Annotated in this window: 53 protein-coding genes (1 of these 53 running past the window's edge); 43 read left to right on the plus strand and 10 right to left on the minus strand. The window is 64.6% G+C overall.

The features are described from left to right. Positions 1-229: 229 nt before the first annotated feature. The 8 genes from PWP93_RS32715 (at position 230) to PWP93_RS32750 (ending at position 6,506) form a co-directional block, all read left to right on the plus strand. On the plus strand, positions 230-418 hold the full coding sequence (locus tag PWP93_RS32715) for a hypothetical protein (protein WP_421047733.1): 189 nt from the start codon (positions 230-232) through the stop codon (positions 416-418). A 198-nt stretch (positions 419-616) separates the two neighbouring features. Next, positions 617-1,162 (plus strand): hypothetical protein, encoded by a 546-nt coding sequence (locus tag PWP93_RS32720; protein ID WP_421047734.1) that lies wholly within the window; start codon positions 617-619, stop codon positions 1,160-1,162. A 335-nt stretch (positions 1,163-1,497) separates the two neighbouring features. After that, the gene (locus tag PWP93_RS32725; RefSeq protein ID WP_421047735.1) at positions 1,498-1,815 is read left to right on the plus strand and encodes a hypothetical protein; all 318 of its coding nucleotides are present in this window, start codon (positions 1,498-1,500) and stop codon (positions 1,813-1,815) included. Positions 1,816-1,926: 111 nt separating this feature from the next. Next, a complete protein-coding gene (locus PWP93_RS32730; protein WP_421047736.1) occupies positions 1,927-3,192 on the plus strand; it encodes a leucine-rich repeat domain-containing protein in 1,266 nt (421 codons plus the stop codon). Between the two features lie 145 nt (positions 3,193-3,337). After that, positions 3,338-4,330: a D-alanyl-D-alanine carboxypeptidase family protein gene (locus PWP93_RS32735; protein ID WP_421047737.1), complete on the plus strand. Its 993-nt coding sequence runs from the start codon at positions 3,338-3,340 to the stop codon at positions 4,328-4,330. 304 nt (positions 4,331-4,634) lie between these two features. Beyond that, on the plus strand, positions 4,635-5,294 hold the full coding sequence (locus tag PWP93_RS32740; RefSeq protein ID WP_421025884.1) for a carbonic anhydrase: 660 nt from the start codon (positions 4,635-4,637) through the stop codon (positions 5,292-5,294). Between the two features lie 348 nt (positions 5,295-5,642). Next, positions 5,643-6,083, plus strand: a complete 441-nt coding sequence (locus tag PWP93_RS32745) for an Hsp20/alpha crystallin family protein (RefSeq protein WP_421025883.1) — start codon at positions 5,643-5,645, stop codon at positions 6,081-6,083. 15 nt (positions 6,084-6,098) lie between these two features. Further along, positions 6,099-6,506: an Hsp20/alpha crystallin family protein gene (locus PWP93_RS32750; protein WP_421047738.1), complete on the plus strand. Its 408-nt coding sequence runs from the start codon at positions 6,099-6,101 to the stop codon at positions 6,504-6,506. Positions 6,507-6,719: 213 nt separating this feature from the next. On the opposite strand, the gene PWP93_RS32755 is transcribed toward PWP93_RS32750, so the two are convergent. The 5 genes from PWP93_RS32755 to PWP93_RS32775 all read right to left on the minus strand — a co-directional run bounded on the left by PWP93_RS32755 (position 6,720) and on the right by PWP93_RS32775 (position 12,781). Continuing rightward, complete coding sequence (locus tag PWP93_RS32755) at positions 6,720-7,931, minus strand: class I SAM-dependent methyltransferase (RefSeq protein WP_421047739.1); 1,212 nt, start codon at positions 7,929-7,931, stop codon at positions 6,720-6,722. After that, on the minus strand, positions 7,928-8,764 hold the full coding sequence (locus PWP93_RS32760) for a DUF1365 domain-containing protein (RefSeq protein ID WP_421047740.1): 837 nt from the start codon (positions 8,762-8,764) through the stop codon (positions 7,928-7,930). Before PWP93_RS32760 ends, PWP93_RS32755 begins: the two co-directional genes overlap by 4 nt. Further along, positions 8,761-10,020: an NAD(P)/FAD-dependent oxidoreductase gene (locus PWP93_RS32765; RefSeq protein WP_421047741.1), complete on the minus strand. Its 1,260-nt coding sequence runs from the start codon at positions 10,018-10,020 to the stop codon at positions 8,761-8,763. The genes PWP93_RS32760 and PWP93_RS32765 overlap by 4 nt, the downstream gene beginning before the upstream one ends. A 318-nt stretch (positions 10,021-10,338) precedes the next feature. Continuing rightward, entirely contained in the window at positions 10,339-11,094 is a 756-nt protein-coding gene (locus PWP93_RS32770; protein WP_421047742.1) for a GntR family transcriptional regulator, read from the minus strand. 1 nt (position 11,095) lies between these two features. Next, complete coding sequence (locus PWP93_RS32775; RefSeq protein WP_421047743.1) at positions 11,096-12,781, minus strand: sigma 54-interacting transcriptional regulator; 1,686 nt, start codon at positions 12,779-12,781, stop codon at positions 11,096-11,098. Positions 12,782-12,888: 107 nt separating this feature from the next. Here PWP93_RS32775 and PWP93_RS32780 point away from each other — a divergent pair, with 107 nt between their 5' ends. The 17 genes from PWP93_RS32780 (at position 12,889) to PWP93_RS32860 (ending at position 26,955) form a co-directional block, all read left to right on the plus strand. After that, a complete protein-coding gene (locus PWP93_RS32780; protein ID WP_421047744.1) occupies positions 12,889-13,302 on the plus strand; it encodes a phenol hydroxylase subunit in 414 nt (137 codons plus the stop codon). Positions 13,303-13,312: 10 nt separating this feature from the next. Then, on the plus strand, positions 13,313-14,308 hold the full coding sequence (locus tag PWP93_RS32785) for a phenol hydroxylase (protein WP_421025860.1): 996 nt from the start codon (positions 13,313-13,315) through the stop codon (positions 14,306-14,308). Between the two features lie 33 nt (positions 14,309-14,341). Beyond that, entirely contained in the window at positions 14,342-14,611 is a 270-nt protein-coding gene (locus PWP93_RS32790; protein WP_421025859.1) for an MmoB/DmpM family protein, read from the plus strand. A gap of 43 nt (positions 14,612-14,654) precedes the next feature. Next, positions 14,655-16,205, plus strand: coding sequence for an aromatic/alkene/methane monooxygenase hydroxylase/oxygenase subunit alpha (locus PWP93_RS32795; RefSeq protein WP_421047745.1), 1,551 nt, complete (start codon positions 14,655-14,657; stop codon positions 16,203-16,205). A 124-nt stretch (positions 16,206-16,329) separates the two neighbouring features. Then, positions 16,330-16,686: a phenol hydroxylase subunit P4 gene (locus PWP93_RS32800; RefSeq protein ID WP_421025857.1), complete on the plus strand. Its 357-nt coding sequence runs from the start codon at positions 16,330-16,332 to the stop codon at positions 16,684-16,686. A 25-nt stretch (positions 16,687-16,711) separates the two neighbouring features. Continuing rightward, positions 16,712-17,776 carry an NADH:ubiquinone reductase (Na(+)-transporting) subunit F gene (locus tag PWP93_RS32805; protein WP_421025856.1) on the plus strand — a complete coding sequence of 355 codons (1,065 nt, stop codon included), beginning with the start codon at positions 16,712-16,714 and terminating at the stop codon, positions 17,774-17,776. A 1-nt stretch (position 17,777) separates the two neighbouring features. Continuing rightward, the gene (locus PWP93_RS32810) at positions 17,778-18,134 is read left to right on the plus strand and encodes a 2Fe-2S iron-sulfur cluster-binding protein (RefSeq protein ID WP_421025855.1); all 357 of its coding nucleotides are present in this window, start codon (positions 17,778-17,780) and stop codon (positions 18,132-18,134) included. Between the two features lie 17 nt (positions 18,135-18,151). Continuing rightward, positions 18,152-19,096, plus strand: a complete 945-nt coding sequence (locus tag PWP93_RS32815; RefSeq protein WP_421047746.1) for a catechol 2,3-dioxygenase — start codon at positions 18,152-18,154, stop codon at positions 19,094-19,096. A 24-nt stretch (positions 19,097-19,120) separates the two neighbouring features. Beyond that, positions 19,121-19,585, plus strand: coding sequence for a GlcG/HbpS family heme-binding protein (locus PWP93_RS32820; protein ID WP_421047747.1), 465 nt, complete (start codon positions 19,121-19,123; stop codon positions 19,583-19,585). 77 nt (positions 19,586-19,662) lie between these two features. Continuing rightward, positions 19,663-21,174: a 2-hydroxymuconic semialdehyde dehydrogenase gene (locus tag PWP93_RS32825; RefSeq protein ID WP_421047748.1), complete on the plus strand. Its 1,512-nt coding sequence runs from the start codon at positions 19,663-19,665 to the stop codon at positions 21,172-21,174. Between the two features lie 36 nt (positions 21,175-21,210). After that, the gene (gene dmpE / locus PWP93_RS32830; protein ID WP_421047749.1) at positions 21,211-21,993 is read left to right on the plus strand and encodes a 2-oxopent-4-enoate hydratase; all 783 of its coding nucleotides are present in this window, start codon (positions 21,211-21,213) and stop codon (positions 21,991-21,993) included. A 50-nt stretch (positions 21,994-22,043) separates the two neighbouring features. Then, positions 22,044-22,976 (plus strand): acetaldehyde dehydrogenase (acetylating), encoded by a 933-nt coding sequence (locus tag PWP93_RS32835; RefSeq protein ID WP_421047750.1) that lies wholly within the window; start codon positions 22,044-22,046, stop codon positions 22,974-22,976. 55 nt (positions 22,977-23,031) lie between these two features. Then, positions 23,032-24,078, plus strand: a complete 1,047-nt coding sequence (gene dmpG / locus PWP93_RS32840; RefSeq protein ID WP_421025849.1) for a 4-hydroxy-2-oxovalerate aldolase — start codon at positions 23,032-23,034, stop codon at positions 24,076-24,078. Next, a complete protein-coding gene (gene dmpH / locus PWP93_RS32845) occupies positions 24,075-24,863 on the plus strand; it encodes a 2-oxo-3-hexenedioate decarboxylase (protein ID WP_421047751.1) in 789 nt (262 codons plus the stop codon). Before dmpG ends, dmpH begins: the two co-directional genes overlap by 4 nt. Before the next feature lie 19 nt (positions 24,864-24,882). Next, on the plus strand, positions 24,883-25,074 hold the full coding sequence (locus PWP93_RS32850; RefSeq protein ID WP_421025847.1) for a 2-hydroxymuconate tautomerase: 192 nt from the start codon (positions 24,883-24,885) through the stop codon (positions 25,072-25,074). A gap of 35 nt (positions 25,075-25,109) precedes the next feature. Beyond that, positions 25,110-25,931, plus strand: a complete 822-nt coding sequence (locus PWP93_RS32855) for an alpha/beta fold hydrolase (protein ID WP_421047752.1) — start codon at positions 25,110-25,112, stop codon at positions 25,929-25,931. A 121-nt stretch (positions 25,932-26,052) separates the two neighbouring features. Continuing rightward, positions 26,053-26,955, plus strand: coding sequence for a SphA family protein (locus tag PWP93_RS32860; RefSeq protein WP_421047753.1), 903 nt, complete (start codon positions 26,053-26,055; stop codon positions 26,953-26,955). Between the two features lie 118 nt (positions 26,956-27,073). Here the strand turns inward: PWP93_RS32860 and gcvA are convergent, their stop codons facing one another. Beyond that, positions 27,074-27,967, minus strand: a complete 894-nt coding sequence (gcvA, locus tag PWP93_RS32865) for a transcriptional regulator GcvA (RefSeq protein WP_421047754.1) — start codon at positions 27,965-27,967, stop codon at positions 27,074-27,076. Between the two features lie 203 nt (positions 27,968-28,170). Between gcvA and PWP93_RS32870 the strand changes: the two genes are divergently transcribed. The 10 genes from PWP93_RS32870 to PWP93_RS32915 all read left to right on the plus strand — a co-directional run bounded on the left by PWP93_RS32870 (position 28,171) and on the right by PWP93_RS32915 (position 42,332). Beyond that, the gene (locus tag PWP93_RS32870) at positions 28,171-29,016 is read left to right on the plus strand and encodes a transketolase (protein ID WP_421047755.1); all 846 of its coding nucleotides are present in this window, start codon (positions 28,171-28,173) and stop codon (positions 29,014-29,016) included. Then, positions 29,013-30,011 carry a transketolase family protein gene (locus PWP93_RS32875; RefSeq protein WP_421047756.1) on the plus strand — a complete coding sequence of 333 codons (999 nt, stop codon included), beginning with the start codon at positions 29,013-29,015 and terminating at the stop codon, positions 30,009-30,011. Before PWP93_RS32870 ends, PWP93_RS32875 begins: the two co-directional genes overlap by 4 nt. A 52-nt stretch (positions 30,012-30,063) precedes the next feature. Beyond that, complete coding sequence (locus PWP93_RS32880) at positions 30,064-30,828, plus strand: SDR family NAD(P)-dependent oxidoreductase (protein WP_421047757.1); 765 nt, start codon at positions 30,064-30,066, stop codon at positions 30,826-30,828. A gap of 139 nt (positions 30,829-30,967) precedes the next feature. Continuing rightward, positions 30,968-32,011, plus strand: coding sequence for a TRAP transporter substrate-binding protein (locus PWP93_RS32885; protein WP_421047758.1), 1,044 nt, complete (start codon positions 30,968-30,970; stop codon positions 32,009-32,011). 5 nt (positions 32,012-32,016) lie between these two features. Next, positions 32,017-33,876, plus strand: coding sequence for a TRAP transporter large permease subunit (locus PWP93_RS32890; protein ID WP_421048071.1), 1,860 nt, complete (start codon positions 32,017-32,019; stop codon positions 33,874-33,876). A gap of 108 nt (positions 33,877-33,984) precedes the next feature. Beyond that, the gene (tkt, locus tag PWP93_RS32895) at positions 33,985-35,985 is read left to right on the plus strand and encodes a transketolase (protein ID WP_421047759.1); all 2,001 of its coding nucleotides are present in this window, start codon (positions 33,985-33,987) and stop codon (positions 35,983-35,985) included. Between the two features lie 52 nt (positions 35,986-36,037). After that, entirely contained in the window at positions 36,038-36,994 is a 957-nt protein-coding gene (locus PWP93_RS32900; protein WP_421047760.1) for a D-2-hydroxyacid dehydrogenase, read from the plus strand. A 107-nt stretch (positions 36,995-37,101) separates the two neighbouring features. Beyond that, positions 37,102-40,569: an adenylate/guanylate cyclase domain-containing protein gene (locus PWP93_RS32905; RefSeq protein ID WP_421047762.1), complete on the plus strand. Its 3,468-nt coding sequence runs from the start codon at positions 37,102-37,104 to the stop codon at positions 40,567-40,569. A gap of 19 nt (positions 40,570-40,588) precedes the next feature. Next, positions 40,589-41,650 (plus strand): patatin-like phospholipase family protein, encoded by a 1,062-nt coding sequence (locus PWP93_RS32910; RefSeq protein ID WP_421047763.1) that lies wholly within the window; start codon positions 40,589-40,591, stop codon positions 41,648-41,650. A gap of 61 nt (positions 41,651-41,711) precedes the next feature. Beyond that, the gene (locus PWP93_RS32915) at positions 41,712-42,332 is read left to right on the plus strand and encodes a hypothetical protein (protein ID WP_421047764.1); all 621 of its coding nucleotides are present in this window, start codon (positions 41,712-41,714) and stop codon (positions 42,330-42,332) included. Between the two features lie 37 nt (positions 42,333-42,369). Here PWP93_RS32915 and PWP93_RS32920 read toward each other — a convergent pair whose 3' ends face one another. The 4 genes from PWP93_RS32920 to PWP93_RS32935 form a co-directional block, all read right to left on the minus strand. Continuing rightward, entirely contained in the window at positions 42,370-43,359 is a 990-nt protein-coding gene (locus PWP93_RS32920; protein ID WP_421047765.1) for a hypothetical protein, read from the minus strand. A gap of 2 nt (positions 43,360-43,361) precedes the next feature. After that, positions 43,362-43,877 (minus strand): (2Fe-2S)-binding protein, encoded by a 516-nt coding sequence (locus tag PWP93_RS32925; RefSeq protein WP_421047767.1) that lies wholly within the window; start codon positions 43,875-43,877, stop codon positions 43,362-43,364. Continuing rightward, positions 43,874-46,666 (minus strand): xanthine dehydrogenase family protein molybdopterin-binding subunit, encoded by a 2,793-nt coding sequence (locus PWP93_RS32930; RefSeq protein WP_421047768.1) that lies wholly within the window; start codon positions 46,664-46,666, stop codon positions 43,874-43,876. The genes PWP93_RS32925 and PWP93_RS32930 overlap by 4 nt, the downstream gene beginning before the upstream one ends. A gap of 102 nt (positions 46,667-46,768) precedes the next feature. Further along, a complete protein-coding gene (locus PWP93_RS32935; RefSeq protein ID WP_421047769.1) occupies positions 46,769-48,073 on the minus strand; it encodes a formylglycine-generating enzyme family protein in 1,305 nt (434 codons plus the stop codon). A 389-nt stretch (positions 48,074-48,462) separates the two neighbouring features. Here PWP93_RS32935 and PWP93_RS32940 point away from each other — a divergent pair, with 389 nt between their 5' ends. From PWP93_RS32940 to PWP93_RS32975, 8 genes are all read left to right on the plus strand, one after another. Continuing rightward, on the plus strand, positions 48,463-48,888 hold the full coding sequence (locus tag PWP93_RS32940) for a DUF4399 domain-containing protein (RefSeq protein ID WP_421025837.1): 426 nt from the start codon (positions 48,463-48,465) through the stop codon (positions 48,886-48,888). A gap of 49 nt (positions 48,889-48,937) precedes the next feature. Further along, a complete protein-coding gene (locus PWP93_RS32945; protein WP_421047770.1) occupies positions 48,938-49,375 on the plus strand; it encodes a DUF4399 domain-containing protein in 438 nt (145 codons plus the stop codon). Positions 49,376-49,752: 377 nt separating this feature from the next. Next, the gene (locus tag PWP93_RS32950; protein WP_421025835.1) at positions 49,753-50,022 is read left to right on the plus strand and encodes a hypothetical protein; all 270 of its coding nucleotides are present in this window, start codon (positions 49,753-49,755) and stop codon (positions 50,020-50,022) included. 171 nt (positions 50,023-50,193) lie between these two features. Continuing rightward, positions 50,194-51,624 carry an efflux transporter outer membrane subunit gene (locus PWP93_RS32955; protein ID WP_421048072.1) on the plus strand — a complete coding sequence of 477 codons (1,431 nt, stop codon included), beginning with the start codon at positions 50,194-50,196 and terminating at the stop codon, positions 51,622-51,624. Positions 51,625-51,811: 187 nt separating this feature from the next. After that, a complete protein-coding gene (locus PWP93_RS32960; RefSeq protein ID WP_421047771.1) occupies positions 51,812-53,737 on the plus strand; it encodes an FHA domain-containing protein in 1,926 nt (641 codons plus the stop codon). Between the two features lie 43 nt (positions 53,738-53,780). Then, complete coding sequence (locus tag PWP93_RS32965) at positions 53,781-55,157, plus strand: HlyD family secretion protein (RefSeq protein ID WP_421048073.1); 1,377 nt, start codon at positions 53,781-53,783, stop codon at positions 55,155-55,157. A gap of 66 nt (positions 55,158-55,223) precedes the next feature. Further along, a complete protein-coding gene (locus tag PWP93_RS32970) occupies positions 55,224-55,976 on the plus strand; it encodes a peptidylprolyl isomerase (RefSeq protein WP_421047772.1) in 753 nt (250 codons plus the stop codon). A gap of 25 nt (positions 55,977-56,001) precedes the next feature. Further along, positions 56,002-57,671, plus strand: the 5' portion of a protein-coding gene (locus tag PWP93_RS32975) for a peptidase domain-containing ABC transporter (protein ID WP_421047773.1). Its footprint extends 1,402 nt past the window's final position; 1,670 of the gene's 3,072 nt are visible here — the first part of the coding sequence; its start codon is at positions 56,002-56,004; its stop codon lies beyond the right edge, outside the window.

The raw sequence follows: 57,671 nt of genomic DNA on the forward strand, positions 1-57,671 counted from the left end.
ATTCCCGGGGTAGTTTTTGGGGTGGATCGCAGGCTATGAAGCGAGATGCCGGCCGGTGTCCCAACCGAGACCTCGATCCGCACAGCGAAGTCGGGTATGAAGCCTGTCATGCGATGGTGACGGGGTGCGCAGAAATTGGAGACGTAACTCTGACATGGAAAAACCAGCCTGACCCGTTGCCCGGCACCCTGCTAGACTACAAATTCCCCCGAAAACCATGGAGGGAAACATGAGAACCATATACGTGGTGAAGACCGGTAAACAGTTCCTCTGCTGCGCAGAGGACGGCGACATTGGCATGGCGCCGGAGATCGAAGGGGCCAAGTCCTTTACTTCGTATGAGGCCGCGGAAAAGGCAGCGAGCGAAAACGCCGACCCCGGATACGAAATTGTGGCCGTCAGCGTGGCGACACACTGACGCTGTTCCGCATCTGCTTACTGGAAATCACCATCTTCCAGCACGGAGTTCGCCCGCCCCCCACTCGCGCAACCACGAGCAGGAAATCGGCGGGCGTATCCCAATCGACGCAAAAGCGATCGTGCGCGTGCAGACGCTGATCGTTTCATGCCGTCCTGCCGCATTCGCCCTAGAATCAATACGAGGGGGCGAGGAGACATGAATCGCGAAGTGGTCACTGGGCTACTGTGCGGCGCACTACTCGCCGGTTGCGTGTCAGCCGGTGTCGAGGTGAGGCCAGAACAGATGGCGAACTTCCGGCACGGCGTGACGACACTGCAAGACGTGACAGCCGCGCTCGGCCCGGCGTCCGTGGAGACCGCGCTGGACGACGGCTCGACGCTGCTCGTTTACACCTACGTGACATCGCGTCCACACCCGGAAAGCTACATTCCGTTCATCGGTTCGCTCGTCGCTGGCGCCGACACACACTCGTCAGCGGCCGTGTTTCTGTTCGATTCGCACGGATTCCTCAAGAGCGCGAACACCACGAGCTCGAACGTCGGCACGGGCATGACCGCCGCCCATACCGCGCAGCCCAGAGCACCGGCACCCGCCACAGAGGCGCCCGTTGTGATCAAAAGCGTCCCGTCTCCCGTCATTCAAAGCGAACAGCCGACGCCGGAGGAAGACGTCGCGCCCGCGGCGCAAGTGCCCAGCGAACCCCAACCGAAAATTGACGTTCAGCCGGCTCCTGTCGAATAGCGTCCGGGACCGCTGGTCTGCCACCAATGCGAAATCCGGTTGTGTCGTGTTACAGGCGAATTGGCGATTAGGTTCCCTAAATGACGAGAATCGCTTGCAGAACGAGAGAGTGAATTGTTCGGCTGCAGCCGAGACGACGCGATCTTCACACAACTGCTCCATTGGCCTTCGACCTTGACGCAGGCCTCATCAACGCGCCAGCTCTTGCCAGGTGCGAGGGCAGCATCGCCCCAGTATGGCGAGGCCAACCGCGAATCCTCGCAGAGGCAAGGCGGCGTCACGACACCGGCGTTACACTAGAGTGATTGTTCGGATCGCGGTGACAGGAGGAAACCATGACTGACCTCGGCCCGGAAAGCACGTTCAGGGGATTGCCTCTGAGTCCTGAACAGGATGCGGAAGTGAGGCACTACATCAAGGTGAAAACGCAGCATCACCTGCCATGGGATACCCCCGAATTGCGTGCGATGATCAGGGAGATGATCCGGCCCCCCGAGGTTGTCGACGAGGATTCGGAACTCGAGGCAGACGACGCGCGGGCGACCGCCGAGCGTGCCAAAGCTTCCATTGACGAGGCAATGGAACCGTTAGAGGCGAGCGAGGAATGGCACGCGGCCGTCGACTCGGAGAACATGAAGCACCCCAAGGGGTGAGGCAGGGGCCGGCACATGTGATCGTTGCGGCAGGATGGCGGAGGCTCGATGCAATCAGTGAGTAATCGACGCATGTATTAATGAGGCGATCCAGGACAAACGGAGACCACAGTGGCCAAATTCCCACCTTCCAACAACGAAACCACTGCGGAAGGCGCACGCACGTCGGTCTCGCGTCGTGCGAGGCTTTGGGTCATCTGCGGGGGCATTGGCTTTTTGCTCGCGAGCCTGTTGGTGGTGTTCAGCCCTTTTCGTGAAAAGCTGGATGAACGGGCCCTGAGCGACCTGGGATTTTTCGCGGGCGCGTGCGATGACTCCGGCGATTCAGCGCTGACCCGCGAATCCGGATGCCTGGCATTGCGGGCCAAGTCGACATTGACGACGTCTCAGCTCGCTGCCGCGGTTCCGCATTTGGCCAGGCTTCATCGCAAACTCGAGTTGAGTCTGGCGGACACCGCGGTTGACAGCATCGACTCGCTGAAAGACCTCGATGATGTGGAGTTGCTCGATCTCACGGGAACGCCAGTCTGGAACATCGACGCGCTAAAGGACATGCGCTCTCTGAAGAGCCTCGTGATACACCGCACCCAGGTCCAGAACATCGATGCGGTTAAAGAACTGACGAGTCTGCAAACGCTCAATCTCTGGGATACCCGCGTGGCGAATCTCGACGCGCTGAAGGACCTGACCGACCTGCGGCAACTCGATCTCCGCGATACGCAGGTTCGGGACCTCGATACGCTGACGAAGCTGCCTCGCCTGGAAGCACTGAAACTGGGTGGTGCGAGGAACGTCCGGAATATCAAGCCGCTCGGTCAGTTGACCACGTTGAAAATACTCGATTTGAATGAGACACAAGTCGAGCGCCTCGATCCCCTGAAGAATCTGCACGACCTGCAGGCGCTCTATCTCGCGAATACTCCCGTCAGCGACATCGATGTGCTGACGGACATGCCCGACCTGAAGACACTCGTGCTCGACGGCTCCAGGGTCGAGAATATCGACGCGTTGCGGGGATTGCTCCAGCTGGACACGCTTGTTCTTGCCCGCACGCAAGTCACGAATATCGACGCGCTGAAGGGCCTGACGAGCCTGCAAAGACTCAATCTCTCCGACACCAGCGTCGAAAACATCAATGCACTGAGCAATCTCAAGGGCCTTCGAACGCTCAATCTGTTTCGCACCAAGGTTCAGGACGTCGATGCGCTGAAGGGGCTGAAGGGCCTGCGAGAGCTCTATCTCGCCAACGCGCCGGTCAAGGACGTCGACGTACTGAAAGGGCTGACCGGGTTGCGGGAACTCGTTCTCTACGGCACCAAGGTCACAAATGCCGATGACCTCAAAACGGCGTTGCCCAACACCCGAATTGTTTGGTGACCACCCGGTTTGCGCCGCGCGCTGCAAAATTCTGTCCTCTTTCACACACTCATTTCGGCAACCAGCCACTACAGTTTAGTTGTTGGGAATCGTCCTGCACGTTGGACCTGCCATCGCTTGATTGCCGTCCCAGGGTGTGAATGCCATGAAACACTTCCTCGGCGCGCTAGTGCTCGCGTCTGCGCCTTTCGCCGCGTGGGCACAAACGCCTTTCCTCTATTCGCATAGCGCGATCGTCTACGACGTCGCGAGCGGCAAGGTCCTGCTGGAAAAGAACGCCGACGACGCCCAGCCGATTGCCTCGCTTACCAAGCTGATGACCGCAATGGTGGTGTTGGACAGCGCCCAGCCGCTGGGCGACACGGTGACCGTCGACGACAACGACATCGACCGGCTCAAGCATTCCGGGTCGCGCCTTCCGATTGGTGTGTCGCTGGAGCGCGCAGAGATGCTGCGGCTGGCGCTCATGGCGTCCGAGAATCGCGCGGCGTCTGCGTTGTCGCGTGCGTTTCCGGGCGGCCAGCCAGCGTTCATCCAGAAGATGAACGAAAAGGCGCGCGCGCTGCATATGGCCGATACGCACTTCGACGATCCAAGCGGGCTCTCGCCGGGCAATCTTTCGACGGCACGCGATGTCGTGAAGTTGGCGACCGCTGCGTCGCACTATCCATTGATCAGCGAATATACGACGCTTCCCCGTTACAAAGAGCAGATCGGCATGAGGACGCGGTTCTATCACAACACCGACCCGATTGTCCGCTCGGCCGATTGGGACGTGCTGGTTGCCAAGACCGGCTATATCCGCGAGGCGGGACGCTGCATCGTGGTCGATGCCAACCTGCCCGGCGGTCAGGTGACGATCGCGCTGCTCGGCTCGCAAACATCGTGGGGGCGCTCGGCGGACCTTGTCACGATACGCCGCTGGCTGAACGGCGACGAAACGCCGGTCGTCACGCCGCACTGGTACGCAGACGCGCGGCTGGATCATCGCCATTTGAGGCTCGCGCGTTCGTCTCGCGTCAACGTGCGGTTCGTATCGCACCGGAGCGCCTCAGCGTCTGGCGCGCACTGGCAGACCTTCCGGCACCATGCCGGCAAGCGCGAACACCGCACGGTCGTTGCCTCTTCGGCTCCATGATGCTTTGCGCCCGGGGGGGGGCAAGATACCCCAGTGTCCCCACCGAGACTTCAATCCGCAACGCCATGTCAAGCATGAAACCTGTCACGCGGTAGAGCAACTTGGTGTGAAATGGAAAGCACTCTCGGTTCTTGTCTGATAGGGCAGAATAAAAAATCGTGCTTTGCTCCATCCTCCGCATGACGTCTTGGGATGAATCTTCTCGCTCGGCCGACACTCGAAATCAACGATAAAATACGTCGCTCCAGCGCGACAGTGCATCGAACGGTCGTGCCAGCATTTGCATTCAAACCAGGAGGACGCCATGCGTGACATCATCGACGGTTTTCTGCGCTTTCAACGCGAGGTCTATCCGGAGCGCGTTGAGCTTTTCCGGCAGCTCGCAACGACGCAAAACCCGAAGGCGCTGTTCGTCACTTGCTCGGACAGCCGCGTTGTGCCGGAGCTGCTAACACAGCGCGAGCCGGGCGAACTTTTCGTGATCCGCAACGCGGGTAACATCGTGCCATCATATGGTCCTGAGCCAGGCGGTGTATCAGCTACCGTTGAGTATGCGGTCGCCGTTCTGGGCGTGCGGGACATCGTGATTTGCGGCCACTCTGACTGTGGCGCGATGGGCGCGATCTCTCGTTGCACGTGCCTGGATCACATGCCGGCGGTCGCGAACTGGCTACGTCATTCCGACGCCGCAAAGGTAATCAATGCAGCGCATCAGTTCGATACGCCCCGCGCCAAGCTCGACGGGCTGGTGCGTGAAAACGTGATCGCGCAGTTGGCAAACCTGCGCACCCATCCGTCGGTAGCGCTTGCGCTCGAACAGGGACGCATGAACCTGCATGGTTGGGTCTACGACATCGAAATGGGCAGGATCGATGCCCTTGACGGCGCGACACGGCGCTTTGTGTCGCTCGCCGACTCGCCGACTACCGTCGCGGTGGCTTCGAGCAAACGCGAGCAGGTGTGATACGAAACAGCGTGTCGTCCAGTTGGTGGCCCGGCGGCAGCCCGGCACGCCCGCGATAAATGTTTCGAGTTGCGGCGCACAAACCTTGTCCTTGGCGACGGTCGTCCCCGATCGTGACCTCATGGTTCCGCTGCGGACGCCAGCAAGCCGTCCATCATTTTCAAGGGCAAGTCGCCGTTTTCGGCTCTTGAAATTTTCGTAGCAATTCCTATCTTGGATTTCGCTCAGGCAGACGCGCGGGACCCGACGTCCCGTGCGCTGCGTGTTTCGATTTGTTTTGCCAGATGGCGGGCGAACTGGAGCGCGTAGGCCCGTTCGCCTCCATGCATCAATGAGGAGAACAGCATCATGAGCGATCTCTATTTCGGAACTGACCTCTTCAGCGAATTCGACCGGCTGCAGCGGCAGATGGCGAACCTCTTCGGTACTTTTCCCTCCAGTCTTCGGGCGAGCCGCCTCGGCGCATTTCCGCCCGTCAACATTGGCGCCACCGACGACTCGATTCAGATCGTCGCGTTTGCACCCGGCGTTAGTGCGGCGGAACTCGACGTATCGATCGACAAGGGGCTGCTGACCATCAGCGGTGAGCGCAAGCCGACTCAACTGGATGCCGGCGAGGACGCACGAGTTTATGCGCAGGAGCGCTTCACTGGCGCATTCCGTCGGGTCATCGAACTGCCGGAAAACGCAGACCCCGACAAGGTTCAGGCGCGCTACGAGAATGGTTGCCTGTCGATCGCCATCGGCAAGCGCGAATCGTCGAAGCCGCGTGCGATCACCGTCCAGTAATCCGGGAGGCCGAAAATGAGCGATACCACCGAACTGAGCAAGCGCGACCAGCCAGCGGTCACGCGCAGCGAACGCGGGGCCGCCGCGCGGCGGATGACGATTACGCCCGCTGTCGATATCTATGAGGGCACCCAGGGCGTCACGTTGTGGGCCGACCTGCCGGGCGTCACCCGCGACAAGCTCGATGTGCGGGTCCATGACAGCAGTCTCGTCATCGAGGCTGAGGCGGTTGTGCCGACACCGGCAAATCTGCGGCTGCAGCATGCCGAGGTCCGTGAGCCGCGCTTTGCGCGCACGTTCACACTCTCTCCGGACTTCGATACGTCGAAGATCGAGGCGAGTCTGCAGGACGGCGTACTGAAGCTCACGATCCCGCGCCGCGACGAGGCGCGCCCGCGGCGGATCGAAGTGCGCACCGGCTGAAGCCGACGCGCGGGCCATCGTTCGAGCGCAAGCGCTGGAGCTTGCCGTCGCATGGATCCAGCAATGCTCAGTCGTTTCGGACCGGTATGTTCGACGGACTTAGCTTCCAGTGGGCGATTGCCGAATGGACGCGAACACCCAAACGGCTCGTCGAATCCGCCCAGCGGGTGTTCCTCCCAGAGTTGGCCCACACGGGCCGGTCTCGATTGCATGTCAGTGTCCCTTCGTCACAACGAACTGCATCACGTCAGTGCGGCGCTCGGCAAAGGCTGCTTCGCAGTACGCGAGGTAGAGGCGCCAGGTGCGCACAAAGGTCTCGTCGAGACCTGGTGCGCAGATGGCATCGAGGCGCGATTCAAACGCATGCCGCCAGAGATTCAACGTATGCGCGTAATCGAGCCCGAACGAAAGCGATGGCTGTGCGACAAGTCCCGCTTTCGCGGCGGCGCGCGCGAATCGCTGGGGGCTGGGCAACATACCGCCCGGGAAAACGAATTCGCGGATGAAGTCGCTGGTCGCGCGATAGGCCGCGAAGCGGGTTTCGTCGATCGTGATGGTCTGCACAAGCGCACACGCACGGGGTGCGAGGCACTCGCGCAATGTGCGGAACCATGTGGACCACCAGGTTTCGCCGACGGCTTCGAACATTTCGATCGACACGACCGCGTCGTATTGGCCGCGCACGTCGCGGTAGTCGCGCAGTTCGATATGGGCGTGGCGCTCGAGTCCCTCGTTGCGGATGCGTTCGACGGCGAACGCGTGCTGGCTCGCAGAGATCGTCACGCCGTGCACGGCGATCCCAAGGCGCGCGGCATGCCGCGCGAAGCCGCCCCAGCCGCAACCGATCTCCAGTACGCGCATGCCGGGCCGCAGGCCGAGCGTATCGACGATGCGCTGATACTTCGCGCTCTGGGCTGCCTCGAGCGTGCGCGACATGTCGCCGTCGAACCACGCGCTGGAGTAGGTCCATGTTTGGTCGAGCCACTGTGCGTAGAACGCGTTGCCGATGTCGTAATGAGCGTGAATGTTGCGCCGGCTGCCCGCACGCGTGTTCATGCGAAGCCGGTGGCGCAGGTTGTACCAGAACTGGGGAATCCGGCCGCCGTGTACCGTGCGCGCGACCGCCGCTTCGTTGCGGATCGCGACTCGCAGCAGGGCGGTGAGATCGGGGGAATCGATCCATTGGGCACGGTACGCATCGGCGAGACCGATGTCGCCTGCGCGCAGGATGGCGCGGCAGGCTCGCCAGTCGAGCACGCGCAGCACCGCGCCCGGCTGCTGATGCGGGTCGCCGAAGACATAATGGGCGCCCCCCGGTGTCGCAAGCTCAAGATGGCCGACACGGATGCGTCGCAGCACGCCGAGAAAAAGCCGCGCATGAAACGGCAGTGCGACCGGAGTGGAGAGCGAATGCAGCAGGGTCATGAGCAAGTGTCCTCATCGTGACGCGGGGAATGCGTGATGGAGTGAGAAGTGGAAGTGCCCGACTCGCACGAGGGCGGCCGCGAGCCGTAAAACGGCACACGCTTGAGCCACAGCCGCAGTGCTTGCCAGTGGATTCGCGGGATGACGGCAACGATGGCTAGCGGTAGACGGATTAGCGCGCTCAGCACGCCTGTCCCTGTGAGCGGCTTTGCGCGTAGCCTGAGGGCAGTGCGCAAGAGCGGTCCGTCCGCATCGGCGTAGTCGATCGCGATGCGCTCGCCGTCCTGGCGCACCCGAAACTCGTACCGGCCCTTGACGTCGCAGAACGGCGAAACATGGAATGTCTTGCGGCATATGAGCAAGGTGTCGTCGCCGATGGGGCCGTGGCCGGGTGCGCTCAGCAGAGAGCCGTGGTGTCCGCCAAACGTATTGCGCACGTCGGCATAAAGCGCGCGCAATGCTCCGGTACGGTCATGACAGAACCAGAAGCTCACGGGGTTGAATGCGTAGCCGAATAAGCGTGGCATGGTCTGCAGCCAGATCGGGCCATCGGCGGGAATGTCCGCTTCGGCCAGTCGTTCGCGCATCCATGCTTCGAGCGGGCGGCCGTCGCGCGGACCATAGTCGCGCGTGGCAAGGCCCAGCGGCGCCCAGCGGTCTATGCGCAACCACCAGCGCTCGACCTGCGCGAGCCGTCCGAGATCACAGCGCACGTAGAACACGGAGTAGGCAAAGCGATGCGTGACGGGGCGCAGGCGTGCATGCGTCACGCGACCGGTGAGCAGGCTGGCCGCATGAGCGTGGCAGGTGTCCGGAAGCGCTTTCACTTTCACAGTACCGCCCACGCCGGCATCGAGTCGAATGCACGCGCGACGCGCAGCGCCGACTTCAGGCCGTCCTCGTGAAAGCCGTAACCGGTCCACGCGCCTGCGTACCATGTGCGGCGGCGTCCCTGCAAGGCGGGCAGGCGCTGCTGGGCGTCGACACAGGCCAGATCGAGCAGCGGATGTTCGTAGAGGTAGCGGCCGATCTCGTGCCCGGGAGCGGGCTCCGTAACCGGGTTCAGCGTCACGACCACCGGCGTGCGCAAGGGCAGATGCTGCAACTGGTTGAGCAGATAACTCACGCAGGTGGGCTGGCCGTTGTCTCGCTCATGCAGCGCGCGGCCGCCGAGGTAGTTCCAGGCGGACCACACGCGGCGGCGGCGCGGCAACAGCCGCGTGTCGGTGTGCAGCGTCGCGACGTTGCGCTGGTAGCGCACGGCGCCGAGCACGCCGCGTTCGGCCTCGTCGGCGTCGGCGAGCAGTCGCAGGCTCGTCGGCGCGTGGCTTGCCAGCACGATGGCGTCGAAGCGCTCGTGCCCGGCATCGTCGGTGACGACCGTGACGCCGCTGGCATCGCGCCGGACTGCTCGCACGGGCGTGTTGGTGCGCACGTCGTCGAGCACGGCGGCGATGCGCCGCACGTACTCGCGGCCGCCCCCGGCCACCGTCTTCCAGGGCGGCCGGCTGTTCACCTGCAGCAGGGCGTGGTTCAGACAGAAGCGCAGGAAGGTGGCGGCGGGAAAGCGCAAGATGTCATTTGCCGCGCTGGACCAGATAGCGGCGGCCATGGGCAGCAGGTAATGACGCTGGAATGGCGCTCCGTAGCGGCCCTCGAGAAGCAGTTCGCCAACTGAACAGCGATTGCGGCTCGCGCTGGCGAGATGCTGCTCGGCCGACGCGTTGAAGCGCAGGATGTCGCGCAGCATGCCGAGGAAGCTGGGGGAGAACAGGTTGCGCCGCTGCGCGAAGACCGTGTTGAGGTTGGTTCCGGCCCACTCGAGGCGGCCATTGTCCAGCGACACTGAAAACGACATGTCGGTACGATGGGCTTGCACGCCGAGTTCGTCGAAGAGTGCAACGAGGTTCGGATAGGTGCGATCGTTGAAGACGAGGAAACCGGTATCGACGGGGCAGCACATGCCGTCGAGTTCGACGTCGATCGTGTGTGTGTGGCCACCCAGATAGTCCGCAGCCTCGAAAAGCGTGACGCGGTGGCGGCGCGAGAGCAGGTAAGCGCTGGCGAGGCCGGCAATGCCGGCGCCCACGACGGCGATGCGCCGAGCAGCTCGTGCGCACGTAGCAGGCCGTCCGGGCGTTGTAGCAATATTTATTGACTCATCTAGAGTCGCCTGCCGCCATTTCCGAATCGCGCGTCCTTCGTCGTTGCCGGGCTCGCGCGCGAGGAAATGCTCGTCGAGATTGTCGCTTACGCATGCGTGCCGCCCCACGCAGCGGACTCGCCCTGATGCGGGCGGCCGGAGGAAAGTTCGTTACCCGAATCTTTACGAAGCTACTGGCGCGGTTCCGAGGCCAGGATTCGAACGGCTATCGCCCGGCGCCCGTGGCGTGATCGCGGCGTTGTCCTAAAACGGCAAGGCGCCTGGCGGCGCATTGCGCACCACCGTGAGCGTCGTGCCGATATGGTCTTCGAGCGCGAGTGCGGCGCGCGCATCCGCGCGGCGCATCGCGGCCTCGAACAGGCACGTGTGCTCCGCATGCACGTCGCGCTTCGAATCACCGAGCCCGATGCACACGCGCCGGTAGCGCTCGCTCTGCTGCGACAGCATGCGCAAGATCAGATAGGTCCACGACGACGCGGCCGCCGAGATCAGTGCTTCGTGAAAGCGCCGGTTACAGGCTTCCCACGCTGCCCGGTGCTCGATCGACACCGGCTGCTCCCACGCCGAGAGCATCTCGAAGCTTTGCCGCACGCGCTGCTCCCACGCGGCGTCCCCATATCGCACGGATTCGCGCAGCGCGTCGACTTCGATGTGAATGCGCAGCCGCGTGATCGCCTCCAGGTCCGCGACCGACATCGGCGTGACGCGAAATCCGCGCTGTCCTTCGGCGACCACGAGCGCATCGCTGACGAGCCGCGTCAGGGCCTCGCGCAACGTGGCGGCTCCCACGCCGTACACCGTCTTCAGATGCTCGACGCGCAGTTTCGCGCCCGGCGGGTAGTGCCCTTCGATGATGTGTTGCCGAAGCTGGTGGTAGGCGTGCTCGCTGAGGGTGCGTGCGTGCGGTTCGATCGCATCGTCGGCGGCCGGGTCGGTCGCGGGCAGCGCGTCGCCGCTCAACGGGGTGACTGATGCATGCGGGGGCAGGATGGTGTTCATGTCACACGTCCTCCTGGTCCTGATTGCGGTTGAGGCGATAGCTGAGTTGCGCGCGCGTCAGCCCAAGCAGGCGCGCGGCGGCCGACAGGTTGCCCTTCGCGCGGTCGACCGCTTCATGCAGCAGCGCCCGTTCGAGTCCTTCGAGGCCGCCGCCTTGCAACTGGTCGAGCAGGCTCGCGCAATCGATCGTCATCGCGGACGGCGGCCGGATCTGCCCCGCGTGGTCGACAGTGGCGCCGCCCGGCAGGCCGATGCCCGGGAACAGGTCCTTTGCGTCGACCGCGAGGTTGGGCCGCGACAGGATCACCGCGCGCTCGATCAGGTTCTCCAGCTCGCGCACGTTGCCCGGCCAGCGATAGCCGCACAGCGCGTGATACGCGTAGTCGGTCAGCGTCGGCGCCGGCTTGCCGTGCAGCGACGCGAAGCGCGCGAGCATCGCATCCGCGAGCAGCGCGATGTCGTCCTGGCGCTCGCGCAGCGGCGGGATCAGCACCGGGTAGACGTTGATCCGGTAGTAGAGATCGGCACGGAAGCTGCCGTCGCGCACCGCCTGTTCGAGATCGCGGTTGGTCGCCGCGACGACCCGCACGTCGACCTTCCGGCTTTGCGTCGCGCCGAGCCGTTCGACCTCGCCTTCCTGCAGCACGCGCAACAGTTTTGCCTGCACGTCGAGCGGCAGCTCGCCGATCTCGTCCAGGAATAGCGTGCCGCCGTCCGCGCGTTCGAAGCGTCCGGCACGTGCGGCCTGCGAGCCGGTAAACGCGCCTTTCTCCGCGCCGAACAGCTCGGATTCGATCAGCGCATGCGGGATCGCCGCGCAGTTGATCGCGACGAACGGCTTCGCGGCCCGCGGGCTGAGGCCGTGCAGCGCGCGCGCGAAGCGCTCCTTGCCGACGCCCGTTTCGCCCGTCAGCAGCACGGCGACCTTGGTCGGCGCGGCCGTTTCCAGCAGCGCGTAGGCCGCGCGGAATGCTTCGGAGCGGCCGACGAGCCGGGTCCGGTCGTCGTCGGGCGCGATCTCGAGGCGCAGCGATTCGACTTCGGTTTGCAGGTCGCGGATCGTCTTGATCAGCGAGTCGGCCTTGAACCAGGACGAGATTTCCTCCGCATCCGGCCACGCCTCGGCCGGCTTGCCGACGATCGCGCAATGCGGCGCGTGCATGCCGACGCAGGCCGTTTCCTTGAACAGGATCTGGCGGCCGAAGAACGCACTCGTGTACCCCGTGGCATAGCCGATCAGCATCCAGCACACGGGTTCGGGCTGCGGGCCGAACGTGCGGCGGTGCACGTCCGCTTCCCACGAATGTTCCCAGCGGTATTCGAAGTGGAACGTGCCTGTCGCCGGATCGGCGTCGAAGCGCACCGGCGTGACCTGCACCGCGCCTTCGAGCATGTGCAGCTGCGGGCCGACGTGGAACGTGTCGAACAGCGACGCGCCGCTGCGGATCTCGCGCGCGAGCGCCGCGTCGCGCTCGCCGGCCGCGAAGCCCACGCGCGTGAAGAAGCGCCGCGTTTGCGCCGGCCCGACGCTTTCCATCAGTTCCTGCCGCAGCGTGGCCAGCGCGCCGGTATGCAGCAGCACCATGCGCTGGCCGGCGAGCCAGATGCGGCCGTCGCTCGCTGAAAAGTGGATCAGCTTGCGCAGGTCGGCATCGGGCGGCAAAGGGGGCAGGCTGGACCGCGTCATGTCGTCTCCGTCTAAATATCTCGGGATTTTCTGGAAATTCGCTGCCGCTCGCATCACCCGGTGCGGATTTGATCATTTGAGCAAATGCGTCTTTCCGGGTTGCTCAAATGATGAAAATGGCCGTTTTGTTGGGGTTTGGGGCGGCGGCCCGAAGCAGATTTCCATTCTGGTTAACCGGCATTGTGCTTCGCGAATACGAATTTTGTTTCAGGGCTTTCCCTGAATTATCGAGATTTTTTGCGGGGACGGACGAAGGTGGCACGGATGCTGCATTGAAGTGCGGCATGGAGGCGACACCGATCATGGATCCAACGACAACCGTTCAACCCCCGTTCGACCCGGGCTGCAAGTATGTCCGGGTGACCGGCACCAACAGCCGCGGCTTCGTCGAATTCGAGCTTTCGATTGGCGGCGCACCGGAGCTCGTCGTCGAGCTGACGTTGCCTCCTGCCGCGTTCGACGCGTTCTGCGCCGAGCAGCACGTGACGCGGCTGGACCACGAAGCGAACCCAAGACCTTGAGGAGCAGGAAGTGACCATCGAGCTGAAGACAGTCGACATCAAGCCGCTTCGCCACACCTTCGCGCACGTGGCGCGGCATATCGGCGGCGACAAGACGGCGACGCGCTACCAGGAAGGAATGATGGGCGCGCAGCCCCAGGCGAACTTCCATTACCGCCCGACCTGGGATCCCGATCACGAGATCTTCGATGCGTCGCGCACCGCGATCCGCATGGAGAACTGGTATGCACTGAAGGATCCCCGCCAGTTCTACTACGCATCGTGGGCGACCGCGCGCGCACGCCAGCAGGACACGATGGAATCGAACTTCGAGTTCGTCGAGTCGCGCCGGATGATCGACCTGATGCCCGACGAGGTTGCCGCGCAAGCGCTCGACATTCTGGTGCCGCTGCGCCATGCGGCGTGGGGCGCGAACATGAACAACGCGCAGATCTGCGCGCTCGGCTACGGCACCGTGTTCACCGCGGCTGCGATGTTTCATGCGATGGACAACCTGGGCGTCGCGCAGTACCTGACGCGCCTCGCGCTGTCGATGGACGGGCCCGATGCGCTCGACGCGGCGAAGGCCGCCTGGCAGACGGATGCCGCATGGCAACCGCTGCGCCGCTATGTCGAGGACACGTTCGTCGTCGCCGACCCGGTCGAGCTGTTCATCGCTCAGAACCTTGCGCTCGACGGCCTGCTGTATCCGCTCGTCTATGACCGTTTCGTCGATGAACGGATCGCGCTCGCCGGCGGCTCCGCGGTCGCGATGCTGACCGCGTTCATGCCCGAATGGCACACGGAATCGAACCGCTGGGTCGATGCGGTTGTGAAGACGATGGCGGCCGAATCCGACGACAACCGTGCCTTGCTCGCGCGCTGGACGCGCGACTGGGCCGCGCGGGCGACCGAGGCGCTGGCGCCGGTGGCGCAGCGGGCGCTGCGCGACGCAGGCGGCGCGGCGCTCGAAGAAGCGGGCGAGCAGTTCCGCGCCCGCATCGGGAAACTCGGCATCGCGCACTGACCCGGCGCCACGACTTCACTTGAGGAAACACGCATGTCAAACGTATTCATCGCCTTTCAGGCTAATGAGGAATCCAGACCAATCGTCGAGGCGATCGTCGCGGATAACCCGAGCGCGGTCGTCGTCGAATCGCCCGGCATGGTGAAGATCGATTCGCCGGACCGCTTGACGATCCGCCGCGACACGATCGAGGAACTGACCGGCGCGCGCTTCGACCTGCAGCAGATCCAGGTGAACCTGATCACGCTGTCGGGCCACATCGACGAAGACGACGACCAGTTCACGCTGAGCTGGTCGCACTGAAACGAACAGCGCGCCACGCGCGCCGATAACACCGGAGACACGAATGGACACGCCAACGCTCAAGAAAAAGCTCGGCCTGAAAGACCGTTACGCGGCGATGACGCGCGGCCTCGGCTGGGAGACGACCTACCAGCCGATGGACAAGGTCTTCCCGTACGACCGTTACGAGGGCATCAAGATTCACGATTGGGACAAGTGGGTCGATCCGTTCCGCCTGACGATGGACGCGTACTGGAAATATCAGGGCGAGAAGGAAAAGAAGCTCTACGCGGTGATCGACGCGTTCACGCAGAACAACGCGTTCCTCGGCGTGACCGACGCACGCTACATCAACGCGCTGAAGCTGTTCATCCAGGGCGTGACGCCGCTCGAATATCTCGCCCACCGCGGCTTCGCGCACGTCGGCCGGCACTTTACGGGCGAGGGCGCGCGCATCGCGTGCCAGATGCAGTCGATCGACGAGCTGCGGCACTACCAGACCGAAACGCACGCGATGTCGACCTACAACAAGTTCTTCAACGGCTTCCATCACTCGAACCACTGGTTCGATCGCGTGTGGTACCTGTCGGTGCCGAAGTCGTTCTTCGAGGATGCGTACTCGGCCGGACCGTTCGAGTTCCTCACCGCAGTCAGCTTCTCGTTCGAGTACGTGCTGACGAACCTGCTGTTCGTGCCGTTCATGTCGGGCGCCGCGTACAACGGCGACATGTCGACCGTGACGTTCGGCTTCTCCGCGCAGTCGGACGAGTCGCGCCACATGACGCTCGGCATCGAGTGCATCAAATTCATGCTCGAACAGGACCCGGGCAACGTGCCGATCGTGCAGCGCTGGATCGACAAGTGGTTCTGGCGCGGCTACCGGCTGCTCACGCTCGTCGCGATGATGATGGACTACATGCAGCCCAAGCGCGTGATGAGCTGGCGCGAATCGTGGGAGATGTACGCGGAGCAGAACGGCGGCGCGCTGTTCAAGGATCTCGCGCGCTACGGCATTCGCGAGCCGAAGGGCTGGCAGGACGCGTGCGAAGGCAAGGACCACATCAGCCACCAGGCATGGTCGACGTTCTACGGGTTCAACGCGGCTTCCGCATTCCACACCTGGGTGCCGACCGAAGACGAGATGGCATGGCTGTCGGCGAAGTATCCGGACTCGTTCGACCGCTATTACCGGCCGCGTTTCGAATACTGGGGCGAGCAGGCGAAGGAAGGCAAGCGCTTCTACATGAAAACGCTGCCGATGCTGTGCCAGACCTGCCAGATCCCGATGCTGTTCACCGAGCCCGGCAACCCGACGAAGATCGGCGCGCGCGAATCGGACTACCTCGGCAACAAGTTCCATTTCTGCAGCGACCACTGCAAGGAAATCTTCGACCACGAGCCGCAGAAATACGTGCAGGCGTGGCTGCCCGTGCACCAGATCTACCAGGGCAACTGCTTCCCGCCCGATGCGGATCCGGGTGCCGAAGGCTTCGATCCGCTCGCCGCGGTGCTCGATTACTACGAGGTGGGCATGGGCCGCGACAACCTCGATTTCGAAGGCTCGGAAGATCAGAAGAACTTCGCGGCATGGCGCGGCCAGGCCACCAGCAACTGATCGATACGCAACCGATACCTAACCGATACCCAACCGATACGCAATCAAAGCGTAGCCAATACGCAACCTCGAACGAGACCGGCGCACGCGCGCACGCGCGAACGCCGGCCGACAGGAGACAAGCATGACCGTCATCGCGCTCAAACCCTACGACTTCCCGATCAAGGACGCGGTCGGGAAGTTTCCGGCGCCGCTCTTGTACGTGTGCTGGGAAGACCACCTGATGTTCCCGGCGCCATTCTGCCTGCCGCTGCCGCCGGACCTGCCGTTCGGCGCGCTGGCCAGCGATGTGCTGCCGCCCGTCTACGGCTACCACCCGGACTTCGCGAAGATCGACTGGGACCGCGTGGAGTGGTTCCGCTCCGGCAAGCCGTGGACGCCGGACGCGTCGAAGAGCCTGGCCGGCAACGGCCTCGGGCACAAGGATCTGATCAGCTTCCGCACGCCGGGCCTCGACGGCCTCGCCGGCGCGAGTTTCTGATCGTCACGTAGACGGGCGAACCATCATGAGCCATCAACTTACCATCGAGCCGCTGGGCGTCACGATCGAGGTCGAGGAAGGACAGACGATGCTCGACGCCGCGCTGCGCCAGGGCATCTACATTCCGCACGCGTGCTGTCACGGGCTGTGCGGCACTTGCAAGGTCGCGGTGCTGGACGGCGAAACCGATCTCGGCGACGCGAACCCGTTCGCGCTGATGGACTTCGAGCGCGAGGAGGGCAAGGCGCTCGCATGCTGCGCGACGCTGCAGGCCGATACCGTGATCGAGGCCGACGTCGATGAGGACCCGGACGCGGAAATCATCCCGGTCAAGGACTTCGCCGCCGACGTCACGCGCATCGAGCAGTTGACGCCGACCATCAAGTCGATCCGGCTGAAGCTCTCTCAGCCGATCCATTTTCAGGCGGGCCAGTACGTGCAGCTCGAGATTCCCGGCCTTGGGCAGAGCCGCGCGTTCTCGATCGCGAATGCACCCGCCGACGTCGAGGCGACTGGCGAGATCGAGCTGAACGTGCGGCAGGTGCCGGGCGGTCTCGGCACGGGCTACCTGCACGAAAAGCTCGCGACCGGCGAGCGCGTGCGCCTGTCCGGCCCATATGGCCGCTTCTTCGTGCGCCGCTCGGCTGCACTGCCGATGATCTTCATGGCTGGCGGCTCGGGCTTGTCGAGTCCGCGCTCGATGATCGCCGATTTGCTCGCCAGCGGCGTGACCGCGCCGATCACGCTGGTCTACGGGCAGCGCAACGCGAAGGAGCTCTACTACCACGACGAGTTCCGCGCGCTCGCCGAACGTTACCCGAACTTCACCTACGTGCCGGCGCTGTCCGAAGGCGCGGCGGATGCCGGCGATGGCGTCGCGCAAGGGTTCGTGCACGACGTCGCGAAGGCGCACTTCGACGGCGACTTCTCGGGCCACCAGGCGTATCTGTGCGGCCCGCCCGCGATGATCGACGCATGCATCACCGCGCTGATGCAGGGGCGCCTGTTCGAGCGCGACATCTATCACGAGAAGTTCATCTCGGCGGCCGACGCGCAGCAGACGCGCAGCCCGCTGTTCCGCCGGGTGTGACATGGACGCGAGCCGTGTGTGCGGGACGGTGACGATCGCGCAGACCGACGAGCGCTACGCATGCGCGAGCGGCGAATCGCTGCTCGCCGGCATGGCGAAGCTTGGCCGGCGCGGCATTCCGGTCGGCTGCCTGAACGGCGGCTGCGGCGTATGCAAGGTGCGCGTGCTGCGCGGCGCGGTGCGCAAGCTCGGGCCGATCAGCCGCGCGCACGTGAGCGCCGAGGAGGAGGACGACGGTTATGCGCTCGCGTGCCGCGTGGCGCCGGACGGCGACGTGGAGCTGGAAGTGGCCGGCCGGTTGAAGAAGCCTTTCTTTTGCGGCTCGGCCTGTGCCGGGGCGCCGGTTATCAAAAAGTAATCTGGAGGAGACACATCATGGGTGTGATGCGTATTGGTCATGTCAATCTGAAGGTGATGGACATGGAAGCGGCGCTTCGGCATTACATACGCGTGCTCGGCATGCAGGAGACGATGCGCGACGCGGCCGGCAACGTCTATCTGAAATGCTGGGACGAATGGGACAAGTATTCGCTGATCCTCTCGCCGTCGGACCAGGCGGGGCTCAAGCATGCCGCGTACAAGGTCGAGCATGACGCGGACCTCGACGCGCTCAAGCAGCGCATCGAAGCATACGGAATCGCGACCGAGATGCTGCCGGAAGGTGCGCTGCCGGGCGTGGGCCGCCAGTTGCGCTTCCTGCTGCCGAGTGGGCACGAGCTGCGCCTGTTCGCGAAGAAAGAATTCGTTGGCACCGCGGTCGGTTCGCTGAACCCCGATCCGTGGCCCGACGACATTCCGGGCTCCGCCGTGCACTGGCTCGACCACTGCCTGCTGATGTGCGAGATGAACCCGGAGGCCGGCGTGAACCGCGTCGAGGAGAACACGCGCTTCATGGCCGAGTGCCTCGACTTCCACCTCGCCGAGCAAGTGATGGTCGGCCCCGGCAACACGATCCAGGCCGCGACGTGGATGTTCCGCAGCACGACGCCGCACGACATCGCGTTCGTCGGCGGCCCAAGTAATGGGCTGCATCACATCGCGTTCTTCCTCGACGACTGGGCCGACGTGCTGAAGTCGGCGGACGTGATGGCGAAGAACAAGGTGAAGATCGACGTCGCGCCGACGCGCCACGGGATCACGCGCGGCACCACCATCTACTTCTTCGATCCGAGCGGCAACCGCAACGAGACCTTCGCGGGCCTGGGCTATCTCGCGCAGCCCGATCGCCCGGTCACGACGTGGACCGAGGACGAACTCGGGCGCGGGATCTTCTTCCACTCCGGCGAGCTGAACGAAGCGTTCACGACCGTCTACACCTGACTACCTTCACAGGAGCACAGCGTCATGGCTCGCAATGATTCGACCCACAGCGTCGGCACGCGCGTGATCGACTGGTCCGCCGCGTCGCGCGCCGCGCAGGCGGCGGCGCAGGCCGCCGAGCGGCTCGGCGTGCGCGTGAACGTCGCCGTCGTCGATGCGGGCGGCTTGCTCGCGGCATTCGTGCGGATGCCAGGCGCGCCGCTGCATTCGATCGACATCGCGATCGACAAGGCGTACACGGCCGCGAGCTTCGGCTTGCCGACCGGTGCGTGGCACGACGCGCTGGCCGCGCATTCGGAGGCCGTGCGGCAGGGGCTCGTGCTGCGCGCGCGCTTCGTCGCGTTCGGCGGCGGGCTGCCGATCGTCGAGGACGGCGTGCTGATTGGCGGCATCGGCGTGTCGGGCGGCAGCGAGGCGCAGGACGAAAGCTGCGCGCGCGCGGGCCTCGACGCGGTCGGCTTCGACGCGGTCGGCCTCGGCGGCGCGTGACGGGCGACGGGCCGCCACGCGCACATTATTTAAGGAACGAATCCGCTCACGGATTCACGACTATCGGCACACACATCATGTACGACACGGAACCCAGAGCCGCGACACGCGGCCCCGCCGGCGGGCAGCCGGAACCGCGGCTGGTCCGCAACTTCATCGACGGCGACTATCGCGCGGGCGAACGCTGGTTCGACAAGCGCTCGCCGCTCGACAACGCGCTGATCGCGCGCGTCGCCGAAGCGAGCCGCGCCGATGTCGACGCGGCAGTGCAGGCGGCGCGTGCGGCGCTGGCGGGGCCGTGGGGCGGTCTCACCGTCGCTCAGCGTGTCGAAATACTGTACGCGGTCGCCGACGGCATCACGCGCCGCTTCGACGATTTTCTCGAAGCCGAAGTGGCCGACACCGGCAAGCCGGTGAGTCTCGCGAGCCATATCGACATCCCGCGCGGCGCGGCGAACTTCAAGGTATTCGCCGACGTCGTGAAGAACGTGCCCGGCGAAACTTTCGAAATGGCGACGCCCGATGGCGCGGGCGCGCTCAACTACGCGATCCGCCGGCCGGTCGGCGTGGTCGGCGTGATCTGCCCGTGGAACCTGCCGCTGCTGCTGATGACGTGGAAGGTCGGCCCCGCGCTCGCATGCGGCAACACGGTCGTTGTCAAGCCATCCGAAGAAACGCCGCAGACCGCGGCGCTGCTCGGCGAGGTGATGAACGCGGCGGGCGTGCCGCGCGGCGTCTACAACGTCGTGCACGGCTTCGGGCCCGATTCGGCCGGCGAATTCCTGACGACCCATCCGGGCGTGAACGCGATCACCTTCACCGGCGAGACGCGCACCGGCGCGGCGATCATGAAGGCGGCGGCCGACGGCGCGCGGCCCGTCAGCCTCGAGATGGGCGGCAAGAACGCGGCGATCGTGTTCGCGGACTGCGACTTCGACGCGGCCGTCGAGGGCACGTTGCGCTCGTGCTTCTCGAACGCGGGGCAGGTCTGCCTCGGCACCGAGCGCGTGTATGTCGAGCGGCCGCTGTTCGAGCGCTTCGTCGCCGCGCTGAAGGCCGGCGCCGAGCGGCTGCAGCCGGGCCGGCCGGAAGCGGACACGACCGGCATCGGGCCGCTCATCAGCCAGGAACACCGCACCAAGGTGCTGTCGTACTACCGCAAGGCGGCCGAGCTCGGCGCGACGATCGTCACGGGCGGCGGCGTGCCCGACATGCCGGACGAACTGCGTGACGGCGCATGGGTGCAGCCGACGATCTGGACGGGCCTGGGCGACGATTCGCCGATCGGGCGCGAGGAGATCTTCGGGCCGTGCGCGCTCGTGATGCCGTTCGACTCCGAGGCCGAGGTGATCGGCCGCGCGAATGCGAACGTGTACGGGCTGGCGACCGCGATCTGGACCACCAACCTGTCGCGCGCGCATCGCGTGGCGGCGTCGATCGACGTCGGCATTGCGTGGGTCAATTCGTGGTTCCTGCGCGACCTGCGCACCGCGTTCGGCGGTGCGAAGCAATCGGGCATCGGCCGCGAAGGCGGCGTGCATTCGCTCGAGTTCTACACGGAACTGCGCAACGTCTGCATCAAGCTCTGATGCCGTTTCTACTGACCTACTGACTGGACGATTCATATGGATTCCACATTGATCTCCACGCTGGGCGACCGGCTGTACGACGCGATGACCTCGCGCACGCCCATCGCGCCGCTGACCTCGCAGCACGAGGACCTCTCGGTCGACGACGCCTACCGGATCCAGCAGCGCTTCGTGCAGCGCCGCCTGGATGCGGGCGAGAGCGTCATCGGCAAGAAGATCGGCGTTACGTCGAAGGCGGTGATGGACATGCTCGGCGTGTACCAGCCCGATTTCGGCTACCTGCTGTCGGGGATGGTGTACGGCGAGGGCGAATGCATCGCGCTCGACACGCTGATCCAGCCGAAGGCCGAAGGCGAGATCGCCTTCGTGCTCAAGCGCGACCTGCTCGGCCCCGGCGTGACGAACGCGATGGTGCTGGCCGCGACCGAATGCGTCATGCCGTGCTTCGAGATCGTCGATTCGCGGATCCGCGACTGGAAGATCCGCATCGGCGACACGGTCGCGGACAACGCATCGTGCGGCGTGTTCGTGCTCGGCGACAAGGCGGTGAGCACGCGCAGCGTCGATCTCGCGACCTGCGGGATGGTGCTCGAGAAGAACGGCGACGTGATCGGCACCGGCGCGGGCGCGGCCGCGCTCGGCTCGCCGGTCAACGCCGTCGCCTGGCTCGCCAACACGCTCGGCCGCCACGGCATTGCGCTGAAGGCTGGCGAAGTGATCCTGTCCGGCGCGCTCGCCGCGATGGCGCCGGTCGGCCCGGGCGACAACTTCCGCGTGTCGATCGGTGGGATCGGCGCGTGTTCGGTGCGCTTCGCGTGAGCGGCGCGGTTCTCATTCACTGCTCATTTATTGCAAAACAAGGATTCCTCATGACCCAGAAAATCCGTTGCGCGCTGATCGGCCCCGGCAATATCGGCACCGACCTGCTCGCCAAGCTCATGCGCAGCCCCGTGCTCGAACCCGTCTGGATGGTCGGCATCGATCCCGACTCCGATGGCCTGAAGCGCGCGCGCGAACTCGGCCTGAAGACCACCGCCGATGGCGTCGACGGCCTGCTGCCGCACGTGCAGGCCGACGGCGTGCAGATCGCGTTCGACGCGACAAGCGCCTACGTGCACGCGGAAAACAGCCGCAAGCTCAACGCGCTCGGCGTGCTGATGATCGACCTGACGCCGGCCGCAATCGGCCCGTACTGCGTGCCGCCCGTGAACCTGAAGGACCACATCGGCTCGGGCGAGATGAACGTGAACATGGTCACGTGCGGCGGCCAGGCGACGATCCCGATGGTGCGCGCGGTCTCGCGCGTGCAGCCGGTCGCATACGGCGAGATCGTCGCGACCGTCTCGTCGCGCTCGGTCGGACCCGGCACGCGCAAGAACATCGACGAATTCACGCGCACCACGGCGGCGGCCGTCGCGCAGGTCGGCGGCGCGAAGGAGGGCAAGGCGATCATCGTGATCAACCCCGCCGAGCCGCCGCTGATCATGCGCGACACCGTGCACTGCCTGACCGAGGGCACGCCCGACGAGGCGCGCATCGTCGAATCGGTGCACGCGATGATCGCCGACGTGCAGCGCTACGTGCCGGGCTACCGGCTCGTGAACGGGCCGGTGTTCGACGGCAAGCGCGTGTCGGTGTATCTCGAGGTCGAAGGCCTCGGCGACTACCTGCCGAAATACGCGGGCAACCTCGACATCATGACGGCCGCCGCCGCGCGCACCGCCGAAATGTTCGCCGAGGAGTTGCTGGCAGGCCGTCTCGCGCTCGCGCCGCTCGCGCCGGCCGCGCCGGAAACCGCGTGATGCGCGCCGCGGCGCACCCGCGCATGACGAATCAACGGACGAACAAGGAACGGCAATGAATCTCAAAGGCAAGCGAATCACCGTCCACGACATGACGCTGCGTGACGGCATGCACCCGAAGCGTCACCAGATGACGCTCGAACAGATGCGCTCGATCGCGACCGGGCTCGACGAAGCGGGCGTGCCGCTGATCGAGGTCACGCACGGCGACGGCCTCGGCGGCTCGTCGGTCAACTATGGCTTTCCCGCGCACACCGACGCGCAATACCTCGGCGCCGTGATCCCGCTGCTCAAGCGCGCGAAGGTGTCGGCGCTGCTGCTGCCGGGCATCGGCACCGTCGATCATCTGAAGGAGGCGCACGCGCTTGGCGTGCACACGATCCGCGTCGCGACCCACTGCACCGAGGCCGACGTGTCGGAGCAGCACATCGCGATGGCGCGCAAGCTCGACATGGATACCGTCGGCTTCCTGATGATGAGCCACATGAACAGTCCGGAAGGGCTCGTGAAGCAGGCGAAGCTGATGGAGGCCTACGGCGCGAACTGCATCTACATCACCGATTCCGCGGGCTACATGCTGCCCGACGACGTGAAGGCACGGCTGGGCGCGGTGCGCGACGCGCTGCAGCCTGAGACCGAGCTGGGCTTTCACGGCCACCACAACCTCGCGATGGGCGTCGCGAACTCGATCGCCGCGATCGAGGCCGGCGCCAACCGGATCGACGGCGCATCGGCGGGGCTCGGCGCGGGCGCGGGCAATACGCCGCTCGAAGTGTTCGTCGCGGTATGCGAGCGCATGGGCATCGAGACCGGCGTCGACGTCTGGAAGATCCAGGACGTCGCCGAGGATCTCGTCGTGCCGATGATGGACTTCCCGATCCGCATCGATCGCGACGCGCTCACGCTCGGCTATGCGGGCGTGTACGGATCGTTCCTGCTGTTCGCGAAGCGCGCCGGCGACAAGTACGGCATTCCGGCACGCGACATCCTCGTCGAGCTGGGCCGGCGCGGCATGGTCGGCGGCCAGGAGGACATGATCGAGGACACCGCGCTGACGCTCGCGAAGGCGCGCGCGGCGCAAGCAAAGCGGGAGGCCGCATGAACCTGTCGACCGATATCGTCGAATCGCTCGCCGCGCATCTCGACGACTGCATGCGCGAAGCGCGCGACACCCCGAAGATCACCGACCGTCATCCGGAAATGGACTGGGACGACGCGTATGCGGTGCAGGATGCGATCCGCCGCCGGCAGCTCGGGCGCGGCGCGCGGATCGTCGGCTACAAGGCCGGCCTGACGTCGCACGCGAAGATGCGCCAGATGGGCGTGAACACGCCGGTGTTCGGATTCCTGACCGATATCTACGACCTTCCCGAAGGCGGCGAGTGCGATACGTCCGCGCTGATCCACCCGAAGGTGGAGCCGGAGATCGCATTCGTCACGAAGGCCGATCTCAAGGGGCCTGGCTGCCATATCGGCGCGGTGCTGGCCGCGACCGACTTCGTCGTGGCCGGCATCGAGGTGATCGACAGCCGCTACCGCGACTTCAAGTTCGACCTGAAAAGCGTGGTGGCCGACAACACCTCGGCCGCGCGCTTCGTCGCGGGCGGCCGCCCGCTCGCGGTGGGCGGCGTGGATCTGCGCACGCTCGGCGTCGTGCTCGAGAAGAACGGGCTGCCGGTCGCGTTCGGCGCGGGCGCGGCGGTGCTCGGGCATCCGGCCGCCGCGATCGCGATGCTCGCAAACCATCTCGGCGCACGCGGCGAATCGATTCCGGCCGGCAGCCTGATTTTGTCGGGCGGCATCACCGAGGCGGTGGCTGTCGCGGCTGGCGACAGCGTGACGCTGCGCGTGCAGGACATCGGCTCGATCGGCCTGCGCTTCATCTGAACGAAACAAGGAGGCCATCGTGCCGGTAGCGCATCTCTACATCCTCGAAGGCCGCGACGACGACAAGAAGGAACGCCTGATCGCCGAGGTCACGCAGGCCATTCATCGCTCGCTCGATGCACCGGTCGAATCGGTGCGCGTGATCATCACCGAGATGCCGAAGGGGCATTTCGGGATCGGCGGGCAGAGCGCGAAACAGCGCGGGCGCTGATGCGCGCCGCATCCGACAATCGATTGGGGAACGTCATGTCAAGCAATCCTGAATTTGGCCGCCGGATCGTCGCCGGCGGCATCGACACGAACTATCACGACGTTGGCGACGGTCCGCCCGTGCTGCTGATCCATGGATCGGGGCCGGGCGTGACGGCCTGGGCGAACTGGCGCCTCACGATGCCCGCGCTCGCGCAGCAGTTCCGCGTGATCGCGCCGGACATGGCGGGTTTCGGCGAGACCGAACGCCCGGCCGGCTACCAGTATTCGATGGACAACTGGGTCGACCATGCGCTCGGCCTGCTCGATGCGCTCGGCGTCGAGCGTGCGCACGTGATCGGCAATTCGTTCGGCGGCGCACTGGCGCTCGCGCTCGCCATCCGCGCGCCGGCGCGCGTAGGCCGGCTCGTGCTGATGGGCGCGGCGGGCACGCGCTTCACACTAACCGAAGGGCTCGACGCGGTGTGGGGCTATACGCCGTCGATCGCGAACATGCGCGCGCTGCTCGACGTGTTCGCGTATGACCGCGCGCTCGTGAACGACGAGCTCGCGAAGCTGCGCTACGAAGCCAGCGTGCGGCCCGGCTACCAGGAGGCGTTCGCGAACATGTTTCCGGCGCCGCGGCAGCGCTGGGTCGATGCGCTCGCGAGCGACGAAGCGAAGCTGCGTGCATTGACGCACGAGACGCTGATCGTGCACGGGCGCGAGGACCGCGTCATTCCGCTAGCAAGCTCGCTGAAGCTGCTCGAATTGCTGCCGAATGCGCAACTGCATGTGTTCGGCCAGTGCGGGCACTGGACGCAGATCGAGCACGCGGCGCGTTTCAACCGTCTCGTCGTTGACCATTTCAACGAGTAGTGCATCGGCAGGACGCGTTGCCGCCAGGTATCGGAAGACACGATGCGTGGCGGCAGCGCGGGAAGGTTAGCCTGAACCAACATAAGAAAGACAGTCAGCATAACGAATCATGGAGACAAGGATGAATCGGAAGGCGGCATTCGGATTGATCTCGCTCGCGGCCTGCGCGGGCATCATGTTGAGCACCGGCGCATCGGCGACGGAGGGCGGCAGCGATACGATCGGCGAGGGCGCCGAAGCGTTCTTCGCGGGCGCGCTGCCGCCGGCCGGGCTGTACGGCCTGCTTTATTACACGCATTACCATGCGTCGCGTTTCAACGATTCGCAGGGCAACAATTCGGTGCCGGGTTTCAAGCTCGATGCGGACGTGCTGATTCCGCGCGTCGTCTGGATGTCGAACCTGTCGGTGCTTGGCGGACGCTACGGCGCGTATGCGGTGCTGCCGATGGAGCATCTGGCGCTGGATGCGGGCGGCGCGTCGTTCGACCGTACCAACCTCGGCGACCTGATCGTCAGCCCCGCGCTGATCGCGTGGGGCTCGGGCGCGCTGCGCACGGTGGCCGCGATCGAATTCGTGTTTCCGACCGGCCAGTACGACCCGCATGCGGCGCTGAACACGGGCAAGAACTACTACACCGCGCGGCCAGTGTTCGCCGCCTCATGGTTGCCGAACGACAAGGTCGAGGTGTCCGCGAAGTTCACATATAGCTTCAATTCCCCGAACGACGACACGCATTACCACTCGGGCAATCTATTTCACTTCGACTATTCGGCGAGTTATGCGGTCACGCCTAAGGTGCGCGTCGGGTTATCGGGCTACTTCGTCGAGCAGACGACGAACGACATGCAGAACGGGCAGCCGGTCAACGGCGACGGCTTTCGCGGACAGACGTTTGCGATCGGGCCGGGGATTCGCTATCAGTTCAGCAAGATCAGCCTGGAAGCGCGCGTCGTGAAGGAATTCTTCGTGCACAACCGGCCGGCTGGAGAGGCCGTATGGGCGAAGGCGGTCATCCCGTTCTGATTTGACGCCGCGGCGCCGGTTGAGTGGATATACGAAGCGAAAAGCCGGAATGTCAAATTCCATTGGACGAGCCCGACGCCAAGCACCCGATCTCCCAATGGTGTTTGCAAAGGCGACTTCAGCCCGCCCCGAGTTCGTCGAACAGCCAGTCCTGAAAGCGCTTGAGCTTCGGCAGATCCGCGCGCGACTTCAGCAGGTTGAGGGTGTAGCCGTTCACTCGTAATCCCTCGAAACCCAACGGTGCGACCAGCGTGCCGGTTTCCAGCTCGCGCTGCACGAGCAGCAGGCTCTCCAGACACACGCCCATACCGTCCGCGGCCGCGCTGATGGCCATAAAGGAGCGATCGAAGCGCGGGCCGCGCGTGATGTCGAGCACCACCTTGCGATGCAGCCGCATCCAGTCTCGCCATCCCACGAGACAGCCCTCGCTGTGGATCAAGGCGTGATGGCGCAGGTCCGCCACCGTGCGTATCGGCCGCTCGCCGTTCGCGAGCCGCGGCGAGCACAGCGGCACGATGGTCTCGAGCGGCAGGTCGAGCACCATCGTGCCCGCCGGCTGCAGGCGCCGCGCGCCGTAGCGAATGTCGATATCGACTGACTCCTTGATGAGATCCACGGCCGCCGACGACGCATTGAGCCGAACGTCGATATCCGGATGCAGCGCGCTGAAACGCGCGAGTCTGGGCATCAGCCATTGCGTGGCGATGCTGGGCGTCGCGTGGACAGTGAGGATGTCACTCTTTTCGATGCGCCCGATATCGCGCGTCGCCTTGTCGATACGCGCGAACGCCGCGCCGATTTCCTCTGCATATTGACGCCCCGTGTCCGTGAGCACCACGGCGCGGTGCACGCGATGAAAGAGCCGCACGCCCAATTGCTCCTCCAGTAGCTTGATTTGATGGCTCACCGCCGAGGGCGTGACGAACAGTTCGTCTGCTGCGAGTGCGAAAGACGAGAGCCGCGCGGCGGCTTCGAAAGCCTGTATGGACTTGAGCGAAGTTCGATTTTGCATTGCAGCATTCACATGAATTCATCTCAACGATAGCCCACTTTAATTCGTTTGAGCGAATGTGTCCAAGTCGATACGCTTTATCCATTCGCAGCGCAAAGGAATCAAGGGATTACCCGAAGCTGCGAACGAGACGAATCATCCGCCATGAAACACCGGCCTCCCGGCGCGCAAGCCGGGCCGGGGGCCACAAGAAGGAGACACGCGTGAATACGAGCGAAGCCGGGCACACCGCCCAACTCGCGGAACACGCCTGGCGCATCCGCCGCAATGCGCTGCTGATGGGCGAGGTACAGGGGCAGGGCTATATCGGGCAGGCGCTCGACATTGCGGACGTACTGGCCGTCGCGTACTTCGGCGCGATGCGCTACCGCCCCGAAGACCCGGAATGGGAAGGGCGCGACCGCTTCCTGCTCTCCAACGGCCACTACGCGATTGCGCTCTACGCCGCACTGTTCGAAGCGGGCGTCCTGCCCATCGACGAACTCGAAACCTATGGCAGCGACGACAGCCGCCTGCCGATGTCGGGCATGGCGAGCTACACGCCGGGCATGGAGATGTCGGGCGGCTCGCTCGGCCAGGGCCTCACGATTGCCGTCGGGCGCTGCCTCGGCCTGAAGCGCAAGGGCTCGGACGCCTTCGTCTACACGCTCTTCTCCGATGGCGAGCTCGACGAGGGCGCGATCTGGGAAGGCCTCATGTCCGCCGCGCACTGGAAGCTCGACAACCTGATCGCCATCGTCGACGTGAACAACCAGCAGGCCGACGGTCCCTCGACGCAAGTCATGGCGTTCGAGCCGCTGGTCGAAAAGCTCGACGCTTTCGGCTGGTACACGCAGCGCGTCAATGGCAACGATATCGAGGCCGTGAAGCGCGCCTTCGACAACGCGCGCCAGCATCAGGGCGAGCAGCCGCGCATCATCGTCTGCGATACGAAGATGGGTTGCGGCGTGCCGTTCCTCGAAGCGCGCGAGAAAAACCATTTCATCCGCGTCGATGCCCACGAGTGGCAGCTCGCGCTCGAAGCGCTCGACGCCGGGAGGCAAGCATGAGCACCGTCCTGAAGAAGCCGCGCCTGAAAACCTCGGCCATGATCGCGTCGATTGCGGCCGAAGGCCAGCTGACCCGTTCCGCGCCGTTCGGCCATGCACTCGTCGAGCTGGCGCGCAAGAAGCCGCAGGTCATCGGCATGACGGCCGATCTCGGCAAATACACCGACCTGCATATCTTCGCGAAGGAATTTCCCGAGCGTTACTACCAGATGGGCATGGCCGAGCAGTTGCTGATGGGCGCGGCGGCCGGCTTCGCGCATGAAGGCGCGCAGCCCTTCGTCACGACCTATGCGGTGTTCGGCACGCGCCGCGCGTACGACTTCATTCACCAGACGATCGCCGAAGACAACCTCGACGTGAAGATCGTCTGCGCGCTGCCGGGGCTCACGACCGGCTACGGCCCGAGCCACCAGGCGGCCGAGGACCTCGCGCTGATGCGCGCCATGCCGAACATGACCGTGATCGATCCTTGCGATGCGCTCGATATCGAGCAGATGGTGCCCGCCATCGCGGCCCACAAAGGCCCCGTCTATGCACGCCTGTTGCGCGGCAACGTGCCCGCCGTGCTCGACGAATACGACTACCGCTTCGAGCTGGGCAAAGCGAAGCTGCTGCGCGACGGCAACGACGTGCTCCTGATCTCGTCGGGGATCATGACGATGCGCTCGCTGGAGGTGGCCAAGGCGCTGCAGGCCGACAACATCGGTGTGGGCGTGCTGCACGTGCCCACCATCAAGCCGCTCGACACGGCCACGATTCTGCGCGAGGCAAAGCGCACGGGCCGCATGGTGATCGTCGCGGAGAACCATACGGTGATCGGGGGACTCGGCGAAGCCGTGGCGCGCACGCTGCTCGGCGCGGGCGTGACGCCGCCGTTTCGCCAGATCGCGCTGCCCGACGCGTTTCTCGACGCGGGCGCGCTGCCCACGCTGCACGACCGCTACGGCATCTCGACCGAAACCATGTGCGACACCATCAAGGGCTGGCTTGGCTGAGCGGGCTCCCATCACGACAACACCAGTCCATAATCAGGAAGGAGAACACCTCATGTCCGAATCGCGTCTTCTCGACGGCAAAGTCGCCGTTATTTCCGGTGCAGCCTCGCCGCGCGGCATTGGCATGGCCACCGCGCGCATGTTCGCGAAGCACGGCGCCAAAGTCGCCATTCTCGATCTCGACCTGTCGGCGGCGCGCGACGCGGCCGCGTCGATCGGCCCGGAGCATCGCGGCTACGCATGCGACGTCACGGATCAGCAGGCGTGCGCGGCAGCGGTCGAGCAAGTGGTTGCCGACTTTGGCGCCATCGACGTGCTCGTCAACAACGCGGGCATCACGCAGGCGGTCAAGCTGCTCGATATCGACGCGGCGAGCTGGGACCGCATTCTCGACGTGAACCTGCGCGGCGTGCTCTATCTCTCGCAGGCCGTCGTGCCGCAAATGAAGAAGCAAAAGAGCGGTTCGATCGCCTGCATGTCGTCGGTGTCGGCGCAGCGCGGCGGCGGCATTCTCGGCGGTCCTCATTATTCCGCCGCGAAGGCCGGGGTATTGGGTCTTGCCAAAGCGATGGCGCGCGAGTTGGGCAACGACGGCATCCGCGTGAACTGCGTGACGCCGGGCCTGATCCAGACCGACATCAACGCAGGCAAGATTAGCGACGACAAACGCGGCGAGATTCTCGCGGGCATTCCGCTGAACCGCCTGGGCGTGCCCGACGATGTCGCCGGTGCGTTCCTCTTTCTCGCCGCGCCGATCTCGTCGTACATTACCGGCGCCGTCATCGACGTCAACGGCGGCATGCTGATTCACGGCTGACGCAAAACGGCGCGCGGCCTGCTCCGGCCGGCCGCGCGCATCAATGCTGTCGCCGGGCACAGACAAGCGCGCCGTAGAGCGGGCTGTGCGGGAAAACATAAAACGCGATACCTGCGTATCCATCTTGGAGGAGCACATCATGAGCAATCGTTCGAACTCCGGCCGCGGCCTCGACCGGCGGACCTTCCTTAAAGCGGGCGCGAGCGTTGCCGCCGCGGCGCCGCTCTGGGGGCTGTCGATCCGCCGCGCGTCGGCTGCCGACTTCTCGTACAAGCTCGCGACGGGGCAAGACCCGACGCATCCCGTCAATGTCCGCGCGCAGCAGGCCTGCGACAAGATTCGCGCCGCCACGGGCGGCAAGCTCGACATCAAGGTGTTTCCCTCGAACCAGCTCGGCTCGGATACCGACCTGCTTTCGCAGGTGAGAAGCGGCGGGGTGGAGTTCTTCAATCAGGCGTCGTCGGTGCTCGCGACGCTCGCGCCCGCAGCCGGCATCGTCAACACGGGCTTTGCGTTCCCCGACTACGACACGGTCTGGAAAGCGATGGACGGCGATCTGGGCGCCTACGTGCGTGCGCAAATCGAGAAGACCGGCATCGTGACGGTGTCGCGCGTATGGGACAACGGCTTCAGGCAGATCAGCTCCTCCACGCGCGTCATCAAGCAGCCCGGTGATCTGAAGGGCTTCAAGATCCGCGTGCCACAGGCGCCGATGCTCACGTCGCTGTTCCAGGCGCTCGGTGCGGGCCCTTCGCCGATCAATTTCAACGAGCTGTATTCGGCGCTGCAAACGGGCGTCGTGGAAGGGCAGGAGAATCCGCTGCCGATCATCGCGACCACCAAGCTCTACGAAGTGCAGAAGTCGATCAGCCTGACCTCGCACGTGTGGGACGGCTACTGGATTCTCGGCAATCGCCGCGCATGGGAGCGGCTGCCTGCCGACATGCGCGCCATCGTGACGCGCGAATTCGAAGCGGCAGGCATGCTGCAGCGCGCCGATATTGCGAATCTCAATGGCAGGCTGAGCGGCCAGTTGAAAGCGAAGGGCATCAATATCGTCGACGTGAACCGACCGGCGTTTCGCGACGCATTGCGCAAGACCAGCTTCTATAGCGACTGGAAAGGCAAATATGGGGCAGAGGGCTGGAGCCTGCTCGAAAAGTATTCCGGAAAACTGGTATGAACGCCATGCAGACCGCCACTTTCCCCCAACCGTCGCCGCGCCGCCTTGTCGTTCTCGTCGACAATGCGCTGGCGCGCTGCGTCGAAATTCCCGCCGCGCTGCTCGTGCTCGCCGAGATCTGCGTGCTGCTGGCGGGCGTCACGAGCCGCTACGTGCTGCATACGCCGCTCGTCTGGTCCGATGAGCTGGCGTCCATGCTGTTCGTGTGGCTCGCGATGCTCGGCGCGGTGATCGCGTTGCGGCGCGGCGAGCACATGCGCATGACCGCGCTGGTGAGCAAGACCTCGCCGCAGACGCGCGCATTTCTCGACGTCGTGGCGATTGCCGCGCCGCTGGCGTTCCTGCTGCTGATCGTCGGGCCCGCCGTGGACTTCGCGCAGGACCAAGGCATGATTACGACGCCCGCCCTTGGCATCTCGGACACCTGGCGCGCCGCAGCGCTGCCCGTTGGCAGCGCGCTCATGCTCGCGGTAGCGTGCCTGCGCCTGATTCGCGTTGGCAAGTGGACGACGATGGCCGCGGCGCTCGCGCTGGTCGGCGCCATCGCAGGCGCTTTCGTTGCCGTGAGTCCGCTGCTGCAGAACCTCGGCAACGCGAACCTGCTGATCTTCTTTGTGGGGCTCGTCGCGCTGTGCGTGCTCTCGGGTGTGCCGATTGCGTTTTCGTTCGGACTCGCAACGTTTGGCTATCTCGCGCTCACCACGAGCACGCCGCTGAGCGTGGTCGTCGGCCGCATGGACGAAGGCATGTCGCACCTGATTCTGCTCTCGGTGCCGCTCTTTGTCTTTCTCGGCCAGTTGATCGAGATGACCGGCATGGCGGCTGCGATGATTTCGTTTCTCGCGAGTCTGCTCGGCCACGTGCGTGGCGGGCTGTCGTATGTGCTCGTGGGGGCGATGTATCTGGTGTCCGGCATTTCCGGTTCGAAGGCCGCCGATATGGCCGCCATCGCGCCCGTGCTGTTCCCCGAGATGAAGGCGCGCGGCGCAAAGCCCGGCGACCTCGTCGCGCTGCTCGCGGCCACCGGCGCGCAAACGGAGACCATTCCGCCGAGCCTCGTGCTGATCACGCTCGGCTCGGTCACGGGCGTGTCGATCTCGGCGCTGTTCACGGGCGGCATGCTGCCCGGCATCGTGCTGGCGATCACGCTGTGCAGCGTCGTCTGGTGGCGCTATCGCGGCGACGATCTTTCCGACGTGCGCCGCGCGACCCGCCGTGAAATCCTGCGCAAGCTCGTGGTTGCGCTGCCCGCGCTCGCGCTGCCGTTCGTGATTCGCCTCGCGGTCGTCGAAGGCGTGGCGACGGCGACCGAGGTCTCGACGATCGGCATCGTCTATGCCGTGCTCGCGGGGCTGATCATTTACCGTCGTTTCGAATGGGCGCGCATCAAGCCGATGCTGATCGATACGGCCGCGTTGTCCGGAGCGATCCTGCTGATCATCGGCGCCGCGACCGGCATGGCGTGGGCGCTCACGCAGTCGGGCTTCTCGGGCCAGCTCGCCCAGACCCTGGCAGGGCTGCCCGGCGGCGCGGCGACTTTCCTCGCGGCTTCGATCCTCGTGTTCGTGGTGCTCGGCAGCGTGCTCGAAGGCATCCCTGCGGTGGTGTTGTTCGGACCCCTGATGTTCCCGATCGCGCATCAACTGGGCATCAACGAGGTGCATTACGCCATGGTCGTGATCCTCTCGATGGGCGTGGGCCTGTTCGCGCCGCCGTTCGGAGTCGGCTACTACTCGGCGTGCGCCGTGAGCCGCATCCATCCCGACGAAGGCATGAAGCCGATCATCGGCTATATGGTCGCGCTCGTGATCGGCTTGATCGTCGTGGCCGCCGTACCCTGGATTTCCACCGGCTTCCTGCATTGACGCACCGCGCCGCGTCTTGCCCAGGACGCGGCGCTTTTCCCCCAAGTTCCCCAATTTCACCCAGAACCATCGCCGCCGCCTTCACGGGCGACGCGGCAAGGAGAAGTCATGTCCGCACGCATGCCGTTGCACCAGGCGTTGCAAGAAACGAGGCCGCTCGCCAACGCCATCCGCTTTCTCGCGATCGATGCCATCGTGCGCGCCGGCGAGGGCCATCAGGGCGTCCCGCTCGGCATGGCGGAAATCGCGACGGCGCTCTTTACGCAGCACTTGAAGTTCAATCCCGCCGATCCGCAGTGGCCCGACCGCGACCGCTTCGTGTTGTCGAACGGACACGGCTCGATGCTGCTCTATGCACTGCTGCATCTGAGCGGATACGCAAAGTTCGGCATCGATCAGATCAAGACCTTTCGTGAGATGGGCTCGCGCTGCGAGGGCCATCCCGAATTCGATCCTGCAGCAGGCATCGAAGTGACAACGGGCCCGCTCGGCCAGGGCATCGCGAACGCGTTCGGCATGGCTGTTGCGGAGGCGTATCTGAACGCGAAATTCGGCGACGGCATCGTGAACCATCACACGTATGCGTTCGTGGGCGACGGCTGCCTGCAGGAGGGCGTCGGCCAGGAGATGATCGCGCTGGCGGGCCATCTGCAACTGGGCAAGCTGATTCTCTGCTGGGACGACAACGGCATCACCGACGACGGCAGCACCGCGCTTTCGATCAGCGAAGACGTGAGCGCGCGGTTTCGTATCGCGGGTTGGCAGGTGATCGAAGTCGATGGACACGATCTCGACGCGGTGGCGGCGGCGCTCGCCGAGGCCAAGCGCGATCCGCGCCCATCGATGCTCGCGTGCCGCACGGTCATCGCGCGCGGTATTGCGCGCCTGCAAGGGCAGCGGGGCGGGCACAGCGGCAAGCTGTTCGAAGCCGATGCCGACGCGGCGCGCAAGGAACTGGGCTGGGCCCATGCGCCATTCGAGATTCCGCACGACGTGCTCGATGCCTGGCGCGCCGCCGGACGGCGCAGCGAGAGCGACTATCTGGCGTGGCGCGAGCGGCTTGCCGCATTGCCCGCCGAGGCGCGCGCCGAATTCGAGCGCATTCAGGCGGGCCGCTTGCCCGAGGGCTGGCAGCGCGTGCTCGAAGACTATAAAAGGCAGAGCATCGAGCGCGGCGAGGCCGAGGCGGGCATCACGATTTCCGCCGAGATCAACGACCGGCTCGCGCACCTGCCCGAGCGCATGGTCGCGTGCGCGGACCTCGAAGCGCCGACGAGCCACAAGCGCCGCCTGCACGCGTTCACGGCCGAGGACCGCAGCGGCGCATACGTGCATTGCGGCGTGCGCGAGCACGTGATGGGCGCCATGGCGAACGGCATGGCCGCGCACGGCGGCGTGATACCGCTGGCGCTCACCTACCTCGCATTCTCCGACTACGAACGACCCGCGATGCGCATGGCCGCGCTCATGGGCCTGCCCGTGAAGTTCGTGTTCAGCCACGACTCGATCGGCGTCGGCAGGAACGGGCCGACCCATCAGCCCGTGGAGATTCTCGCGTCATTGCGCGCGCTGCCGAACATGCGCGTGTTCCGGCCCGCCGACGCCGTCGAGGCCGCCGAATGCTGGGCGCTCGCCTATGAGCACCGCAGCGGCCCGAGCACGATGGTGTTCGCGCGGCAGAGCCTGCCGCTCGTGCGCAAGAGCCATGGTGCGGAGAACCTCTGTGCGCGCGGCGGCTATGTGCTCGCGCAGGCCGAAGGGGGCAAGCGCCTCGTCACGCTGCTGGCCACCGGATCGGAGGTCGCGCTGGCGCTTGCAGCGCGCGATCGATTGCAGAGTGAAGGCATTCCCACGGCCGTGGTCTCGCTGCCTTGCTGGGAGTTGTTCGACGCACAGGACACCGCGTATCGCCAGGAGGTGCTTGGCGTGAATACGGTACGCATTGGCGTGGAGGCCGCCGTGCGTTTTGGCTGGGACCGCTACCTCGGCGAGCGTGGCGGCTTCGTGGGCATGGCCGGATTTGGGGCGTCGGGGCCGGCCGAGGCCTTGTACGCACACTTCGGCATCACGCCCGGGCACATCGTTGCTGAAGCCAGGCTCCATCTTTGAGCCGTTTCAACAGCCACAACGGCAATCAACCAGCAATCAACCAGGAATCAGCATGGAGAAGATCGTCTTTCTCGACCGCGCGACGCTCGCGCCGCAAATCCGGCTTTCGCGCCCGGCGTTCGCACAAGAATTCATCGAGTACGACCATACTTCAGCCGGGCAGGTCGCCGCGCGCCTGGCGGGTGCGACTATCGCGATCACCAACAAGGTGCCGCTGACGGCCGAAGCGCTCGCGCAGCTGCCATCGTTGAAGCTGATCGCCGTTGCGGCGACCGGCACCGACTGCATCGACAAATCCGCCTGCGAGCGTCAGGGCATTCGCGTGTCGAATATTCGCGGCTACGCGGTGAACACGGTGCCCGAGCATACCTTCGCGTTGATGCTGGCATTGCGGCGCAATCTGATTGCTTACCGCGACGACGTGCTCAACGGCGAATGGCAGAAGTCCGGCCAGTTCTGTTTCTTCAACCATGCGATACGCGACCTGGGCGGCATGACGCTGGGCATTATCGGCGAGGGCGTGCTGGGGCAGCGCGTGGCCGAGATTGCGAAGGCCTTCGGCATGCGTGTGCTCTTCGCGGCGCACAAGGGCCGCGAAGGGCTCGGGCCGCTTTACACACCGTGGGACGAAATGCTGGCAAGCAGCGACGTCATCACGATACACAGCCCGTTGACGCCGCAGACGCGCGGCATGCTCGCGCTGCCCGAGTTTCGCGCGATGAAGCGCAAGCCGCTCATCATCAATACGGCGCGCGGTGGGCTCGTCGATGAGGATGCGCTTGTGCGCGCGCTCGACGAAGGGTGGATCAGCGGCATTGGCTTCGACGTGCTATCGGGCGAGCCGCCCGCCGATGACAATCCGCTGATGAAAATCGCCGCGCGGCCGAACGTGATCGTGACGCCGCACGTGGCATGGGCTTCCGATGAAGCGCAGCAAAGCCTCGCGGATCAGTTGATGGACAACATTCACCGCTTCGTTTGCGGGGAGCCGGTCAACGTGGTGGTCTGAAGGGGCGGCGGCCGGCCGCCGGTTTCCGGCTCATCGATTGGGGCTGTTCCGTCTGGGAATGCAGCGCATAATTGGCCCATGATGATTCCCGGTTGCGACGAGGTCGTATGCGCTGCACAAACTGCGGATTCGAGAATCCCGCCAAGGCGAGATTCTGCGAAGCGTGCGGGACGCTGCTCGCGCGCGCGTGCCCCCGTTGCGGGTACGTGGCCGCGGCGGCCGCCCGATTCTGCAGTGAATGCGGGGCGCAGCTCACGCAACTCACTGAGGCGCCGGAGCTGGCGCCACCGGCACAGGAGTCGCCGCCCGCGCCGATTCATTACACGCCGCATCATCTTGCTGAGCGTATTCGTGCTGAGCACGTCGCCATGGAAGCAAGAAACGAGACCTCAGGCGAACGCAAGACGATCACCGCGCTGTTCGCGGACATGGCCGGCTCCACGGCCTTGATTCATGGTCTCGACCCGGAAGAAGCCCATCACCTGATCGAACCCGTCGTGGCGCTGATGATGGAGGCCGTCCACTATTACGAGGGTTACGTCGCGAAGTCCCTGGGCGACGGCATCCTCGCGCTGTTTGGCGCGCCGATCGCCCACGAAGACCATCCGCAACGCGCGCTGTTCGCCGCGCTGCGCATGCAGCAGGCAATGCGCTGGCATGGCGATCGCATTCGTCTGGAGAAAGGCATCCCGCTGCAGATTCGCGTGGGCATTCACACCGGCGAGGTCGTCGTGCGCTCGATCCGCACCGACGATCTGCACACCGATTACGATCCGGTCGGCCACACGATCCACATCGCCTCGCGCATGGAGGGCATCGCCACGCCCACGTCGATCCTCGTGAGCGAGTCGACCCACAAACTGGCCGAGGGCTATTTCGAGTTCAAGCCGCTGGGCGCAGCCCAGGTCAAAGGCATTCCCGAGCCGCTGCCCGTGTACGAGGTGCTGGGTCCGGGTGCGCTGCGCACGCGCTTGCAACTGGCGGCCCATCGCGGTCTCGCGCGCTTCGTCGGGCGCGAGGCTGAAATGGCCCATCTCGACCGGGCGCTGGCAATGGCGCGGGCAGGGCGTGGACAGGTCGTCGCCGTGGTCGGCGAGGCGGGCGTCGGGAAGTCGCGCCTTTTCCATGAATTCAAGGAACGTTCGCGGCGAGGGTGTCTGGTGCTGGAAACGTTTTCTGTTTCACATGGCAAGGCGTTTGCCAATTTGCCGCTGATCGAGCTCATGAAGAGCTATTTTCAGATCAACGCGCAAGACGATGAGCGACGCCGCCGCGAGAAAGTCGTCGGCAAGGTGTTGACGCTCGAGCGCAGCTTCGAGGATCTGGTGCCTTATCTGCTCTATCTGCTTGGCACGGGTGAATCCGCTTCGGCGCTCGCGGACATGGATCCAAAGGTTCGGCGCGACCGGACCTTCGACGCGATCACGCAGATTCTGACGCGCGAGAGCCAAAGCCAGCCGATCGAGCTGCTCTTCGAGGACCTGCAATGGCTGGACCGGGAGACCGAGGCGTTCCTCGCGTACCTGGTCGAGCGCGTGCCGGGCACCCGTGTCCTGCTGCTCGTGAACTACCGGCCGGAGTACCAGCCGGCGTGGGACAGCAGCCAGCTCCGGCTGGAGCCGCTGGGGCCGGAGCAGGCCGAGGGGCTGCTCGCGGCGCTGCTCGGCGAGCATGCCTCGCTGTTGCCGCTCAAGCAGCGCATCCTCGAAAAGACCGAGGGCAACCCGTTCTTCATGGAGGAGGTGGTGCAAACGCTCGTGGAGGAGCGCACTTTGCACGGCGAGCCCGGGCGTTATCGCGTCGACAGGATACCTTCCGCGCTGCATATCCCGACCACGGTGCAAGGCGTGCTCGCCTCACGTATCGACCGCCTCCCGCTCATGCAGAAGGAACTGCTGCAAACGCTCGCGGTCATCGGCAAGGAGTTTCCGTTCAGCCTGGTCCAGCGCATCTGCGACGGACAGCTCGCACGCACCGACGACGATCTGCGCGCGCTGCTCGCGCACCTGGAAGCCGCGGAGTTCATTTACGAGCGGCCCGCCTACCCGGAAGTCGAATATTCGTTCAAGCATGCGCTGACGCAGGAGGTGGCGGGCCACTCTCTGCTCACGGAGCGGCGCAGCGTGTTGCACGAGCGTACCGCGAAGGCTATCGAGGCGCTGTTCCCCGCGCGCATCGCGGACTACTGCAGCGAACTGGCGCATCACTACAGCCTGAGCGGCAACATTCCCAAGGCGGTGGAATACCTGCACCGCGCCGGGCAGCAAGCGCTCAGGCACGGCGCCCATCCGGACGCCATGCACCATCTCGGCGCCGCCCTGGGTCTGCTCGAGCGATTGCCCGATACGCCTGCCCGCGCGTCGCGCGAGCTGACGCTGTTGCTCTCGCTGGGCCCCGCCTTGATGAACGTGCGCGGCTATGGGGCGCCCGAGGTGGCGGCGACCTACACGCGAGCCCGGCAGCTCGGTGAACAGCTCGGCGAGGTGCCGCAGCTTTTTGCGGCGCTCCTTGGCTTGCGAATTCATAACATGACGCGTGCGCAGTACGCGGTGGCGCGCGATCTGGGCGAGCAGATGCTGCGCATGGCGCAGCAGGCAAAGGATCTGGACTGGCTCATGGAGGCACACGGTGCACTCGGTGCCTGCCTGTTCCTGCTGGGCGAACTGGACGCTGCTGCCGCGCACGAAGAGCAGGCGCTGACCCTCTACGATCCCGAGCGGCATCGGACCCATGCCGTCTCGCATGGCGTGGACCCCGGCAGCCGGGCATTGAATTTCCTGTCCTTGATACGCTGGCTGCAGGGCTATCCCGATCAGGCGCTCAAGCGAAGCACGGAGGCGCTCGTGCTCGCGCAGAGGCACGCCTACGGGCCGACATTGGCATTCACGCTGGGTTACGCAGCCGAGCTGCATCAGCTTCGGCGCGAGGCTGCGCTGGTGAAGGAGCGAGCCGAAGCGGCCATCACCGTCTCGACAGAGCACGATTTGCCGTACTGGTTCGCGTGGGGCACCATTTTGTCGGGCTGGGCGCGCATCGAACCGGGAAGCCTGCAGGAGGGCCTCGCCCAGTTGCGCCGGGGGCTGGACGCCGAACGGTCAGCGGGTGGCGAGGAACATCGCTCCTACTTTCTGGCCTTGCTTGCCGAGTGCCAGTGGCGGGCCGGCGACATACCGGGCGGCCTGCAGACGCTCGATGCGGCCATGGCGATCACAGAGGCAACCGGTGAGCGTTTCTACGAGGCTGAATTGCATCGGCTCAAGGGAACCCTGCTGCTCGCGGCGTTGAGCGAGGACGAACGCATGCCTTCGTCCAGCGAAGACGCGCAAGCTTGCTTTCTCAAGGCGATTGCCGTGGCTCGCGCGCAAGGTGCCCACTCACTGGCGCTGCGCGCGGCGTCGAGTCTCGCGCGTCTGTGGCAGCGTGAAGGCAGATCAGGCGAGGCAAGGCAGGTGCTGTCCGAGACTGTCGGCCACTTCACGGAGGGCTTCGACACCGGCGATCTGCGAGAAGCCAAGGCGTTGCTCGACGCGCTAGCATCGAGCAACGTGCGAACAAACGACGAAGGACGGGGCTAACCCGCCAGCGAGGCGACCCATGGCGACGAAGCAGACAGCAAGCCGTGAAAGAGACAACGATCCCGCAGCGCCAAAGCAGATCGCGCTGGCATTGCAGGGCGGCGGGATGCACGGCGCGTTCACGTGGGGCGTGCTCGACCGCCTGCTCGAAGACAAAAGACTCGCGATCGAAGGCGTAAGCGCGACGAGCGCCGGTGCAATGAACGGCGCCGTGCTGGCGTACGGGCTGTTGAAGGGCGGCGAGAGCGGCGCGCGCGAGGCACTGCACGACTTCTGGCATGCGGTTGCCGAGTCGGCGGAACGCTATAACCCGCTGCGCTGGGTGCCGTGGCTCAAGGGGTCGCACAGCTTCGGGCTCGACCATTCGCCGCTCTATGCGTTCGCCGACATGATGCTGCGAATGTTCTCGCCCTACCAGTTCAATCCGCACAACCTGAATCCGCTGCGGGAAGTTCTTGAACGCCAGGTCGACTTTGCGGCGCTGCGCAAGTCGTGCCCGATCCTGCTATACCTTTGCGCGACCAACGTGGAGACGGGCAAGATCCGCCTCTTCACGGGCGAGGACGTTTGCGCGGACGCCGTGCTCGCCTCCGCCTGTGTGCCGACGCTGTTTCAGGCGGTCACCATCGCAGGCGAGCACTACTGGGATGGCGGCTATATGGGCAACCCTGCCATCTATCCGCTGATCTATCACTGCAAGACGCGCGACGTGGTGATCGTCCATATCAACCCGCTCGTGCGGCGCGGGGTGCCGGTCACGGCGGCCGAGATTCTTAACCGGATCAGCGAAATCAGTTTCAACTCGTCGTTGATGCGCGAAATGCGCGCGATTGCGTTCGTTACCGATCTGATCCAGAAGGGTAAGTTCGCGCGCGAAGAAATGAAGGAAATGCTGATTCATTCGATCCGCTCCGACGCGGCAATGTGCGCGCTCAGCGTATCGAGCAAGTACAACGCGGATTGGAATTTCCTGTGCGAACTGCGGGACAACGGCCGAAAGGAAGCCGATGCGTGGCTCGCCAGGCACTTTGTCGATATAGGCCAGCGCTCGAGCATCGACATTCGCAAGGAATTTCTCTGAGGCTGTCGATGGCGGCTGCGCAAGACCGGTGCCAGGACGCGCGGTGCGCAAAGGAGCAAGGGTGAACCTGAGGCAGGAGCGCTTCGTCGAGTTGTGGTTGCGCAACGGGGGGCAGCACGCCGACGCCGTGTATGCCGATCTCGTGCGTCGCTATGGGGAACCGTGCCGTCACTATCATACGTTGCGTCACGTTCGACGCTGCCTGCGAGATTTCGATCTGGCGCGCGATGCCATTGAGCGCCGCGATGTCGTTGAGCTGGCCCTATGGTGCCACGACGTGATATACGTGCCCGGCGCTCAGGATAACGAACAGTGCAGCGTCGACTGGGTGCTGCGCTGGGCCGACGACCGCATGGTGATGCGTGAGCGCATTTGCGACGCGATTCTCGCGACCCGGCACAGCCACGTTCCAGTCGAACTGGATTCGCGCTTTGCGTGCGATATCGATCTCGCGGCGCTCGGCGCACCGCGTCGCCGGTTTCAGGAAGACGGCATGCGCCTGAGAGCCGAACGCCCGGACCTTGACGACCACGCCTACGCCTTGCAGGAGAGCAAGATCCTGCGAGGCTTGCTCGCGCGGCCACGCATCTACCTGACCGATTACTTCCATTCACGCTGCGAGGTGCGCGCGCGCGAAAATATCGCATGGCGGCTCGGGGGGCAGAGGCTGGAATTGCAATGACAAAATGGCGTCGTTGCGTTCGAAACAGATCGTGGCGTCATTTACCGTAGCTCGCCTTCGAATTTGCTGGAACGGGACTGAAGCTGCAGTTCGGGTTTTTGTGTGCCTTGTCATTGCAGCAGGCCAGCAAGGCCTCGACCGATTTCACGTTTGCCTCATTCCATTGCGCCTCGCTCATGGTGTTGTCGGTCGGCATCCAGTGGCTAAGCGGATAACGGTTGGCGAGCGTGTCGTTCCCAGGCGCGGAAAGCTTGCCCGCCGAAAGGCCGATATAGGCCGTGCAACTCTTCTCGCTGCCTATCCGGTGGCAGCCGATACAGGCGTTGCCCGGTGTGGTGATCGTCGTGAGGCGATGCGATGAAAATGCCGCGCCGATGTTCGAATATCTGCCCCATGGGTCGGCGGGAACCTTGTCCCAGACCTGCCCGATATACGGGCTGAAGACAAACGGTCCGGCATCGTGGCAGGACACGCAGGTGGGCTTCTCCGCGGCAACCTTTGCGGGACTCATCCAGAATTCGACCGCGGAGGGACGGCCTGGCGGCGGCCTCTTCTCGTTGGGCGGCGGCACACGGGTTGCATCGAATCCTTTCGTGCCCGAAGCGGGTGCCGATTGGAACCAGCAGGTCTTGCCGTTGCCGGAGTGATGCATGACGATGTCGACTTCGTCATAGTTTGGATTCGTGTCGGCGCGCAGCGTGTTGCGACGGCAGTACGCGGCGATCTGCGTATTGCCGCGCGATAGATTCAGAATTTTCGAATACGGGATGCACTGTCCCGTTACTTCGGAGTCCGGGTGAAGTAAAGAGGGCTTGTCGCACAGCCGTGGAGATTCATTTTTCGCGGGAGGCTTGCCGTTGATCGTAATGGGTATGTCCGTTCCGTCGTTGCAGTCGAAGGCGGGAATTGCGCCGATTTCCTTCGCGCATTGCTCGGCGTATTCGAGCAATGTCTGTTCGCGAGCCAAGGCCGCAAGCGGCATGGCCATGATGCAGGCCAGGGCGAATAGCCGGATCGCGCGGCGCATCGTCACGCTCCGACTTTCATCTGCTGTTGCGCGACTTTGCGGATGGCATCGCGGTACTTGACGTAGCCGGTGCAGCGGCACAGATTGCCGCCCACCCAGGTATCGATGGCCGCTTCGAGTTGACCGGTGCCGTAGGCCTTCAAATGTTCGAGCATGGCGGTGGCCGCCATCAGGAAACCGGGCGTGCAGTACCCGCATTGAAACGCGAAGGATTCGAGGAAGGTCTGTTGCAGCGGCGAGAGCGTGGCCCCTTGCGCGAGGCTCTCTACGGTATAGATGTACTGATCTGCAACGGCGCTGACGGGCGTCACGCATGCCAGGGTTTTTTCCATCAACGCGTCCTGGCCGCTACGCATGCCTACGGTGCACGCACGGCATACGCCGATGCCGCAGCACACTTTGGTGCCCGTCAAGTCCATGCGTTCGTGAAGGAATTCAGCGAGGCTCATATCGGCATCGGCCGCTGGAACCGTGACCGCTTGCCCGTTCACGTGAATCTGCACCGCACGTCCGCTCATGCCAGTGCCTCCCGAATCATCCCGGATGTCACCGGTGTTTGCCTGAAGCGGCGCCCTGTTGCCATGGCCAGCGCATTGAGCAGCGCGGGCGCGATGGGACACATGACGGCCTCGCCGATGCCGCGTGCCCCATGGCGATCCTTGTCCGCGGGCGGCGGCAGCGTGATGAGTTCCTGGATCGGCACGTCGGTCATGCGCGTGATCAGGTACTGGTCCAGATTCCACTTGCCGTTTCCGGGGCCTTGGTCGCCGAGCGGGCATGCTTCGCTGAACACGTTGCCGATCGCCATTGCAACAGCGCCTTGCGATTGACCTTCGACGATCTCAGGGCAAATCAGCCGGCCGGCGCTGAGCGTGGTGACGACATGCTCGATCTTGACGTGTCCGCTGGCTGGGCTGACGCTTAGCGCGACCAGCGCAGCAGCGGGCGCATAGTTGGTCCGGCCGTATCCCACTGCGTCGTGCGGCGCGATCAGCGCACCGTGAGGCAACGGCTTGAGGTTGTGTGTATCGGTGCCGACAGCCACGAAGTCGCAATCCATCTCGGCGGCTCCGGACTTGAAGGTGTACTGACGTTTCCAGAAATCGCCCGCGTAGGTCACGTGGACGGCCGCCACGGTGGGCAGCTGCATGCGTTCCATTTCGTCGAGCAAGGCGGACCAGCTGAGTGACGGGCGGCCAGGGGCCGTCAGCTTTCCGTTCGTCCACTTGAGCGCTTGCGGCGCAATGCGCGCGTTGCCCCATATCTGGCGCGCGGCGGGCAGCACGCTCTGCAACATCAGCACCATGGCCGCGCGATCCACGGCCTGATAGTGATGGAATGCCCCGAGGCACGCGCTCGACGACCCAAACGGCCCGGAAATGGGATAGCTTCGGCTGTCGTCCGGCCATTGGCCGAGCGCCCGGTAGTTGAAATCCGTAATGGAGGCGAACGCCTCGACCTCGCTCATCACGATTTCCTGCGCGTTGCGCCCGAGCCAGGTGGCGGGTGCGAGTCCCAATGTGGTCGCCGCGCCATTGCCCATATCGGTGTAGTGCGTCAGCACGCGCACGTCGGCATCCGGCTGAATCTGCACCATCGCGAACACAGCGTCTTTCCCGGTGCCGTAGGCTTGATTCGACATGGCGAGCCCGACGCCATATCGCAATCCTTGCTTGCGCTTTTGCGCGCGGGTGCTTTCCCGGTTGCGCCACAGCGAGTGAGTTTCGAGCCGGTTCAGCAGTTCTTCGAGTTGCAGGTCGAACAGAATGGGCGCGCCGGTCAGCGTCTTGCCACGGCCTTTGACAAGCAGATTGTCGCGGCGAATCTCGAATGGGCTCTTGTGCAGAGACTGGGCGGCCTCGTCCAGCAACGTTTCGATGGCCAGAAAGGCTTGCGGGCCGCCGAAGCCGCGCTGAGAACCACCGAACACCTCGGGCGTCCAGGTCACCGAGCTTTGCGCAATCGCGCGCGGAATGTCGTAGCAACTCATCGAACTCATCGCCGCGAGGTCGCCCACGGCGCCCGACAGGTTGGCCTTGCCGCCGCCATTGAGCTTGAACGTGCTGTCCAATGCCTGGAGCTTGCCATTGCGGTCCACCCAGATGGACTCCGTGAATTCGGTTTCGGATCGTTTCAGGCCTACCTGGAACTGTTCGTAGCGTGACTGTTGCCAGCGCAATGCCCCCTTCGCAAACGGCGCCGCAAGCGCAAGATAGAGCGGGAAGTACGATTTGTCCCGGCCGCCGAAGCCGCCGCCGGGATAACATCCGGTCACATGCACGTGATCGATATGGATCTTGCTATTGGCAAACAGGCTGCCGGCAGAGGTGGCGTCGTCGCGTGGCGATTGTGTGCCGAGCACCAGTTGCAGCATGCCGGCGTCCTGCTGATACCAGGCCAGTCCCGCTTCCGGTTCCAGAAAGACAGGGTCGATTGCGGGTGTCTGAAACGCGCCGTCGAACTGGCGCCAGGCGCTGCTTTCGACATTGCGCCTCGCCAGCGCGCGAATCTCGTCGCTCACGGTTTTGCTCTGGCTGCGGAACGCGTCGGTTGGGTTGCCATTGGTGTCCGTAACCATGTGGATGTTAGAGAACGATTTGTCGTCGTCGCGCACATAGAGTTTGGGCAACGAAAACAAGGGCGGCGGCTGGTTGTCCCGCGATACCGGTGCGCCATAGCGAATGACCGCATCGTTGAATTCGAGCAGCTTTTTCGCGCGGCGCCAGGTATCGAAATCTTCGAAGATCAACAGGGCGACGGGCTGACCGTAGCAATCCGCCGGCTCGCCTGGCTGCGCAAAAAGATAGATATCCTTGTTCTTTCTCGGATCCGGCTTGGTCGAGAGATAAATGTGATTGTCGTTTAGCGTCTCGTTGGATATCACGGCAATGGGACGAAGCTCGCGAGGCAATACGCTGAGATCGAATCCCTCGACCTTCTTGTCGATGCAATTGCATCGCAGCGCGTATAGCCAGTTTTCCTGTTTCGGCCATCCCGCGAAGTCGCGTGCCTTGAAGTCGCGCGCGTAGATCTTCGCTCCCGTGACCTTGCGCACGCCTTCGATACGCCAGCGCGCCTTGCCGGGCTTCGGCGCCCATGCGGGCATGCCATTCACGGCTTTCTCCGGTGCCGCGGCTTCTGGCGTGGCGTGGGTGCCCGGGCCAATCGTTCCGGCGGGTTCGCTTTGTGCGCGCTGCGCAGAACACGCGCCGGTCAACGCCGTGATCGAACTCACCGAGACCGTGAATGCGCCGCTGCCCATGGCCTTGAGGAAGGTTCGGCGGGTGAGGGAAACATCGCAAGCCATGCTGCGTCTCCACGTATGGAAATCGAATCCTTACGGGTGTGCTTACATGATTCGGACTGTCTTTGAGGACACCTGCACCGCGTGGCCGCGCTATGGCACACGCTATTGCATGTCCCGCGCCACACGAAATCCATTGGCGTTGTAACGCACGCTGCTGTCGTATTTGAAACGCGTGGCGCTCAGCATATAGCCTGCGCCGTCTCGCCAGGAGCCGCCGCGGATTACCCGCGTCTGGCAGTTGGGCTCGTCCCACGAGCGGCCGTCGTCGGGGGCGTTCTTGTACGAGTTGTGCCAACAGTCGCTCACCCATTCCCAGACCCCGCCGGCCATGTCGTAGAAGCCATAGGGATTGGCCGCAAAAGAGCCGACGTCGTCGGGGGCTTCCACGCGCCACGGCGGCCCGCAATCCTTGCAGTTCGCCGTGCCCTTGCGCATCTCGTTGCCCCACCAGTAGCGCGTTGCGGTGCCGCCGCGCGCCGCATATTCCCACTCGGCCTCGGTCGGCAGGCGGTAGGGCTTGCCGCTGATCCTGGAGAGCCATTTCACGTATTGCTGCGCGTCGTCCCAGCTCAGGTCGCGCACGGGGGCATTCGGCGCGGCGTTGCTATCGCTCGACAAGCGCGGGCAAGCGCCGGCGTTGACGCACGCGTTCCACTGCGCCACGGTCACCGAATATTTCGCGAGCGCGTAGCCGTGGCCAATCGTTACGCGGTGCACGGGTTTTTCCGATGGGTCGTCGGTTTCGTTGCCCATCATGAAGTTGCCCGGCGTTACTGCGATCAACAACGGACAAGCGGGGCAGTCCTGAATATCGTGCGGGCCCGGCTTGACGGCGGCGACATTGGTCTTCGCAGGCATCGCCGCTTGAACTGCTGCGGGAACCGCGGCTGCGGCGGCGGGCGCTGGCTTCGCTTGTGCGGCTGGCGGTGCGGCTGCGGCTGGCGGCACCTTCGTTTGCGCGGATGGCGACGTGGCTACAGGGGGAGCGGCCTTCGCTTGCGTGGCCGGCGGTGCGGTTGCGGGAGGCGGAGGCTTCGCTTGCGTGGCCGGCGCGGGTGCCGCGCTGGCAGCACCGCTCGCTTCGTGTGCTGCTGGCGCAGCGGGCGCTTTCGATGCCATTGCGCGCAAGCGTGCAAGACGCGCCTGGGCGAGCGGCGCGAAGCGCCCGTTCGGATACGCCTTCAGGTACGCCTCGTAGTCGCTCGCGTATTGGCTGTCCTTGACCGAATTCCAGAACGTGATCTCGTACTCTTCCGAGGTGTCCTTGGGCATCAGGCCAACGCGCCTGACGGCAAAACCGTTACCGGAATGGACAGCGGGTATCGCGCGCGCGTAGCTGAAATGCGCTCGCAGCGCCACGGCGTGCAGCGTGCTTGCCGGAGCCGGACGGTCATGCGTTGCCGGCATGGCTGGGAGGGTCGCCGAGCTCAGGCTGAGCGAGGCCAACAGGCACACAGGCACCAATCGCCGCCACATGTTCGTTCTCCCTATCACGCAACACGAGGAGCAACATCAGGAGCAAACCCGCAGCAAATCAGGAAAACCCTGGAAGGCATCGGCTTCTCATGCAGAGGGTGTGCTGCCTTATTGACGCTTCAGGGTACAGACACAAACACTGTTCGTATACAACTACAAAATAGCACGCGTGCGGGCGATGCATGAGATGAATGAAGCGGTTGAAACGAAGGCGGCGCACACGCGCCGATATATGTGCATCCGGGGGAATCCGACCTAAGCTGTACATCACGCGCCGGATCGCGAGGCAGCGTGCGGATCGCCGCAGAAGGAGCAACGAGATGCAACGAAGAAAAACCTTGTTGGCACTGGCAGCGGTTGTTCTGATACCGCGTCTGGCGTTTGCCGAGCGCACCCCATCGCCGCCGGGCGCCGAGGTCTACATCATCTGGCCACCGGACGGAGCAACGATTCCAAACGGCAAGTTCTGGGTACGCATGGGTTTGCGCAACATGGGCGTCTGCCCCAAGGGCGTGAACCGAGCGAACACGGGCCATCATCACGTGCTCGTCGACACGGATCTCCCGCCGCTGGACCAGCCGATCCCGTCGGACCGCAATCATCTTCATTTCGGAGCGGGCGAAACGGAGGCCCGCATCGAGCTTCCCCCGGGCAAGCACACGCTGCAGTTGCTGATGGGCGACTACAACCACGTGCCGCACGATCCACCCGTGTACTCGAAGAAGATCACGATCACGGTGAAGTAGCGGAGCAGGGCTTACTGGCTGTTTGCAGCCAGATGCGGGAGTGCATGCCATGAACAGGATTCTTGTCTTTGTCCGTGTTTTTGCGGCCAGCCTCGTGCTGCTCCTCGGCGGCGCGGTGCACGCGGGCACGACCCCGGCCGACCCCAAGGCCATCGCCTATATCGGCTGGCCCAACAACGGCCAGGTGATGCCGGCCGGCAAACCGTTTCGCGTCTGGTTCGGGTTGCGCTACATGGGCGTGGCGCCCAAGGACGTCGAGTTCAAGAACACCGGGCATCACCATTTGCTGATCGACACCGACCTGCCGCCAATGGATCAGCCCATTCCCTCGGACCGCAACCATCTGCATTTCGGCGCGGGCGAAACCGAAACCACGATCCAGCTGCCGCCCGGCAAGCACACGCTCCAGCTGCTGATGGGCGACGCTCATCACATTCCGCACAATCCACCGATCTATTCGAAGAAGATCACCGTATACGTTAAGTGATCCGTACGAAGTCGAATGACGGGCTCTGGCGCGCGCGATGAAGCGCGCCGGGGCGCCATGCGTCATCACATCCGCTGCCCGCTTCGGCACCTCACGCAGCAACCCGCTCAACACGCGGCGCTTCAGTGTCGGCGCCGCGCCAACACAATTCGCGTACTGAGTTGGCGCGCGCCCATCAGCGCGCGTGGCCCATGAGCATCGGTTCAGGTGTTCGGCACACCCATGAACATCGGCGAAGTCCCTATGCAGCGGGCGTTGCGTGGCTTTGCCGGCGCGCGGCCGCGCAACTGGCACGCCTCATGCATTAATGGAAGCGAGCCCGCAACATTGCAGCTCAAACGCCAACACCTGGCACCTTACCTATCTGGAGAACTGTCATGAGCAAGCTGATGATCGCCGATCTGAGCGCCACCCGGGAACTCGACTGCCGTTCCATGAGCGCCGTCCGCGGCGGCTACCTGGGCCTGCCGGTCTACTACCCGGCGCCGAGCGTGAAGATCGACACCACCACGTTCAGCGCAGAACAGCTGATTGGCCAGACCAACAATATCGTGAGCAACACTGGCAACGATGTGGCGTTCGTATCGGGCATCCATTCGTCGGTCAATCCGGTGCAGACGGCGAAGAACACGATCAACTTCTTCTGATCCTGCTGCAAGACGTGGAAGCGAAAGCGCTTCCACGTCACCGCCTTCGCTTCCCATCCCATACCGCCTCGCCGTCGCGTTCCGCTCAAGGAGTCGATCGTGAACACACCGCTTTCGCCGTTGCACACGCCGTTGCACACGCCGTTTCCCGCACCTGCACGTTGCAGCACGATGGGTTTGCTGGCGCGCTTCATGGGCCTGGCGGGATTGAGTGCGGCGCTGCTGTGCGGTTGCTCGGATCTCAGCACGCCTGCTTACCACCGCCCCGACATGCCGGCCAAGCAAACCTGGGCGCACGCGCACGGCGCTGTTTCCGCGGCGGATACGGTCGACGCGCAATGGTGGAAAGCCTTCAACGACCCGTACCTGAACACGCTGATCGACAAGGCGATCTCGGGCAACGTCGACATCAAGATTCTCGCGGCACGCATTGGCGTGGCCGGTGCGCAGATCGGCGAAGTGCAGGCCGGCGCGCTGCCCACGCTCGATGCGGGCGCGGGTATCGATTACGAAAAGAGCACGGGGCAAAAGCTCACGAAGACCTATAGCGTCGGCACGCAGTTGAACTGGGACATCGACATCTGGGGCAAGGTCGAAAAAGGCGTGCAGGCCCAGAAGGCCGAATACCACGCGAGCGAGGCGGATTGGCGTGCGGGATGGCTCACGCTCGTTGCGAATGTGGCGACCACTTATTTCCAGATTCTCCAGTTCGACGATCAAATCCGCGAGGAGCAACAGACGCTCGACAAGAACAAGCAAATTCTCACGATCTACGAGCAGATGTATGCAAATGGTGTGGCGCCGAGGACCGAAGTGCTGCGCCAGAGCGCCGAAATCAACGGCCTCGTGAACGAGCTGCTCGAGCTGCACCGCTCGCGCGATACCGAGGAAAACGCGCTGGCCACGCTGATTGGCATGCCGGCGGGCGAGTTCAAGATGCCGGCGGGCCAGTTGCGCCAGCGCGTGAAGCTGCCCGACGTGCCGATGGGGCTGCCCGCCCAGTTGCTTGCACGCCGCCCCGATGTAGTGGCCGCGCAGTTCCGCATTCTCGAATCGTATGATGAAGTGGGCGCCGCGCGGCTCGCGCAATTGCCGACCATCAGTCTCACGGGGCGCGGCGGCACGGCCGCATTCTCGCTCTCCGACCTGTTCAAGGCCTTCACCTTCAGCTTCATGCCGAGCATCAACCTGCCGATGTTCGATCCGGGAGTGCATGCGCACATCAAGACGACCGAGGCGCAAAGCAAGGTGACTGAAGAGCAGTATCGTCAGGTGGTTTTCACGGCCTTCGAGGAAGTCGAAAATGCGCTCGTGAATCTCGACGCGCACAAAAAGCAGCGCACCGAGCTGCTCCAGCAGAACGAGCGTTTGCGCATGGTCGCGGCACAGGTGGAGGCCCAGTTGAAGGAAGGGCTCGTCTCGCAGCTCGAAGTGCTGGAGTCCGAACGTTCGCTCGCTTCCGCGGAGCTATCGCTGCTCGCCAATCACGAACAGATCCTGAGCGACACGGTCACGCTCTATAAGGCAATCGGCGGCGGGTGGCCTGCTGTCGAAGTGACCAACGTGGCATCGTCGGCTGTGGCCGCAGCCCCGGCAAGGTGAGCGAGGGTGAGCACGCGCAACGTGGCGGGACGCGCCAGTGGTTTGATTCCCGCGATCCGTCGCCTACACTTTTCTCACACTCCGATCGCCATGTGCAGGGCGCGCGGCTTCACACGGATCGCCTGTGCGCACGCAGCGCTCATGCTGCGTGCAGTCTGGCGGACCAATGCTGATCGTTGGCGGAATCATGGTGCCTGACGTCGCTTCGATTGCCGCTTCGAGTGCCGCTCCGATTGTTGAGAGGCAGACCACACTCGACCGGACCTTCGATATCGTGCTTCGGCCGATATCCCATCCGGAACTGGGCGAGATCCGCATCGACAAGGATCTGTTCGCCGTGGGGCGCACGCAGCCGCCTTTCGCGTCCGCGCGGCCCGAACTGGTCGTCGACGTTTCGCGCCGTCATGCGCGCATCTTCCGCGAAGGCAGCGTGGCCTACGTGGCCGACCTGGACAGCAAGAACGGCACGGCGGTCAACGGTATCGAAGTCACGCAGAAGCCCCACGTCCTGAAAGACGGCGACGAGCTCTGCTTTGCGGGCACACTCAGATACCGCGTGGGTTTCGTCCCTCGCGCGGCGCGCGCGGCAGTGCGCTCGGCCATCGTGACGCTCACGCCTGAACGCGGCGATCTGGGTTTGCAGCCGATCGTCATCAGCAGTTTTCCGTTTCTCGTGAGCAAGGCCGACGAGACCTTCGCCCAGTATCGCGAGGCCTGGCCGCATCAGGTGAACTACCTCTCGCGGCGCCACGCGCACATCTACGCCGAGGACGACGCCGTATACGTGGAAGACCTCGACAGCACCAATGGCACGTTCGTTGACGGGCAGCGCCTCGCCGAGCACGCAGTGCGGCTGGCACAAGGTCAGCGGCTCGCGTTCGGCGGCGACCACTTCGCTTACCGCGTCGGCCTCGAAAGCGCGTCGTCAACCGATTCCACCGTCACGGCCACGCGCCAGCCCGGCGCGGTCGCGCCTGCTGGCGATCCCCATGCCGCCGCCGCTTCCGGCACCGATGGTGTGTTCGATCCTGAGCGCACCACGTTCGTCGGCACCGCGCACTCGTTTCTCGACATCTTCTGCACGCCGGTGCCCGCGCAGGACGACGAGATCAACCCCGATGCGCCCGCGCGCGCGCCCGAACCGGCGCCGGACGCGCGGCGCCGGCGCGGCCGGCTCGAAGTGTTTCTCTGCGAGTTGAGCGAAGCGCTGGGCGGCAGCGGGCGCATCGACATGCGCCGCCTTGGCTGGTGGGGCGGCGGCGTGCTGGCCGCGCTCGTCGTTCTGGTTGCCGTGACGTACTTCCAGGGCGCCCCGCAGCGCGATATGCAAGCCTTGCTCGCGAGCGGCCAATATGAAAGCGCGGCGCGTATCGCCGATCAGCACCTCGCACGCTACCCGGACGACGCTGCGTGGCGCGCGATGGGGACAGAAGCGCTCGTCAAGGCGAAGGTGCCCGAATGGATCGCCGCCATCAATGAGCATGCGTTCGATCGCGCGCAAGCCATCGTGCAGGCGATGCGCACGCTTGCGCGCCACAACCCGGACGCAGCGCCGCTCGTGGAGAACATCGGCTGGATGGGCGCGCTGCAGTCGTTCGTGCTGGGGCGCGGCGGCCCGCAAGCGCCGATCCGCATCTATCGCGACGAAGCGCCCATCCGGGCAATCACGAGCCGCTGGAACGACGACCCCGGCGAGCATCAGCGCGCACTCGACCGGATTTCGGCCTACGTGCCGGCGTTTGCGACGGTCTATGCCGATGCGCTCAGCCACTTGCGCAAGCTGCAAAGCGACGACTCGGTCTACGTGGCCGCGCTCGAGCGCATCAAGCAGGCGATCGGCGAGGCGCTGGAGAGCGACCGTCTCGACGCGCTCGCCGCGATGCTGGCCGACTACGCTCAACGCTACCCGCGGCTGGCCGGGCTCGACGCCGTGCGCTCCGACCTCGACCAGTATCGGCAGATCGACAGCGAGGCGCATGCCGGCCATGTGCAGGCGGTGCGTGAGCGCCTCGCCGCGGCGCACTTCGCCACGCCGCAATTCGCGGCCCATGCGGCCCGGCTTGAAAGGCTCGCATCGGCAGGAGACCACGGTGAAGCTGCCCCGGCTCGTTGAGCGCCTGCGCGCGGCGCTGCACACGCTCCAGTCACGCGCGGCGGTGCATGCTGCGCCCGAGCCGCCCCGGCCGCTTGGCGAGGCGCTCGACGATCACAGCGAGGAAGGCCTCGCGATCCTGACCGCGCGGCCATGGCGCTTGATCGAGGCGACCATCATCGCGCTGGTGGCGCTCGTGGTCTGCGGGCTCGCCTGGTCGTTCGTCGGCCGCGCGGATGTGATCGTGAGCGCGCCGGGCACGCTCTCGCCCGAGTCCGAGGTGCGCCGCATTTATGCGCCCGTGGACGGCGAGCTGGTCGATATCTATATCGCCGAGGGCCAGCCCGTGGAGAAGGACGACGTGATTGGCCGAATCAATGCGCGCGGTGCGATCCAGGCGGCAACCAACGCGCTCGACGCGCGCCTGAAGCTTGACGACGCCGAGCGCGAGTGGAAGGAGTTCCCCGAAAAGAAGGCGCTCATGGTGCGCAAGGCCGAGGCGCTCAAGGCGCAGATCGACGTGGAAGAGCAAGCGCATGAAAACCGCGTTGCGGAAGGCACGAGCAAGCTGCAGCAGGCCGAGAACGCACAGCTGGACGAAGCGCGCGGCAACATCGACAACGCGCGCCACGTGCGCGACCTCGCGAAGGAAGAGCAGGACAAGTACGAGCGATTGTTTGCGCTGCCCGGCGGCGGAGGGATTTCGCAAAGCCAGGTAGAAGAAAAGCGCAGCGCGTTTTTGCAGGCGGACAACAACTACCGGATTGCCCAGGCGCGGCTTGCCGCGCTGCAGGCGCAGACGAGCCACGAGTTCGCGCAGGCGAAGGCGCAGCTTCAGGGCAGTGCCGAGACGCTCACGAATCTGCGCATCGAATACGATGCCACCGAGCGCGAAATCGCCAATACCGAGGGCAAGCTGCGCCTGCAGGTGCAGACGGCGCGGCTGGCCGCCGACGCCGCGGCGCGCATCCGCTTCGAGAACATCGACAAGGACAACTTCCTGCTGGTGCTCGCGCCGGTCTCGGGCGTCATCACGGACGTGACCACCACGCAGCCCGGCGACAAGATTCAGGCCAACACACCGCTGGGCGGCATTGCGCCTGCCAACGCGCGCCCGGTCGTGAAGGTGGCGATTGCCGAGCAGGACCGGGCGTTCCTGCACGAAGGGCTGCCCGTGAAGCTCAAGTTCAACGCGTTTCCTTATCAGCGTTATGGCGTGGTGGATGGCACGCTCGAATATATTTCGCCGGCCACCAAGCCCCAGGCGCAAACGCACGAGCCTGTTTATGAAGGGCGCGTGCGCCTTGCGCGCGATGACTTTTCGATTGCGGGCACGACGTATCCGCTGCGCTACGGCATGACGGCGACGGCCGAGATCGTCGTGCGCGAGCGGCGGCTCATCGATTTCGCGCTGGACCCGTTCCGGCAGGTCGCGGGCTGAAGCTCGCGGGGTGGGCGGCCGCAACCCGGAACTCACGAATCAGGATCTGAAACTCAGGGGAACGAGATGACGGCAATCGTACGTATCGACGACGAGGTGATCGGCACGGAGGATTTCATCCGGGTGCTCAAGCTCACGGGGCAGTTCGAGAGTCTGGTCGAGCAGCAGGTGCGCGACCGGCTCACCGTCATCGCGGCGAAGAAAATGGGCGTGCAGGTGAGCGCCGACGAAATCCAGCAGCGTGCCGACCAGTTCCGCCGCGTGCGCGGGCTGCATCGCGCAGCGGACATGAATCGCTATCTGGATGTGTTCGGCATCAGCCTGGACGAGTTCGAGCGCTTCATTACCGACACCCTCTATCAGGAGAAGACCTTCGACCAGATCTGCAGCGACGAGGCCGTCGAAAGCTATTTCAAGCTCAATTCGCCGAAGTTCGACAGCATCGAGGTTAGCCATATCGTGGTGGACTCCGAAGGCAAGGCCCGCGAAGTGATGTCGATTCTCGAAGACGACCCGCAGGCGTTCGGCGAAATGGCGCGCGAACACTCGATCGCCGATACGAGCGAGCGCGGCGGCGTGATCGGCAAGGTGCTGCGCGGCTCGCTCAAGACCGACATCGAAGCGAAGGTGTTCAACGCGCAGGTGGGGGACCTGCTCGGGCCCTTCCCCGCGCCCGACGGCTCGTTCTTCGAGATCTTCTGCGTGAGTGCGAACCATCCGGCGACGCTGGATGCGGACGTCTCCTCCGAAGTGCGCCGGCTGTTGCGCGAGGAATGGCTGGCCGAGCGCGCGCAAGAACACATCATCGACGCGCATTAGGCACTAAGCACGCAGAGCCCCGCAGATGGATACCCAGGCGCCCGCACCGGCTAGCGTACCCACGCTGGCGGAGTTTCTCGCAACGGTCGAACCGCTCTCGCTCTTTTCGCGCGAGGAGCTCGACCGTCTCGCCGCGCAGGTTCAAACGCGCAGCTACGCGTTCGGCGACACGCTGTGCAAGCGCGGCGACCCTGCGGCCGGACTCTACGTGATTCGCTCGGGCTCCGTGCGCCTGATCGCCGAGGAGCGCGGCAAGGAGACCAGCCTCGGCGTGCGAAAGGCGCCCGAGGTGTTCGCCGAAATCGCCATGCTGCGCGACTACTGGCACGAGGTTTCGGTGCGCGCCTCCGCGAAAACCGAGGTGCTCTGCATCCCGCGCGCGGCGCTCGAACCGTTGCTGGCCGCGAACCCGGCCGCGCAGTCGTTCGTGACGAGCTATGTGGCGATCAGCTCCGCGGGCGGCTTCGTTTCGCGGCTGTTCGATTTGCGCGGCAAGCTCTCGCGCGAAGAGCTCGAAGAATATGTGTCGAGTGTCGGCGTCAAGCGCGTGAGCGCGGGCAAGGAGGTCGTGCGTCAGGGCGCGGGCGGCGACATGCGGCTTTATGTGGTGCGTCAGGGGGAAGTGAGCATCGCGCGCGAGGAAGAGGGCAACGTGTACCAGCTGGGCAAGCTGGGCGCGGGCGAGATTTTTGGCGAACGCGCGTGCTTGCTGCGCCAGGACCAGCAAGCGAGCGTGACCGCGCTCACCGACGTGCGGCTGCTCGTGATTCCCGAGAAGACCGTGCACTTCATGCTCGAACGCAACCCGAAGCTGCGCGAGGTGCTGGAAGAACGCGTGCGCTTCACCGAGCGCGAGTTGCAGCGCCAGAAGAAGCTGGCGGAGCGCCGCCGCCACCCGCTCGCGATCGACACCGGCGCGGATGCGAAATTCAACGAGCGCATCATCAAGCGCTTCGTGCTGGTCGAGCAGGCGGAGGAGATGGATTGCGGTGCGGCGTGCCTCGCGATGATCTGCCGGCACTACGGCATTGCGATGACGCTGGGCAAGCTGCGCGATCTCGCCAACGTGACGACGCAGGGCGCGACGCTCGAGAGCCTCGCGCGCACCGGCGAGGCGCTCGGCTTCACCACGCGCGGCGTGCAGTGCACCTATGAGGCGCTGCAAGGCTTCGAGCTGCCCTTTATCGCGCACTGGGAGGGCTACCACTATATCGTGGTCTATGGCGTGTCGAAGCAGTGGGTGAGGGTGGCCGACCCGGCGCTGGGCTTTCGCAAGCTGAGCGTGGAAGCGTTCGAGCGCGGCTGGAACGGCACATGCCTGCTGTTCACCGCCGGCGAAACCACGGGCGCGCAAGTGGCGTCACGCTCGCCGTGGGTGCGCTTCATCGGCTATCTGCTGCCGTACCGGAAGATCCTCGCGCATCTTTTCCTCGCGACGTTCGTGATCCAGATGTTAGGGGTGGTGCCGCCGCTCATCATCCAGAATATTCTCGACAGCGTGATCGTGCACCAGAACGTGAGCCTGTTGCATCTGTTGATCGTCGGGCTCGTCATCTCGCACGTGTTCACGCAGTTGATGGCGACCATACGCGCGCATCTATCGAATTTCATGGTGCGCAGTCTCGACTTCGCGATGATGTCGCAATTCTTCAAGCACACGATGTCGCTGCCGTTCTCGTTCTTCGCGCGCCGCAA

This window comes from Paraburkholderia sp. A1RI-2L, from assembly GCF_048957375.1.
Lineage (GTDB): Bacteria > Pseudomonadota > Gammaproteobacteria > Burkholderiales > Burkholderiaceae > Paraburkholderia.

Excerpts from the sequence above, each read along its gene's own strand:
- PWP93_RS32745 (WP_421025883.1), top strand. The coding sequence starts at position 5,643 with ATGAGCGATCTCTATTTCGGAACTGACCTCTTCAGCGAATTCGACCGG.
- PWP93_RS32835 (WP_421047750.1), top strand. The coding sequence starts at position 22,044 with ATGACCCAGAAAATCCGTTGCGCGCTGATCGGCCCCGGCAATATCGGC.
- PWP93_RS32750 (WP_421047738.1), top strand. The coding sequence starts at position 6,099 with ATGAGCGATACCACCGAACTGAGCAAGCGCGACCAGCCAGCGGTCACG.
- PWP93_RS32795 (WP_421047745.1), top strand. The coding sequence starts at position 14,655 with ATGGACACGCCAACGCTCAAGAAAAAGCTCGGCCTGAAAGACCGTTAC.
- PWP93_RS32875 (WP_421047756.1), top strand. The coding sequence starts at position 29,013 with ATGAGCACCGTCCTGAAGAAGCCGCGCCTGAAAACCTCGGCCATGATC.
- PWP93_RS32860 (WP_421047753.1), top strand. The coding sequence starts at position 26,053 with ATGAATCGGAAGGCGGCATTCGGATTGATCTCGCTCGCGGCCTGCGCG.
- dmpH (WP_421047751.1), top strand. The coding sequence starts at position 24,075 with ATGAACCTGTCGACCGATATCGTCGAATCGCTCGCCGCGCATCTCGAC.
- PWP93_RS32815 (WP_421047746.1), top strand. The coding sequence starts at position 18,152 with ATGGGTGTGATGCGTATTGGTCATGTCAATCTGAAGGTGATGGACATG.
- PWP93_RS32810 (WP_421025855.1), top strand. The coding sequence starts at position 17,778 with ATGGACGCGAGCCGTGTGTGCGGGACGGTGACGATCGCGCAGACCGAC.
- PWP93_RS32970 (WP_421047772.1), top strand. The coding sequence starts at position 55,224 with ATGACGGCAATCGTACGTATCGACGACGAGGTGATCGGCACGGAGGAT.
- PWP93_RS32790 (WP_421025859.1), top strand. The coding sequence starts at position 14,342 with ATGTCAAACGTATTCATCGCCTTTCAGGCTAATGAGGAATCCAGACCA.
- PWP93_RS32740 (WP_421025884.1), top strand. The coding sequence starts at position 4,635 with ATGCGTGACATCATCGACGGTTTTCTGCGCTTTCAACGCGAGGTCTAT.
- PWP93_RS32935 (WP_421047769.1), bottom strand. The coding sequence starts at position 48,073 with ATGCCGGCAACGCATGACCGTCCGGCTCCGGCAAGCACGCTGCACGCC.
- gcvA (WP_421047754.1), bottom strand. The coding sequence starts at position 27,967 with ATGCAAAATCGAACTTCGCTCAAGTCCATACAGGCTTTCGAAGCCGCC.
- PWP93_RS32880 (WP_421047757.1), top strand. The coding sequence starts at position 30,064 with ATGTCCGAATCGCGTCTTCTCGACGGCAAAGTCGCCGTTATTTCCGGT.
- PWP93_RS32775 (WP_421047743.1), bottom strand. The coding sequence starts at position 12,781 with ATGACGCGGTCCAGCCTGCCCCCTTTGCCGCCCGATGCCGACCTGCGC.
- PWP93_RS32945 (WP_421047770.1), top strand. The coding sequence starts at position 48,938 with ATGAACAGGATTCTTGTCTTTGTCCGTGTTTTTGCGGCCAGCCTCGTG.
- PWP93_RS32805 (WP_421025856.1), top strand. The coding sequence starts at position 16,712 with ATGAGCCATCAACTTACCATCGAGCCGCTGGGCGTCACGATCGAGGTC.
- PWP93_RS32735 (WP_421047737.1), top strand. The coding sequence starts at position 3,338 with ATGAAACACTTCCTCGGCGCGCTAGTGCTCGCGTCTGCGCCTTTCGCC.
- PWP93_RS32905 (WP_421047762.1), top strand. The coding sequence starts at position 37,102 with ATGCGCTGCACAAACTGCGGATTCGAGAATCCCGCCAAGGCGAGATTC.
- PWP93_RS32770 (WP_421047742.1), bottom strand. The coding sequence starts at position 11,094 with ATGAACACCATCCTGCCCCCGCATGCATCAGTCACCCCGTTGAGCGGC.
- PWP93_RS32715 (WP_421047733.1), top strand. The coding sequence starts at position 230 with ATGAGAACCATATACGTGGTGAAGACCGGTAAACAGTTCCTCTGCTGC.
- PWP93_RS32885 (WP_421047758.1), top strand. The coding sequence starts at position 30,968 with ATGAGCAATCGTTCGAACTCCGGCCGCGGCCTCGACCGGCGGACCTTC.
- PWP93_RS32950 (WP_421025835.1), top strand. The coding sequence starts at position 49,753 with ATGAGCAAGCTGATGATCGCCGATCTGAGCGCCACCCGGGAACTCGAC.
- PWP93_RS32920 (WP_421047765.1), bottom strand. The coding sequence starts at position 43,359 with ATGCGCCGCGCGATCCGGCTATTCGCCCTGGCCTGCATCATGGCCATG.
- PWP93_RS32755 (WP_421047739.1), bottom strand. The coding sequence starts at position 7,931 with ATGACCCTGCTGCATTCGCTCTCCACTCCGGTCGCACTGCCGTTTCAT.
- PWP93_RS32960 (WP_421047771.1), top strand. The coding sequence starts at position 51,812 with ATGGTGCCTGACGTCGCTTCGATTGCCGCTTCGAGTGCCGCTCCGATT.
- PWP93_RS32955 (WP_421048072.1), top strand. The coding sequence starts at position 50,194 with ATGGGTTTGCTGGCGCGCTTCATGGGCCTGGCGGGATTGAGTGCGGCG.
- PWP93_RS32910 (WP_421047763.1), top strand. The coding sequence starts at position 40,589 with ATGGCGACGAAGCAGACAGCAAGCCGTGAAAGAGACAACGATCCCGCA.
- PWP93_RS32820 (WP_421047747.1), top strand. The coding sequence starts at position 19,121 with ATGGCTCGCAATGATTCGACCCACAGCGTCGGCACGCGCGTGATCGAC.
- PWP93_RS32825 (WP_421047748.1), top strand. The coding sequence starts at position 19,663 with ATGTACGACACGGAACCCAGAGCCGCGACACGCGGCCCCGCCGGCGGG.
- PWP93_RS32925 (WP_421047767.1), bottom strand. The coding sequence starts at position 43,877 with ATGAGCGGACGTGCGGTGCAGATTCACGTGAACGGGCAAGCGGTCACG.
- PWP93_RS32800 (WP_421025857.1), top strand. The coding sequence starts at position 16,330 with ATGACCGTCATCGCGCTCAAACCCTACGACTTCCCGATCAAGGACGCG.
- PWP93_RS32900 (WP_421047760.1), top strand. The coding sequence starts at position 36,038 with ATGGAGAAGATCGTCTTTCTCGACCGCGCGACGCTCGCGCCGCAAATC.
- PWP93_RS32940 (WP_421025837.1), top strand. The coding sequence starts at position 48,463 with ATGCAACGAAGAAAAACCTTGTTGGCACTGGCAGCGGTTGTTCTGATA.
- PWP93_RS32930 (WP_421047768.1), bottom strand. The coding sequence starts at position 46,666 with ATGGCTTGCGATGTTTCCCTCACCCGCCGAACCTTCCTCAAGGCCATG.
- PWP93_RS32720 (WP_421047734.1), top strand. The coding sequence starts at position 617 with ATGAATCGCGAAGTGGTCACTGGGCTACTGTGCGGCGCACTACTCGCC.
- PWP93_RS32725 (WP_421047735.1), top strand. The coding sequence starts at position 1,498 with ATGACTGACCTCGGCCCGGAAAGCACGTTCAGGGGATTGCCTCTGAGT.
- dmpG (WP_421025849.1), top strand. The coding sequence starts at position 23,032 with ATGAATCTCAAAGGCAAGCGAATCACCGTCCACGACATGACGCTGCGT.
- tkt (WP_421047759.1), top strand. The coding sequence starts at position 33,985 with ATGTCCGCACGCATGCCGTTGCACCAGGCGTTGCAAGAAACGAGGCCG.
- PWP93_RS32855 (WP_421047752.1), top strand. The coding sequence starts at position 25,110 with ATGTCAAGCAATCCTGAATTTGGCCGCCGGATCGTCGCCGGCGGCATC.
- dmpE (WP_421047749.1), top strand. The coding sequence starts at position 21,211 with ATGGATTCCACATTGATCTCCACGCTGGGCGACCGGCTGTACGACGCG.
- PWP93_RS32780 (WP_421047744.1), top strand. The coding sequence starts at position 12,889 with ATGATGAAAATGGCCGTTTTGTTGGGGTTTGGGGCGGCGGCCCGAAGC.
- PWP93_RS32890 (WP_421048071.1), top strand. The coding sequence starts at position 32,017 with ATGCAGACCGCCACTTTCCCCCAACCGTCGCCGCGCCGCCTTGTCGTT.